The 45,563-nt window shown below is 59.6% G+C and carries 43 protein-coding genes and 1 pseudogene (1 of these 44 only partly in view); 19 read left to right on the top strand and 25 right to left on the bottom strand.

From position 1 onward, the window contains the following. On the top strand, positions 1 to 641 hold a 641-nt coding region (locus PMI35_RS35230; RefSeq protein WP_238543153.1), incomplete at its 5' end, for an RHS repeat-associated core domain-containing protein. Positions 642 to 839: 198 nt separating this feature from the next. Here the strand turns inward: PMI35_RS35230 and creD are convergent. Genes creD through creB form a run of 3 tightly spaced genes read right to left on the bottom strand, consistent with a single transcriptional unit; the run spans position 840 to position 4,372 of the window. Further along, positions 840 to 2,210: a cell envelope integrity protein CreD gene (gene creD, locus PMI35_RS22890; protein ID WP_008057142.1), complete on the bottom strand. Its 1,371-nt coding sequence runs from the start codon at positions 2,208 to 2,210 to the stop codon at positions 840 to 842. Between the two features lie 51 nt (positions 2,211 to 2,261). Next, positions 2,262 to 3,695: a two-component system sensor histidine kinase CreC gene (creC, locus tag PMI35_RS22895; RefSeq protein ID WP_008057141.1), complete on the bottom strand. Its 1,434-nt coding sequence runs from the start codon at positions 3,693 to 3,695 to the stop codon at positions 2,262 to 2,264. Then, the gene (gene creB / locus PMI35_RS22900) at positions 3,695 to 4,372 is read right to left on the bottom strand and encodes a two-component system response regulator CreB (protein WP_008057140.1); all 678 of its coding nucleotides are present in this window, start codon (positions 4,370 to 4,372) and stop codon (positions 3,695 to 3,697) included. Before creB ends, creC begins: the two co-directional genes overlap by 1 nt. A gap of 179 nt (positions 4,373 to 4,551) precedes the next feature. Between creB and PMI35_RS35225 the strand changes: the two genes are divergently transcribed. Then, positions 4,552 to 5,415, top strand: coding sequence for an RHS repeat-associated core domain-containing protein (locus PMI35_RS35225; protein WP_008057139.1), 864 nt, complete (start codon positions 4,552 to 4,554; stop codon positions 5,413 to 5,415). A gap of 35 nt (positions 5,416 to 5,450) precedes the next feature. Here PMI35_RS35225 and PMI35_RS35830 read toward each other — a convergent pair. Further along, positions 5,451 to 5,573, bottom strand: a pseudogene (locus PMI35_RS35830) (ATP-dependent zinc protease); the annotation flags it as partial. Between the two features lie 84 nt (positions 5,574 to 5,657). Between PMI35_RS35830 and PMI35_RS35220 the strand changes: the two are divergent. After that, on the top strand, positions 5,658 to 6,539 hold the full coding sequence (locus PMI35_RS35220; RefSeq protein WP_008057138.1) for an RHS repeat-associated core domain-containing protein: 882 nt from the start codon (positions 5,658 to 5,660) through the stop codon (positions 6,537 to 6,539). An 84-nt stretch (positions 6,540 to 6,623) separates the two neighbouring features. On the opposite strand, the gene rloA2 is transcribed toward PMI35_RS35220, so the two are convergent. Then, complete coding sequence (gene rloA2 / locus PMI35_RS22905; protein WP_008057137.1) at positions 6,624 to 7,130, bottom strand: retropepsin-like aspartic peptidase RloA2; 507 nt, start codon at positions 7,128 to 7,130, stop codon at positions 6,624 to 6,626. Positions 7,131 to 7,295: 165 nt separating this feature from the next. On the opposite strand from rloA2, the gene PMI35_RS22910 reads away from it, so the two are divergent. Then, on the top strand, positions 7,296 to 8,183 hold the full coding sequence (locus PMI35_RS22910) for an acyltransferase (protein WP_008057136.1): 888 nt from the start codon (positions 7,296 to 7,298) through the stop codon (positions 8,181 to 8,183). A 1-nt stretch (position 8,184) separates the two neighbouring features. Here PMI35_RS22910 and PMI35_RS22915 read toward each other — a convergent pair whose 3' ends face one another. Beyond that, positions 8,185 to 8,790 (bottom strand): DUF2780 domain-containing protein, encoded by a 606-nt coding sequence (locus PMI35_RS22915; RefSeq protein ID WP_008057134.1) that lies wholly within the window; start codon positions 8,788 to 8,790, stop codon positions 8,185 to 8,187. Positions 8,791 to 9,008: 218 nt separating this feature from the next. Here PMI35_RS22915 and PMI35_RS22920 point away from each other — a divergent pair, with 218 nt between their 5' ends. From PMI35_RS22920 to PMI35_RS33740, 4 genes are all read left to right on the top strand, one after another. Further along, a complete protein-coding gene (locus tag PMI35_RS22920; RefSeq protein WP_008057133.1) occupies positions 9,009 to 9,599 on the top strand; it encodes a fasciclin domain-containing protein in 591 nt (196 codons plus the stop codon). A 55-nt stretch (positions 9,600 to 9,654) separates the two neighbouring features. Beyond that, a complete protein-coding gene (locus tag PMI35_RS22925; protein ID WP_008057132.1) occupies positions 9,655 to 10,278 on the top strand; it encodes a sigma-70 family RNA polymerase sigma factor in 624 nt (207 codons plus the stop codon). Continuing rightward, the gene (locus tag PMI35_RS22930; RefSeq protein WP_008057131.1) at positions 10,275 to 10,949 is read left to right on the top strand and encodes an anti-sigma factor; all 675 of its coding nucleotides are present in this window, start codon (positions 10,275 to 10,277) and stop codon (positions 10,947 to 10,949) included. The genes PMI35_RS22925 and PMI35_RS22930 overlap by 4 nt, the downstream gene beginning before the upstream one ends. An 85-nt stretch (positions 10,950 to 11,034) precedes the next feature. Next, positions 11,035 to 12,078, top strand: a complete 1,044-nt coding sequence (locus PMI35_RS33740; protein WP_008057130.1) for an RHS repeat-associated core domain-containing protein — start codon at positions 11,035 to 11,037, stop codon at positions 12,076 to 12,078. A 74-nt stretch (positions 12,079 to 12,152) separates the two neighbouring features. Here PMI35_RS33740 and fdhA read toward each other — a convergent pair whose 3' ends face one another. From fdhA to PMI35_RS22970, 8 genes are all read right to left on the bottom strand, one after another. Next, the gene (gene fdhA / locus PMI35_RS22935) at positions 12,153 to 13,352 is read right to left on the bottom strand and encodes a formaldehyde dehydrogenase, glutathione-independent (protein WP_008057129.1); all 1,200 of its coding nucleotides are present in this window, start codon (positions 13,350 to 13,352) and stop codon (positions 12,153 to 12,155) included. A 200-nt stretch (positions 13,353 to 13,552) separates the two neighbouring features. After that, positions 13,553 to 14,410 (bottom strand): formyltetrahydrofolate deformylase, encoded by an 858-nt coding sequence (gene purU, locus PMI35_RS22940; protein ID WP_008057128.1) that lies wholly within the window; start codon positions 14,408 to 14,410, stop codon positions 13,553 to 13,555. 153 nt (positions 14,411 to 14,563) lie between these two features. Then, positions 14,564 to 15,196 (bottom strand): sarcosine oxidase subunit gamma, encoded by a 633-nt coding sequence (locus tag PMI35_RS22945; protein WP_008057122.1) that lies wholly within the window; start codon positions 15,194 to 15,196, stop codon positions 14,564 to 14,566. 131 nt (positions 15,197 to 15,327) lie between these two features. Further along, positions 15,328 to 18,345: a sarcosine oxidase subunit alpha gene (locus PMI35_RS22950; protein ID WP_008057120.1), complete on the bottom strand. Its 3,018-nt coding sequence runs from the start codon at positions 18,343 to 18,345 to the stop codon at positions 15,328 to 15,330. Next, positions 18,342 to 18,671, bottom strand: coding sequence for a sarcosine oxidase subunit delta (locus tag PMI35_RS22955; protein ID WP_008057118.1), 330 nt, complete (start codon positions 18,669 to 18,671; stop codon positions 18,342 to 18,344). Before PMI35_RS22955 ends, PMI35_RS22950 begins: the two co-directional genes overlap by 4 nt. A 14-nt stretch (positions 18,672 to 18,685) precedes the next feature. After that, positions 18,686 to 19,936 (bottom strand): sarcosine oxidase subunit beta, encoded by a 1,251-nt coding sequence (locus PMI35_RS22960; protein ID WP_008057117.1) that lies wholly within the window; start codon positions 19,934 to 19,936, stop codon positions 18,686 to 18,688. A 24-nt stretch (positions 19,937 to 19,960) separates the two neighbouring features. Then, the gene (glyA, locus tag PMI35_RS22965) at positions 19,961 to 21,214 is read right to left on the bottom strand and encodes a serine hydroxymethyltransferase (protein ID WP_008057116.1); all 1,254 of its coding nucleotides are present in this window, start codon (positions 21,212 to 21,214) and stop codon (positions 19,961 to 19,963) included. 283 nt (positions 21,215 to 21,497) lie between these two features. Beyond that, positions 21,498 to 22,226, bottom strand: coding sequence for a TraX family protein (locus tag PMI35_RS22970; RefSeq protein WP_008057115.1), 729 nt, complete (start codon positions 22,224 to 22,226; stop codon positions 21,498 to 21,500). 133 nt (positions 22,227 to 22,359) lie between these two features. Here PMI35_RS22970 and PMI35_RS22975 point away from each other — a divergent pair, with 133 nt between their 5' ends. After that, positions 22,360 to 23,400: a threonine aldolase family protein gene (locus PMI35_RS22975; RefSeq protein WP_008057114.1), complete on the top strand. Its 1,041-nt coding sequence runs from the start codon at positions 22,360 to 22,362 to the stop codon at positions 23,398 to 23,400. A gap of 142 nt (positions 23,401 to 23,542) precedes the next feature. Here the strand turns inward: PMI35_RS22975 and gbcB are convergent, their stop codons facing one another. Beyond that, positions 23,543 to 24,643, bottom strand: coding sequence for a glycine-betaine demethylase subunit GbcB (gbcB, locus tag PMI35_RS22980; RefSeq protein WP_008057113.1), 1,101 nt, complete (start codon positions 24,641 to 24,643; stop codon positions 23,543 to 23,545). A 295-nt stretch (positions 24,644 to 24,938) separates the two neighbouring features. Here gbcB and gbcA point away from each other — a divergent pair, with 295 nt between their 5' ends. Further along, the gene (gene gbcA / locus PMI35_RS22985; RefSeq protein WP_008057111.1) at positions 24,939 to 26,234 is read left to right on the top strand and encodes a glycine-betaine demethylase subunit GbcA; all 1,296 of its coding nucleotides are present in this window, start codon (positions 24,939 to 24,941) and stop codon (positions 26,232 to 26,234) included. 768 nt (positions 26,235 to 27,002) lie between these two features. Here the strand turns inward: gbcA and PMI35_RS22990 are convergent. The 9 genes from PMI35_RS22990 to PMI35_RS23025 all read right to left on the bottom strand — a co-directional run bounded on the left by PMI35_RS22990 (position 27,003) and on the right by PMI35_RS23025 (position 37,730). Continuing rightward, positions 27,003 to 28,190 (bottom strand): retropepsin-like aspartic protease, encoded by a 1,188-nt coding sequence (locus tag PMI35_RS22990; RefSeq protein WP_008057110.1) that lies wholly within the window; start codon positions 28,188 to 28,190, stop codon positions 27,003 to 27,005. 93 nt (positions 28,191 to 28,283) lie between these two features. Beyond that, complete coding sequence (locus tag PMI35_RS33265) at positions 28,284 to 29,198, bottom strand: RHS repeat-associated core domain-containing protein (RefSeq protein WP_008057109.1); 915 nt, start codon at positions 29,196 to 29,198, stop codon at positions 28,284 to 28,286. Between the two features lie 162 nt (positions 29,199 to 29,360). Beyond that, positions 29,361 to 29,927, bottom strand: coding sequence for a GNAT family N-acetyltransferase (locus PMI35_RS22995; protein ID WP_008057108.1), 567 nt, complete (start codon positions 29,925 to 29,927; stop codon positions 29,361 to 29,363). 23 nt (positions 29,928 to 29,950) lie between these two features. After that, the gene (gene etfB, locus PMI35_RS23000) at positions 29,951 to 30,721 is read right to left on the bottom strand and encodes an electron transfer flavoprotein subunit beta (protein WP_008057107.1); all 771 of its coding nucleotides are present in this window, start codon (positions 30,719 to 30,721) and stop codon (positions 29,951 to 29,953) included. Positions 30,722 to 30,736: 15 nt separating this feature from the next. After that, positions 30,737 to 31,957: an electron transfer flavoprotein subunit alpha gene (etfA, locus tag PMI35_RS23005; protein WP_008057106.1), complete on the bottom strand. Its 1,221-nt coding sequence runs from the start codon at positions 31,955 to 31,957 to the stop codon at positions 30,737 to 30,739. Next, positions 31,957 to 33,903 carry a dimethylglycine demethylation protein DgcB gene (gene dgcB / locus PMI35_RS23010; RefSeq protein WP_008057105.1) on the bottom strand — a complete coding sequence of 649 codons (1,947 nt, stop codon included), beginning with the start codon at positions 33,901 to 33,903 and terminating at the stop codon, positions 31,957 to 31,959. The genes etfA and dgcB overlap by 1 nt, the downstream gene beginning before the upstream one ends. A 164-nt stretch (positions 33,904 to 34,067) precedes the next feature. Then, positions 34,068 to 36,128, bottom strand: a complete 2,061-nt coding sequence (dgcA, locus tag PMI35_RS23015) for a dimethylglycine demethylation protein DgcA (RefSeq protein ID WP_008057104.1) — start codon at positions 36,126 to 36,128, stop codon at positions 34,068 to 34,070. Positions 36,129 to 36,143: 15 nt separating this feature from the next. Continuing rightward, complete coding sequence (locus PMI35_RS23020) at positions 36,144 to 36,674, bottom strand: DUF5943 domain-containing protein (RefSeq protein ID WP_008019495.1); 531 nt, start codon at positions 36,672 to 36,674, stop codon at positions 36,144 to 36,146. A gap of 78 nt (positions 36,675 to 36,752) precedes the next feature. After that, positions 36,753 to 37,730: a dipeptidase gene (locus PMI35_RS23025; protein ID WP_008019494.1), complete on the bottom strand. Its 978-nt coding sequence runs from the start codon at positions 37,728 to 37,730 to the stop codon at positions 36,753 to 36,755. A gap of 235 nt (positions 37,731 to 37,965) precedes the next feature. Between PMI35_RS23025 and PMI35_RS23030 the strand changes: the two genes are divergently transcribed. From PMI35_RS23030 to PMI35_RS23045, 4 genes are all read left to right on the top strand, one after another. Then, positions 37,966 to 38,367 (top strand): lysozyme inhibitor LprI family protein, encoded by a 402-nt coding sequence (locus PMI35_RS23030; RefSeq protein ID WP_008057101.1) that lies wholly within the window; start codon positions 37,966 to 37,968, stop codon positions 38,365 to 38,367. Between the two features lie 91 nt (positions 38,368 to 38,458). Continuing rightward, complete coding sequence (locus PMI35_RS23035; RefSeq protein WP_008057099.1) at positions 38,459 to 38,713, top strand: type II toxin-antitoxin system RelE family toxin; 255 nt, start codon at positions 38,459 to 38,461, stop codon at positions 38,711 to 38,713. Then, entirely contained in the window at positions 38,697 to 39,020 is a 324-nt protein-coding gene (locus tag PMI35_RS23040) for a helix-turn-helix domain-containing protein (protein WP_008057098.1), read from the top strand. The genes PMI35_RS23035 and PMI35_RS23040 overlap by 17 nt, the downstream gene beginning before the upstream one ends. 33 nt (positions 39,021 to 39,053) lie before the next feature. After that, entirely contained in the window at positions 39,054 to 39,470 is a 417-nt protein-coding gene (locus PMI35_RS23045) for a DUF3010 family protein (protein WP_008057096.1), read from the top strand. A 130-nt stretch (positions 39,471 to 39,600) separates the two neighbouring features. Here the strand turns inward: PMI35_RS23045 and PMI35_RS23050 are convergent, their stop codons facing one another. Then, entirely contained in the window at positions 39,601 to 40,545 is a 945-nt protein-coding gene (locus PMI35_RS23050) for a GlxA family transcriptional regulator (protein WP_008057094.1), read from the bottom strand. Positions 40,546 to 40,753: 208 nt separating this feature from the next. Here PMI35_RS23050 and PMI35_RS23055 point away from each other — a divergent pair, with 208 nt between their 5' ends. From PMI35_RS23055 to PMI35_RS23075, 5 genes are all read left to right on the top strand, one after another. After that, positions 40,754 to 41,698: a choline ABC transporter substrate-binding protein gene (locus PMI35_RS23055; RefSeq protein ID WP_008057093.1), complete on the top strand. Its 945-nt coding sequence runs from the start codon at positions 40,754 to 40,756 to the stop codon at positions 41,696 to 41,698. 74 nt (positions 41,699 to 41,772) lie between these two features. After that, a complete protein-coding gene (locus tag PMI35_RS23060; RefSeq protein WP_008057092.1) occupies positions 41,773 to 42,660 on the top strand; it encodes a 3-keto-5-aminohexanoate cleavage protein in 888 nt (295 codons plus the stop codon). Between the two features lie 142 nt (positions 42,661 to 42,802). Further along, entirely contained in the window at positions 42,803 to 43,768 is a 966-nt protein-coding gene (locus tag PMI35_RS23065) for an L-carnitine dehydrogenase (protein WP_007985952.1), read from the top strand. A gap of 168 nt (positions 43,769 to 43,936) precedes the next feature. After that, on the top strand, positions 43,937 to 44,413 hold the full coding sequence (locus PMI35_RS23070) for a thioesterase family protein (protein ID WP_008057091.1): 477 nt from the start codon (positions 43,937 to 43,939) through the stop codon (positions 44,411 to 44,413). Between the two features lie 12 nt (positions 44,414 to 44,425). Continuing rightward, positions 44,426 to 45,563 carry the 5' portion of a gamma-butyrobetaine dioxygenase gene (locus PMI35_RS23075; protein ID WP_008057090.1) on the top strand. The gene runs 26 nt beyond the window's last position, so only the first 1,138 of its 1,164 coding nucleotides appear in the window; its start codon is at positions 44,426 to 44,428; the stop codon falls past the right edge of the window.

Raw genomic sequence — 45,563 nt, 5'->3', positions numbered from 1 at the left:
GCCTGCTCGGGTTTAACGGCGAACTACCGGACCCGCTGACTGGGTGTTATCACTTGGGCAATGGGTATCGGCAGTTCAATCCAGTGTTGATGCGGTTTAATCGTCCGGATAGTTGGAGTCCGTTTGGGGAGGGTGGGTTGAATGCTTATGGGTATTGTGGGGGGGACCCGAGGAATAGGAGAGATCCGTCTGGACATCGTGGGGAGATAGTAAAATTCTTGAGATCGTTCTTTAAAAAGGCGCCGACGAAGCCTAAAACCAAAAACTCAGTATCAGTAGTATTAGCCAGCAGCGACGACATTTCGACCCCAGGTAAAAGACCTAGTTTCTCCTTCTCGGCGCCACATAACACCGTGGAGCAATTAAAATCTAATGACAATCTCTTAGACGTTAGAAGTGATCTCCATTTATTTGAGCCAAATTCATCCAGTAAAAATCTGCAAAAGGCACAATCTATTTCAAACGAATCTTTGGATCACCTGCCAATCATGAGCAAGCACGGGCGGATTAAAAACTATGAGGTCCGAGATCCTGAAAAAGCATCACAAAGGAAACTTCAAAGGCAGATTGATCAACGCATGGAGGAGTTTTCTAACGAGCCGGACCCTAATCGATTCTTGTACAGGTCCGGCGGATTCTGACTTGCTCTAGGTTATCACGACTGGAATGGCCACCTGGCTACACGCTCAGGTGGCCAGCCAGGCTTTCAGTGCGGCGACGGTTGAGGTGAGTTGACCGTCGTCTCGCGGGCAAGGCTCGCTCTAAAGAAAACAAAAAGGCAATCCGTTCCGCCAACACTTGCCCTTCCCGCTGATCCTCCCGCAACCCCAACGACCGGCTCATTCCACCACTCCAGCATCAAACGCCATTGACTTCCCCGCCCTCTGCCCAACCCCATACCAATCCAGCTTGCGCGTCAGCACCATAAACACACCCAACAGTCCAAACAACAACAACGACCCCATCAACAGCGCATAATCCTCGGCACTCAACAATCCATAAAGCAGCCCATACAAGGCCGCCAACCCCGCCGAAAAACTCAAGCCATGACGCACACTGCGCAGCACATGGCAGACATAGAACCCGATCAACAACACACAACCACTGGCCGACAGCAGATACGCCAGGGCAAAGCCGATGTGTTCGGACAGCGACAACAGCAGCAGGTAGAAAAACGCCAAGGCCACCCCCACCAACGCGTACTGCACCGGGTGCACCGCCAGGCTTTTCAATACTTCAAACAAGAAGAAACCGGCGAACGTCAGGACGATGAACAACAGCGCATATTTGATCGCCCGGTCGCTTTTCAGATACTGGTCCACCGGATCGATGAAGCTCACGCCGAAGCTGCGGCTGGAAAACGCTTCACAACCGCCACGGGACACGCAGCTGCCCAGGATCTCTTGCAGGTTGGTGGAGAAAAACGACGTCTGCCAATGGGCGGAGAAGCCCTGATCGGTGATGTCGCGCTGTGCCGGCAGGTAGTTGCCGATGAAGCTGGGATGCGGCCAGTTGGCAGCCAGCGAGACTTTGCTGGTCTTGCCTACCGGCAGGATCTGCAGCTGGCCGGTGCCTTGCAGCTTCAGGTCGAAGCCGAACGCCAGTTCGGTGGCTTGCGTGGCGTCCAGCGCCGGCAACGTCACGTGGACGCCCTCGCCCAGCCAGCCGACCTGACTGCCCGGAACGAAGTCCAGCTTCTGGCCATTCAGTTCGAGTTTCAAGGCATTCTCGATGCCGCGAATGTCGCTGATGCCGACCGCAAGAAATGGCTGGTCGAATTGATAATCGGCGAAGTCTTCCTTGATGCCCAGTTGTGCCGGCAGTGAAAAATGGCCACTGATGCGGTTGTCGGCATGGAACAGACGCGCCTGATAAATGCCGCGCGAGCGCAGTTCGGTCTGCACCTGGCCATCGAGTTCGAAGCGCTCCGGCAGAAAGTACAAACGGCCGCGCTCTTCACCGATTTCCTGATAACGCTCATTGGTTTTTTCGTGGGTCTTCCAGGTGCGCACCACTTTGCGATAGGGCACCACCATCAACGGCCCACTCAGTTGCTGGCTGTAACTGGAGCTGCGGGCGATATCTTCGAGCACACCGTCGCGCAGTTGCTGGCGGTCCTCGATCACACCGCTGATCATCAACAGCGGGATCAGCAACAACAGAATCAGCAGGGCGATTGCCCCGAGTTTTAGGGTCAGGCTGCGGTTCATGGGACTCTCCCTGTTTGGATGGGGAGAGTCTGGGTTGGCTGTGTGGGGGCTTTATGAGGGGAATATGGAGAATATGTGGAGACTGACTTCCACCCCACCTTCGACATTGCCAATGCTCATTTTCCCACCATGCAACTTGACCACTTCCTCGACAAAATTCAGCCCCAACCCGGTGCTTTTGCGCCCGCTGTCCGGTCGCGGCAGCGAGTAGAAACGCTCGCACAGTCGTGGCAATGCATAGTCGGGAATCGCCTCGGCCTGGTTAAAGAGTGTGAACTCGATCTGCTCGCCAATCTGCTTTGCACTGAATCGCAACACGCCCTCTGCCGGGGTGAAATCCAGTGCGTTCTCCAACAGATTTCCCAGCGCCTGCCGCAATAGAAACGGCTCACCAGTCAACGTCAGGTCCCGTGGAATGGTTTGCTCCACGCGCAGTTCTTTGCCTTCGATACGCGCCGCTTGAGCGACTAGCAACTCATTCACCAAAGCAGCCAAGGACACATCTACGCGCTCCTCAAGCCCCTGACGCTGTTCAACCTGCGCCAGATTCAACAAGCGCTCGATCAACTGCTGCATCCGCGCACTTTCGTTGTCGATGTTGCTGACAAAGCGCTGCCGTTGAGCCGACGGCATCTCACCTTGCAGCAGCTCCGCCGCGCCACGAATCGCCGCCAGCGGACTTTTCAGCTCATGGGTCAGCGTATGCACATAGCGCTCGACATAGGCCTTGCCTTCGAGCTGCGTGCGCATCTGTTCCACCGCCGTCGCCAGTTGCTCCAGTTCGCCGCCGCGATAATGCGGCACCTCGACCCGCCGGCCCTCGCTCACGGCCTGGGCATAAGCGGTCAACCGTCGCAGCGCCCGGCTCAGCCACCAGGACAACAATGCGCCGAACAACAGGCCGAGGCCGATCAGCGCGGCACCATAGGCGAGCAATCGTCGCTCCGTGCGATCCACGTAAGGCTGCAACGAGCTGTTGGGTTTGGCCACGGTGACCACACCGATGATCTGCCCGTTATCGCGAATCGGGGCACCGACGTGCATCACCGACGAGCTCGCATCATCTGGATCGCTACGGCTGGAGCGGGCGCCGTATTCACCGCGCAGGGTCAGGTAAACGTCGTTCCAGCGCGAGTAATCCTGGCCAACCGCCACGCCGCTGGAGTCGAGCACCACCCGGCCTTTGGCGTCGGTGACGTAGATGCGATGGTTGACCTGATTCTTCGACAGGCCCCAGATGTTCGCCTTCGGTTGCCGCTCGCCGTAGGCCTTGAGCAATTCGGGCCAGCGGTTCTGGTTAAGGGTGCCGGCCTTGAAGTCATCGCGCAGGATCTCGGCCATCAGGTTGGCGGTGTCGACCAGGGTTTCTTCGGTGGACTGGCGCACACCCGGGCGGATTTCTTCCATCACGGTGTTGAGTACGAAGTAACCGGTCAAGCCGATAAACAGCGCGTACACCAGAAAAATCCGGATCCCCAAAGGCATCAGCCTTGCCTCGGGTTATAGCTGTAGCCCAGGCCACGATGGGTCTGGATCGGCTCGGAATCGGCCTTCACCTGGCGTAATTTGGCGCGCACGCTCTTGATGTGGCTGTCGATGCTGCGCTCATAACCGGCGTCGGCGGCGACACCCAGCGCATCGAGCAATTGCTCGCGGCTGAACACGCGCTCGGGTTGTTCCAGCAGGCATTGCAGCAAACGGAATTCGTGGCGGGTGAGGGTCAGCAACTGACCGCGATAGCTGATCTGCACACGCTCGCTGTCGAGGCGAAACAGTGCTGACGGCTCCTCTACTGCGCGGGGTGCCATGCGCTTGAGAATCGCCCGAACCCGAGCCGCCACTTCACGGGGGCTGAACGGCTTGACCACGTAATCGTCGGCGCCGATTTCCAGGCCAACTACGCGGTCGATCTCGCCATCGCGGGCGCTGAGAAACATCACCGGTACTTCGCTGAACCGCCGCAATTGCTTGCAGGTTTCGAAGCCGCTGATGTCGGGCAGGCCGATGTCGAGGATGATCAGGTCTGCCGGGGTCTGACGCTGATACTCCAGCGCGGCCGCGCCAAGGGTCAGCCAGGCAGTGGTAAAGCCTTCGCCCTGCAAGGCGAAAATCAAGGTGTCGGCAATCGCCGCTTCGTCTTCGACAATCAGGATATGAGGCATGGCGTCCGAGCCTGGTGGTGGAGTGGGCGAACGGTGACTCAAGGCTGAATCGACGTCAATCCGACTGAGTTAAATCGCGGCGGGGTCTGTAGGACCTAGCAGATCTGATAGTAGGCAATGGCTGAAAAAGGACCGATGCTTAAAGTTCAGCTTTAAGGACCATATTCGGAGCTCAGCCGGTGCCTACTCAATCACGCAAAACGATACTGCTGGCAACCGATCAACAGCAGTCGGTGTTGAACGCCCTCGACGCGAATCAGCACCACCCGATTGCCTACACACCCTATGGCCACCGCCCAATGGAAAACGGTTTGCTCAGCCTGCTCGGGTTTAATGGCGAACTGCCGGACCCGCTGACCGGGCATTATCATTTAGGGAAAGGGTATCGGCAGTTCAATCCGGTGTTGATGCGGTTTAACAGTCCGGATAGTTGGAGCCCGTTTGGCAGGGGTGGTTTAAATGCTTATGCGTACTGCACGGGAAACCCCATAAACTGGAAAGACCCAACGGGTCACACCTTAGTACCCGCTAGCTTTTTTGACGAAATATTCGTGAACCTCTATAAATTCATGAAGGGACCGAAAAGTGAGCGATTTACAGACATCGTAATGACCACAGAACAACACTTTGGCGGAGCAGAAAAAATAAGAATGCTCGCAAACCATAAAAGCACACCCCCTGACGCACTCATTGCTCGGACTCTATCCAACAATAAAAAACCTACTTACTTCATTACAGAAAACCCTTCAGATATAGCAACAGGCATCAAGTATCTCAACAACGCTGATAAACATCTTCGAGACACCTTGGATGTAGTTACCACCAATACCGGTTTACTCAATCCAAAAAACCCGTACCTTAAACACCTGAATGAAACGGAAATAAGAAATCTAAAGGCTGACCTGCTCGCCCATAAAAATGAATTGGCACGAGTGATTTCCCACGTCTCATCCCTGCGCATTGAGGGCCCCAGCCGTGTCGCCGGAGACTTCAACGCAAAAGACTTTGTTGATACTGCGAACAGAATCAGAGACTCACGATAGGCCCACATAACGGTGAGTCAGTCATTAGCAATCGGGCTGCGCTCGGTGAGGTTGACCTTGACCGTGCCCAAGCACAACTCCAGATCGACCACCGGCCGTTTGGTGGGCGCGATCACTTCGCTGTCATCCTCGCCCTCTTCCGAGCGAGTCTTGATCTCCTAGCAGTTCTGATAGTAGGCAATGGCTGAAAAAGGACCGATGCTTAAAGTCCAGCTTTATGGACCATACTCGGAGATCAGCCGATGTCTACTCAATCACGCAAAACGATACTGCTGGCAACCGATCAACAGCAGTCAGTGTTGAACGCCCTCGATGCTAATCAGCCCAATCCCATTGCCTACACGCCCTATGGCCACCGTCCACGGGGAAACGGTTTGCTCAGCCTGCTCGGGTTTAATGGCGAACTGCCGGACCCGCTGACCGGGCATTATCATTTGGGGAAAGGGTATCGGCAGTTCAATCCGGTGTTGATGCGGTTTAACAGCCCGGATAGTTGGAGCCCGTTTGGGGAGGGTGGGTTGAATGCGTATGCCTACTGTTGGGGGGACCCTGTAAACTCAACCGATCCGACGGGGCATACACCAAAACTTATAAAATCATTTCTGAGAGCACTGCGCTTAATGAGGAAGTCCCCAACCAAAGTAGCGAAAAAAGCAGCATCAACAACCCGACACAGCAGCGCACATGCGCCATCTCCCCTTAATTCTCACAAGACCACTAACGTATCAACAACAGCAGCCAGTCACGGCAGCGTACCTGCACCACCTCCACTCAACTCTCCCAAGACCATTAACGAACTAACACCCAACGACTTAAAATCCGACGATATTAATTTAGATTTATTTTCCAATGCAGGTAACTCCAGACTACCGCCCAAACCAACTACCAGAACTCGCAACATTGATACTTCCGTACGCGCCGACACTAAACCGTTTCCACTAGCCAAGCGCCAATATGAAGATTTCTTAGACGTTTCCAATGCCACCGCGAATAATGCACCTATCGATGAACTGCTAAGCAACTACATTTGGTTAAGCGAAACGGCGGGACCATCGAGACTGACCAATAAATTGCAACACGCGCAAGAAAAAATAAGACGAAATTTATATAAACACCTAAATTAGTCCGTAGGCAGCGTAGAGAATTACAGGGATAAAAGCCAATTAACAATAAAACCGTTGACCGACAACAGCCGGCCATCTCATCTATCAACAATCCGGTTTATCCGCCGTAAAGCGCCGAGCCGGATTCACCGCAGCCCCAAACTCACGCAGCGCCTTGGCACCAATCAACAGCGGATAATTAAAGCTACTGCGATCAGTGAGGTTGACCTCGACCGTGCGTTTTACATTGCCCAGGCACAACTCCAGATCGACCACCGGCCGCTTGGTGGGCGCGATCACTTCGCTGTCATCCTCATCCTCTTCCGAGCGGGTCTTGATCTTGCTGATCCGCGCCACCTTGTGCTCGTAAACCTTGTTGCTCGCATCCTTGGTTGCCAGGCGGAAACGCACCCAGTCTTCACCATTACGAGTGAAGGTCTCGATGTCCTTGGCCGACAGCGATGCGGTCAGGGCCCCGGTGTCCATCTTGGCCTTGAGCACTTCGCCGCCGATTTCCGGCAGCGCGATGTATTCGTAGCGACCGTACAGGGTTGGCTCGGCGGCCATGACCGGCAGGGCAATGAGTGAAAGCAGTGCAAGAAGGGATTTCACGTACTGGGAGTCCTTGAAGGGTGGGCAGCGCAATTTTAGACCGTTGTCGAGCTGATCGTTCCCACAAGGTTAACAATGCAGAGGTGAAACATTCGTCACCCCCGATTTGGCCTGTCGCCCTAAGCTGCTTATCATGGCGCGCCCACACGCTTTCAAGAGTTGCTTATGCGCCGCCTGCTCACCGGCTGTTTCGTCACCCTGCTGCTGTCGCTCAATACCCTGGTCCTGTTCGGGCCGTTGATGGTGTTTGCCCTGCTCAAACTGATCCTGCCCGGTCGCTTTCGCGATTACGCCTCATGGGCGGTGATGTGGATCGCCGAGACTTGGGCCGAGATCGACAAGCTGATCTTCCGCTTGTGCATCCCCACCCAGTGGGACATTCGTGGCGGTGACGATCTGCGCACCGACACCTCGTATCTGGTGATCAGCAACCATCAATCCTGGGTCGATATCCCGGCGCTGATCCAGACGCTGAACCGGCGCACGCCGTTCTTCAAGTTCTTCCTCAAGAAAGAGCTGATCTGGGTGCCGTTCCTGGGCCTGGCGTGGTGGGCACTGGATTACCCGTTCATGAAGCGCTACACCAAGGCATTTCTGGCGAAGAACCCGGAACTGGCCGGCAAGGATCTGGAGATCACCAAACAGGCCTGCGAACTGTTCAGGCGCCAGCCCGTGACCGTGGTTAACTATCTGGAAGGCACTCGCTACACCACCGCCAAAAGCACCCAGCAGCAATCACCCTTCACCCACCTGCTCAAGCCCAAGGCGGGCGGCGTGGCCTTCGTATTGGCCGCGATGGGCGAACAGCTGGATGCCATTCTCGACGTCACCGTGGTCTATCCACAGCAAGCGATTCCGGGGTTCTGGGACTTGATCAGCGGCAATGTGCCGAGGGTCATCATCGACATCAAGACCCGCGAACTCGACCCGGCGCTGTGGCAGGGCGACTACGAAAACGATCCGCGGTTTCGCGAGAAAGTCCAGAACTGGGTCAACCAGCTCTGGAACGAGAAGGATCGGCGTATCGACGCGTTGCGCACCGAGCGCCGCTGAATCAGCTACCCGTGACGATGCCAGTGCCGATACTGTTAGTGCCAGTGCCAGTGCCAGTGCCAGTGCCAGTGCCCCAGATGCTGCCCAGGCTGCTCAGCAGGGAACCGCCGACGCCCTGCTGACCGAGGTATTGCAGGATCACCGGGGTAAACATCCCGATCATGCCGGTGTCCATGCCCAGGGCGCTGAAGGCGTTGTTCAGGTCATTGGTGTCCTTGACGTTGCCCAGGGCGTTATCCAGGCCTGCGGCCTTGCCGGTCGAACCGAGCAACCCGGCGAGCGCCCCCAGCTCTCCTCCACCCGAAAGAATGTCGATCCCCGGCACGCTTTTGGCCAGCTCCGAGTAATCGGTCGAACTCAGCTGATTCTTCGCCAACCCGAGCATCGCCCCGGCGCCGCCAACGGCTTGCTGTGGCGTGATGTTCAATTGAGTGAGCGCGCCCAGCAGGTCCGCCGTTTCCGCAGTCGGCGCGGCATCGGTCTCCGCATTGCCGCCCTTCATGCCGGAAATCGCATTGGCCGCATCGCTCAGGCTGAACTGGGCAAAGGCCGGACTGACCGCCAGGGTCATGAGCGATGCCAGTGCAAAACCGCGTGAAAACTTCATCCAGACATCCTCTGAGAAAACCGCCCGGCAATGGGCAGCGGAAACTGTCCATTGGACTGGTAACCCCCAACATTGTTCCCTCCCTCCCCCTGTAGGAGCGAGCATGCTCGCTCCTACAAGAAAATAATTTCCCGACACTGCATCCAGTCCGGACCCACGTCCGTATATCAAGCACGGACAGACATTCCTGGCCGATTCTCCACAAAAGGATCATCACCATGAAACGCACTTCGACCAAACCCCCGTTGCTTGCCAGCCTGCTGACCCTGGCCCTTGGCGGCTTCGCCCTGAACACCGTGCAAGCGGCAACCATGAGCCATGACAGCGTAATCGTCGGCGGCCAAAGCATGTGGCCGAGCAAGGACATCGTCGATAACGCGGCGAACTCCGCCGATCACACTACCCTGGTGGCGGCCGTCAAAGCCGCTGGACTGGTCGACACCCTCAAGGGCAAAGGCCCGTTTACCGTTTTCGCACCGGTCAATTCAGCCTTCACCGCCCTGCCCGCCGGGACCGTCGACACCCTGCTTAAACCGGAAAACAAGGCCACCCTGACCAAAATCCTCACCTACCACGTGGTCGCCGGCAAACTCGACATGGCCACCCTGGCCGGGAAGATCAAGGCCGGTGGCGGCAAGACCGAGCTCACCACCGTCGCGGGCGGCAAGCTATGGGCAATGATGAACGGCCCGCACAACATCACCATCAAGGATGAAAAAGGCGACGTCGCCGACATCACCACCTATGACGTGTACCAGTCCAATGGCGTGATACAGGTCATCGACAAAGTGCTGATGCCAAAAAGCTGACCCGCGCCACCGCCCCCGTGCATCGGGGGCGGTGGGATTGCCGAGGTGTTCGCCCGTGAATGGAACAGCCGCACGCTGTGAACTAACCTCTGGCCACACGCAACCCACGCCGATTGCCTGGAGAAGCGCTATCCCCACCGCCGACACCGATCAGCTCAGGCAGCTCCTGGCCCAGTGTTCATTGGGCGACCGCCGCGCCTTCGAGACGCTCTACCGCAGTGTCGGTCCACGGCTGCACGGTGTAGCCCTGCGCTTCATGGGGCGTCCAGACCTGGCCGAAGAAGTGCTGCAGGAAAGCTTCGTGCGCATCTGGCACAACGCCTCGCGCTATCAAGCGCATCTGTCGGCGCCGTTGACCTGGATGATCAACATCACCCGCCATCAAGCCATCGATCAATTGCGCAAACACCGCGATCGGCCCTTGAGCGATGTCGAAGAGCAAACGCTGGTGGATGAAAGTCCCTCGGCCGACGAACAGTTGAACAGCGTCCGCGAGGCCAGCGCCTTGAACCGCTGCCTGGACAGCCTCGAAGGCATGCAGCGCCAATCGATCACCGTCGCGTATTTTCAGGGCTTGTCGTGCGCCGAACTGGCCGAACACCTGGCGGCGCCGCTGGGAACGGTGAAATCCTGGATCCGCCGCGGCATGGAGCGCCTGCGCAGGTGCCTTGAATCATGAACTATCAAACCCCGACCCTGCGCCGCGCCCTCGCCGCCGACTACGCCATCGGCCTGATGCCCCCGACTGCGCGGCGGCGTTTCGAACAGTTGCTGCTGGAGGACGCGGCGCTGCGTGTGGAACTAGCGCAATGGCAAGAAAGCCTCGTAAGCCTGACCGATGCGCTACCCGAACAACCAGTGCCTGATCGGGTCTGGCAGGGCATAACGGCGCGCATCGAGCCGCAAGAGCTGCATGTACCGCAGAAACGCCCGTTCTGGAATTGGCTGCGAGTGAGCGTGGTGGTTTGCTCGCTGATCATCGCCGTGACCCTGGGTGTGATTTACAACCGTGACGAGGCCCGTTACAGCGCCACGCTGGTCAGCGCCGACGCACAGCCAGCGCTGAGGGTTCGCGCTCATGAGAATTACCTGCAAGTCGAACCGCTGACATTGGCGACCATCGATCCGGGGCGCAGTCTTGAGCTGTGGGCGATTCCGGCGGATGGCAAACCGATTTCCCTCGGTGTGATTCCGGCGGGTGGGAAAGGCAAGGTCGAGCTGAACGATGCGCAGAAAGCCCTGATAGGTAAGCCAATTGCGCTGGCGGTCAGCCTTGAACCCAGGGGGGGGTCACCGACGGGGCAGCCGACGGGCCCCGTGCTGTATCAAGGAGCGTTGGCAACACTGTGACACTATCAGATCTGCCAGTAGCCAGTTTTGGTTGGTTGCGCCACAGTTAATCCTGAATCGAAGAGCTCATTCAGGACGCCCGGCCATGCTGCCCAACCTCAAGACCTTGCTCTGCAGCTACCGCTACGACCCGCTCGACCGACTGGTCGACTCCACTCCGTCGGCGCAATCCGTACTCCAACGCTTCTACCTGAGAGATCGCCTTGCCACCGAGATTCAGGGCGTAGCGCAGTGCTCGATCATGCAGCACAACGATCAACTGCTGGCACAGCAAGAGCGTCAGGGCAGCACAAATGCGGAAATATCCCTGCTTGCCACCGATCAAAAGCGTTCGGTGTTGAATGTACTCGACACAACTCGACTCAATCCCCACGCCTACACGCCGTATGGTCACCGCCCTGCGACAACCGGTTTGCTAAGCCTGCTTGGCTTCAACGGCGAGCGACCGGATCCCGTGACGGGGGGGTATTTGCTGGGGAATGGCTATCGGACGCTTAATCCGGTGTTGATGCGGTTTAACAGCCCGGATAGTTGGAGTCCATTCGGCGAAGGTGGGTTAAATGCGTATACGTATTGCGTAGGGGATCCGATTAATCGAAGTGACCCAACGGGTCATCTTGGAAACCCATTCAAGGGATTGTTGAATTTGCTAGGACGGACACCTAGACGAGTCCGAGCGAATCGAGCCTATGATGCAGCGGTTCAAACTCCCATCGATACCTCAACACCCCGACTGGAAGAGGCAACTCGGGGGGCGCTACCTTCCTATTCAGAAACATTGCCTTTCGGTCATTTTAGTGTTGTGTCACAACAGGAACTCGCTGCTCCACCAACTGCGTACTTTCAAAGTACAACAACCCTGAGTAATCCACTCGGCAATAGCTTGCCATCTCAGGTACGTTTCAGTAGCAGCACACCTAATTTGGAGTCGCCCCCACCGTATTTCGCAGAACAATTACCAATGCGTCAGCAGGTACGACCAAATAGCCAACTTGACATTGACATAGCTCATCGTCAACGGATACTGGATAACATCCAAGGAATTCCAAATGAACAAATCGGATCTAGCACCCGAGAAACACTTGCACGTTTAAACAATAGTATTGATCGGATACGGCAGGGTCGTTAAATGCTGGCACAAGTGACCAGACCGTAGATATCAAAAGGGCGACATGACGTCGCCCTTTTGAAACTGCAATACTCTTACGCCGCACTAAACAACTTATGCGGATCAATCACAAACTTCTTCGGCACACCCGCATCAAACTCGCCATACCCTTCCGGCGCCTGATCCAGGCTGATTACCTGCACACCCACCACTTCAGCAATGTTGATGCGGTCCCACATGATCGCCTGCATCAGCTGGCGGTTGTATTTCATCACCGGGGTCTGGCCGGTGTGGAAGCTGTGGGATTTTGCCCAGCCCAGGCCGAAGCGGATGCTCAGGCTGCCCATTTTCGCGGCGGCATCGACAGCGCCCGGATCTTCGGTGACGTAGAGGCCGGGGATACCGATTTTGCCGGCAACACGCACCACGCCCATCAACGAGTTGAGCACGGTGGCAGGAGCCTCGTGCTTCACGCCGTCATGGCCGTGGCCGCGGGCTTCGAAGCCTACGGCGTCGATGGCGCAATCCACTTCAGGCTCGCCCAGCAGTGCAGCGATTTGCTCGTGCAACGGGGTGTCGAGGGACAAGTCGGCGATTTCGAAACCCTGGGCCTTGGCGTGGGCCAGGCGCACGGTGTTGACGTCACCGACGATCACCACTGCTGCGCCCAGCAGGCGAGCGGATGCGGCGGCCGCCAGGCCGACCGGGCCGGCGCCAGCAATGTAGACGGTACTGCCTGGGCCGACACCGGCGGTCACTGCGCCGTGGTAACCGGTCGGCAGGATGTCGGAGAGGCAGGTCAGGTCACGGATTTTTGCCATCGCGCGATCGCGATCAGGCAGTTTCAGCAGGTTGAAGTCGGCGTACGGCACCATCGCGTATTCAGCCTGGCCGCCGGTCCAGTCGCCCATGTCAACATAGCCATAAGCACCGCCCGGGCGAGCCGGGTTAACGCTCAGGCACACGCCGGTGTGCATTTCCTTGCAGGAACGGCAGCGCCCGCAAGCCACGTTGAACGGTACGGACACCAGGTCACCGATTTGCAGGTTTTCGACGTCGCGGCCCTTCTCGATCACTTCACCGGTGATCTCGTGACCCAGCACCAGGCCGGTTTGCGCAGTGGTACGACCGCGCACCATGTGCTGGTCGGAACCACAAATATTGGTGGAAACCACACGCAGGATGACAGCGTGCTCGATCTTCCTGCCGCGCGGGTCCTGCATTTTCGGATAGTCGATTTTCTGTACTTCGACCTTGCCAGCGCCGAGATACACCACACCACGATTGCCAGACATGCTTTCACCTCGCTGTTGTTTTTATGGAACCGCGTTGCCCAGGCAGGCAGCGCGTTAAGTGCTCGGGTATAGATGCTGTTTCTTGTGTTGCCTGTTAGGGCCTCTTCGCTGGCAAGCCAGCTCCCACAGTGATTCGGGTGTACACAGAATCTGTGAACGACACAGAACCCTGTGGGAGCTGGCTTGCCAGCGAAGGCGATTTAAAGAACGACGGTTCTGTTGGCGTTCAAAAACACTCTTCTCTCGATGTGATAACCCACGGCCCGGGCCAGGGTCAGCCCTTCGATATCGCGCCCTTTGGCGATCAGATCTTCCGGGTAATGACTGTGATCCACCACCTCGACGCCTTGGGCGATGATCGGCCCTTCGTCCAGGTCGTTGTTGATGTAATGCGCCGTGGCACCGACCAGTTTCACGCCCTTGTTGTAGGCCTGGTGATAGGGTTTGGCACCCTTGAAACCGGGCAGCAGGGAGTGGTGGATGTTGATCGCCCTGCCGTCGAGTTTGCGGCACAGCTCCGGCGACAGGACCTGCATGTAGCGCGCAAGGATCACCAGTTCGGCGCCGGACTCTTCGATCACCTGCAAGACCTGACGCTCCTGTGAAGGCTTGTCGTTCGGGTCCAGGGGGAAATGGTAGTACGGAATCTGGTGCCAGTCGGCCAGCGGCTTGAGGTCCGGGTGGTTGGAGACCACGGCGACCACGTCCATCGACAATTGGCCGATGCGCTGGCGGTAGAGCAAATCGTTGAGGCAATGATCGGCCTTGGACACCATGATCACCACTTTCGGGCGGTGATGCGGTGGGGTCAGCTCGAAAATCATGCCGAAGGCTGCACCTCGCTCGGCAAGGCCTGCGCGGAATGATTGCTCGTCGAAGCCGTCAGGCTGGCGAAACTCCACACGAATGAAGAAACGCCCCGAGAGGCGGTCATCGAAGGAGTGGTGTTCGGTGACGTAGCAGCCCTGCTCAAACAAAAAGCGGGTCACCGCGTCCACCGTGCCGAGCACGCTGGGGCAGTCGGCGGTCAGGATCCATGTGTCTGGGGCGCGGCTCATAGTGCGGTGACTCCTTTTGTTATGGGCAACCGCTGCGCGGTTGTTCGCGGGCAAGCCTCGCTCCTACAGGTCCGCGTCGTACAAATTATTCGCGAACGACAAAACACTGTAGGAGCGAGCGGGCGGCGATCCGACTTGCCCGCGAAGGCGATCTCAAGCCTGAACGCTAAGGCCGAACTCGGCAGAAGCATCCTGCAACCACAACCACCAGTAATCCGAGAAGCTGCGACGGATCAGCAGTTCCCAGGTGTCTTCGGCGGTGTGGCGGATCACCAGTTGCGACTTGGCGAACACCGTACCGACCGCCTTGCCCACCGGGAAGTTGTTGGGATGCACGTCATAGCTGGTGGATTTCATCAGCACCTGGCGCACGTTCGGGCCGCTCAGTTCGAGGATCTGCTGGCCACCGCTGACGTTGACGATCTGGATGTGCAGGTCGCCCAGCGCCTTGCGCAGTTTTTGCTCGGCGGCGAACTCTTCACCGGTCGGCACGATCAGCAGCCATTCATCCGGCCCCATCCATTGCAGGCTGGTTTCGCCTTTGACGATGACAGTCAGCGCGCCCGGCAATTCGATGCCCAGGGCCTTGTGTACGCCCGCGGCGAACGCGGCATCGTGGCCATCGCCACGAATAGTCAGGTGGCCGAGGAGTTTTTTCTCGCGCACGGTCACACCTGCGCTCTTGCGACCCTTGCCCACCAGGCTGGCGAGGTCGGCGTGATGAAGCGACGACTCGGCCTTGGCCCCATTGGTTGGGCGTTGTTGGTAAACATTGGCTGCGGTCATAAAGCACCTGTTCCTGAATTCTGTGTTCCCTGTGGGAGCTGGCTTGCCAGCGATGGGAGCGACGCGTTTTGCCTGATACACCGCGTTATCGTTCATCGCGGGCAAGCCACGCTCCCACAGGTACTGTGGTGTTATACGTTCTGGCGTTCGCCTTTCGGATCGAAGAACACCGAAGAAACGATTTCCGCCTCGATCACGCTGCCGTCCGCCAATGGCGCGAACACACGTTCGCCCATGCGGTTCAGGCCGCCCTTGACCACGCCCATGGCAAACGAATAGCCCAGGGAGTTGTGCAGGTAGCTGGAGGTCACGTGACCGACCATGGTCATCGGGATTGCCTGCTTGGTGTTGAACACCAGTTGCGCACCTTCCGGCAGCCACTTGTTCGGATCGATCGGCTTCAGGCCCACCAGCTGCTTACGCTGATCACGCACGCAATCTTCACGGTTCATGCCACGCCAGCCGATCCACGAGAACGGTTTGGTGCGACCGACACACCAGCCCATGTTCAGGTCGTCCGGGGTCATCGAGCTGTCAGTGTCTTGACCGACGATGATGAAGCCCTTCTCGGCCCGCAGTACGTGCATGGTTTCGGTGCCGTACGGGGTCAGGTTGTACTTCTTGCCGGCGTCGACGATTTTTTCCAGCACGCCCATGGCGTAGTCGGCTTGCACGTTGACTTCGTACGACAGCTCACCGGTAAACGAAATCCGGAAAATCCGCGCCGGCACGCCACCGACCAGGGCTTCTTTCCAGGTCATGAACGGGAAGGCTTCGCTGCTCAGGTCGGCGTCGGTGACTTCGCTGAGCAGCTTGCGGCTGTTCGGCCCGGACAGGGTCATGGTTGCCCAGTGATCGGTCACGGAAGTGAAGTACACCTTCAGCTCTGGCCATTCAGTCTGCGAGTAGATTTCCAGCCATTGCAGCACGCGTGCAGCGCCGCCGGTGGTGGTGGTCATCACGAAGTGGTTGTCGGCAAGACAAGCAGTTACGCCGTCGTCGAAGACCATGCCGTCTTCTTTGCACATCAGGCCGTAGCGGGCCTTGCCCACATCGAGCTTGGTCCAGGCGTTGGTGTAGATGCGGTTGAGGAACTCACGTGCATCCGGGCCCTGGATGTCGATCTTGCCCAGGGTCGAAGCGTCCAGCAGGCCGACGCTGTCGCGCACGGCTTTGCATTCGCGCTTCACTGCCGCGTGCATGTCTTCACCGGATTTCGGGAAGTACCATGGACGTTTCCACTGGCCAACATCTTCGAACTCGGCGCCGTTTTTCAGGTGCCACTGATGCAGGGCGGTGTAGCGTACCGGCTCGAAGATGTGCCCACAGTGACGACCAGCTACCGCGCCGAAGGTCACCGGCGTGTAGTTCGGACGGAACATGGTGGTGCCCATCTGCGGGATGGTCACGTTCAGCGAACGGGCGGCGATGGCCAGGCCGTTGACGTTGCCGAGCTTGCCCTGATCGGTGCCGAAGCCCAGCGCGGTGTAGCGCTTGACGTGCTCGACCGATTCGAAGCCTTCACGGGTCGCCAGTTCGATGGCGGCGGCGGTGACGTCGTTCTGCAGGTCGACGAATTGCTTCGGCGCCCGTGCGGTGTTCTTTTCGTGCGGCACCTGGAACAGCGCCAGGGTCGGCTCTTCCAGACGCGCCAGGGCTTTTGGCAAGGTCGCTTCGACCGCACCGAAACCGGCTTCGCTGGCAGCGCGCACGCCACCTTCAAAACCGTCGGCCAGGGAATCGCCAAGACCGTAGACGCCGTTGATGCCACCGACGCACACGCGTTTCTGCGGTGCTTCGCCCGGTACGAAACCGAGGATGTCTTCACGCCAGATCGGCTTGCCGCCCAAGTGCGAAGCCAGGTGCACCACCGGGCTGTAACCGCCGGAACTGGCGACGATGTCGCAGTCGAGCCATTCGCCAGGGCTGGTGACCTTGTGGCCTTTGACATCGATCGCCGCCACGCGGGCAGCGGTCACGTGTTTGCTGCCACGGGCCTCGATCACGGCGCTGCCGGTGAGGATGCGGATGCCCTTGGCGCGCGCTTCTTCCACCAGCGCACCACGCGGGTTGCTGCGGGCGTCGGCGATGGCCACCACTTGCAGGCTGGCATCGAGCCAATCCAGGGCAACGCGGTAGGCGTGGTCGTTGTTGGTCGACAGCACCAGCTTCTTGCCCGGTGCCACGCCGTAGCGGCGCACGTAAGTCGAGACAGCGCCAGCCAGCATGTTGCCCGGCACGTCGTTGTTGCCGTAGACCAGTGGACGCTCGTGAGCGCCGGTCGCCAACACCACACGCTTGGCGCGAACACGGTGGATGCGCTGACGCACCTGACCAATCGGCGCGCGGTCGCCGAGGTGATCGGTGAGGCGCTCGTGAATGGTCAGGAAGTTGTGATCGTGGTAGCCGTTGACCGTGGCGCGCGGCAACAGCAGCACGTCCGGGGTGTTCTTCAGCTCGGCGATGACGCCGGCAACCCACTCGGTCGCAGGCTTGCCGTCGAGGCTTTCGCGGGAGTCGAGCAGGCTGCCGCCGAACTCTTCCTGCTCATCAGCCAGGATCACCCGGGCACCGCTGCGCGCAGCCGCCAGTGCAGCGGCCAGGCCTGCAGGGCCGGCGCCGACGATCAGCACGTCGCAGTGCTGGTTCATGTAGTCGTAGGTGTCCGGATCGTTCTCGGTCGGCGAGCGGCCAAGACCGGCGGCCTTACGAATGTACTTCTCGTAGGTCATCCAGAACGATTGCGGGTACATGAAGGTTTTGTAGTAGAAGCCCGGCGGCATCAGCTTGCCGCCGACCTTGCCGAGAATCCCCATCATGTCGTTGTTCACGTTTGGCCAGCCGTTGGTGCTGGTGGCGACCAGGCCCTGGTACAGCGCTTGTTGCGTGGCGCGTACGTTCGGGATCTGCGTGGCTTCGGTGGCGCCGATCTGCAGCACCGCATTCGGCTCTTCGGCACCGGCGGCGTAGATGCCGCGCGGGCGGGAATACTTGAAGCTGCGACCGATGATGTCGACGCCGTTGGCCAAAAGTGCAGCGGCCAGCGAATCGCCTTCGAAGCCTTTGTAGCTCTGGCCGTTGAAGGTGAACGTCAGGACTTTGTTGCGGTCGATCCGTCCGCCGTTGGACAGGCGATTGATCTGGCTCATACCTTCTCTCCCAGAGCCGTGGTGGCCGCTTTCGGGCTATCGGTCTTGTCGGTGAATTGTGGCTTGGTGCCGATCTTGTAGGTTTCGAGAATCTCGTAGGTCACGGTGTCGCGGGTGACGTTGAAGTACTGGCGGCAACCGGCGACGTGATCCCACAGCTCGTGGTGCAGGCCGCGAGGGTTATCGCGGAAGAACATGTAGTCGCCCCACTCCTCGTCGGTGCAGCTGTTAGGGTCCAGTGGACGCGGGATGTGCGCCTGGCCGGATGCGTGGAATTCCTCTTCGGAGCGCAGTTCGCCGCAGTGAGGACAGAAGATATGCAACATGGGGATTTCTCCTGTTAGTGGGCAACCGCAGCAGCGCCGTGTTCATCGATCAACGCACCGTTGTGGAAACGGTCGATGGAGAAAGGTGCGGCCAGTGGGTGCATTTCGCCCTTGGCCAGGCTTGCGGCAAATACGTTGCCCGAGCCAGGTGTTGCCTTGAAGCCACCGGTACCCCAACCGCAGTTGAAGAACATGTTCGGCACCGGGGTTTTCGAGATGATCGGGCACGCATCCGGGGTGGTGTCGACGATGCCGCCCCACTGACGGTTCATGCGTACGCGGGACAAGACCGGGAACATCTCGACGATGGCCTGGACGGTGTGCTCGATCACCGGGTACGAACCACGCTGGCCATAGCCGTTGTAGCCGTCGATACCGGCGCCGATCACCAGGTCGCCCTTGTCGGACTGGCTGATGTAACCGTGTACGGCGTTGGACATGATCACGCTGTCGATAATCGGCTTGATCGGCTCGGACACCAGCGCTTGCAGCGGGTGCGATTCGATCGGCAGACGGAAACCGGCGAGCTTGGCCATGTGCCCGGAGTTACCGGCGGTCACTACGCCGACGCGCTTGGCGCCGATGAAGCCCTTGTTGGTTTCCACGCCGATGCACACACCGTTTTCCTTGCGGAAACCGATCACTTCGGTCTGCTGGATCAGGTCCACGCCCAAGGCGTCGGCGGCACGGGCAAAGCCCCAGGCCACGGCATCGTGACGGGCCACGCCGCCGCGACGCTGGACGGTGGCGCCCATCACCGGGTAGCGGGTGTTCTTGGAGCAGTCGAGGTACGGAATCTCGTCGGCTACTTGTTTGGCATCGAGCAGCTCGCCGTCGACGCCGTTGAGGCGGTTGGCGCTGACCCGACGCTCGGAATCACGAATGTCCTGCAGGGTGTGGCACAGGTTGTAGACGCCACGCTGGGAGAACATCACGTTGTAGTTCAGGTCCTGGGACAGGCCTTCCCACAGTTTCATCGCGTGTTCGTACAGGTGAGCCGACTCGTCCCACAGGTAGTTGGAGCGCACGATGGTGGTGTTGCGCGCGGTGTTACCGCCGCCCAGCCAGCCTTTCTCGACCACGGCCACGTTGGTGATGCCGTGTTCCTTGGCCAGGTAGTAGGCGGTCGCCAGACCATGCCCGCCACCGCCGACGATGACCACGTCGTAGACCTTTTTCGGGGTCGGTGTGCGCCACATGCGCTGCCAGTTTTCGTGGTGGCTGAGCGAGTGTTTGAAGAGGCCGAAGCCTGAGTAGCGTTGCATAGTCATTTACTCCAAAAACCGCGCTCAGCGATAAACCGGGAAGTCCGCGCACAGTGCCGATACTTGCTGGGCGACATTGGCCTCGACATCGGCATCGCCGAGGTTGTCGAGGATGTCGCAGATCCAGCCGGCCAGCTCGACGCACTGGGTCACCTTGAAGCCGCGAGTGGTGACCGCCGGGGTGCCGATGCGCAGGCCGGAGGTGACGAACGGCGACTGTGGATCGTTCGGGACAGCGTTCTTGTTCACAGTGATGTGGGCGCGACCGAGTGCTGCGTCCGCCTCTTTGCCAGTGAGGCCCTGACGGATCAGGCTGACCAGGAACAGGTGGTTGTCGGTGCCGCCGGACACTACATCGTAGCCGCGTTTGATAAATACGCCGGCCATCGCCTGGGCGTTGTCGATCACTTGTTGCTGGTAGGCCTTGAAGCCAGGTTCCAGCGCTTCCTTGAAGCACACGGCCTTACCGGCGATCACGTGCATCAGCGGGCCGCCCTGGGCACCGGGGAATACGGCTGCGTTGAGCTTCTTCTCGATTTCTTCGTTGGACTTGGCCAGGATCAGGCCGCCACGTGGACCGCGCAGGGTCTTGTGGGTGGTGGTGGTGACCACGTCGGCGTATGGCAGCGGGTTCGGGTACAGGCCGGCGGCGACCAGGCCAGCAACGTGGGCCATGTCGACGAACAGCAGCGCACCGACTTTGTCAGCAATCTGACGGAAGCGTGGGAAATCCAGAGTCTTGGAGTAGGCCGAGAAACCGGCAACGATCATTTTCGGCTTGTGCTCGACCGCCAGGCGCTCGACTTCGTCGTAGTTGATCAGGCCGGTATCGGTGTCGATGCCGTACTGCACGGCGTTGTACAGCTTGCCGGAGGACGAAACCTTGGCACCGTGGGTCAAGTGACCGCCATGGGCCAGGCTCATGCCCAGGATGGTGTCGCCGGCTTGCAGCAGAGCCAGGTAAACGGCGCTGTTGGCCGAGGAACCGGAGTGCGGCTGCACGTTGGCGTAGTCGGCACCGAACAGCTGCTTGGCGCGTTCGATGGCCAGCGCTTCAACCTTGTCCACGTGCTCGCAGCCACCGTAGTAGCGCTTGCCCGGATAGCCTTCGGCGTATTTGTTGGTCAGGCCGCTGCCTTGCGCTTCCATCACACGTTTGCTGGTGTAGTTCTCCGACGCGATCAGTTCGATGTGATCTTCCTGGCGTTGCTCCTCGGCATTCATCGCCGCCAGCAGTGCATCGTCGTAACCCTTGATCTGGTCTTGCTTGCTGAACATCGCGTCTCTCCCAGCGGCGGCGGTGCGCCATTCGTCTCGGTGAGGCACTGGCTTTTCGGCAGTGCCCTTTGATAGCGATGGTATGACCGGCTTGGAGTCGTCAAATGCCTACGCGCGCCACGCAAAGGTGCGTTTACGACATGCTGGGAAATGGCATGCCATACATGACCTTTGATCCTCCACAGATCCCTGTAGGAGCGAGCCTGCTCGCGATAGCGGCCTCACATTCAACATTGATGTCGGCTGACCCGCCGCCATCGCGAGCAGGCTCACTCCTACAAGGTCAGGCGATGACCTGTCGTAGTGCCAGCAACATGAGGAAATGCACGGGATACAGCGCATACGCCCAGCGCCGCATCGGCGGTGGTTTTACGTCATGGGCGTGTCGCAACAGGAACACCCCCAGCCATGGCGCAATCAGACAAGTAACGACAGCCGCCAGAGCCACGTGATTACCCAATCGAACGGAGTAATACAGCACCTGCCATTGATTGGCCGCCAGACAAACCACTCCCGGCAACAGCGCGAAATACCACGGTCGCTGGATCACCAGCAGCATTGCCAGCGGCAACATCACGCCGAAAAACCCGAACATCAGCTGTCGCGCAAACAGTGCCGCCAGCACGACGGCGCCGACTGCCAACAGACGCGCCGGCAGGGTCCGGTCCTGCCAGCCGCGCACCACCAACAGGCCTAGCGCCAGCGTGGGCATCACGTTCAACGTGTCGGGGTTGGGAATGAACATTCGGTAGGGTATTTCACTCACGGCGCTAAACATCAACAACCAGCCCAGATAGCGCCACTGCCCGTTGGTTGCCACCGCCGGCTTGCGCGCCAGATTGGCCGCCATCGCCAGGCAAAACCACGGAAAGGCCAGGCGTCCCGGCACATACAGCCAATCGGCGGAGTAGCCGACATATCGAAGGTGATCGAGCACCATGCTCAGCAGCGCCAGCCACTTGAGCAGATCCAGTGCACGGTCGCGCTGATTTAAGTGTGTAGCCATGTGCATAATTGCCCAACATCCTTGTAATGTTCTGACAGAGACATCCCGTGCGCGCCCCGGACGATCTTCGGTAAGGTGCGCACCATCATTGACCACGAGACGCTTCACCATAAGCGCCTCGACCACGGAAAGCAGGGCCATGACCGATAAGAGCCAACAATTCGCCAGCGACAACTATTCCGGCATCTGCCCTGAAGCCTGGGCTGCCATGGAACAGGCCAACCATGGCCACCAGCGCGCTTACGGTGACGACGAGTGGACCGCCCGCGCGTCCGACCATTTCCGCAAACTGTTCGAAACCGACTGTGAAGTGTTCTTCGCCTTCAACGGCACCGCCGCCAACTCATTGGCCCTGTCGTCGCTGTGCCAGAGTTACCACAGCGTGATCTGCTCGGAAACAGCTCACGTCGAAACCGACGAATGCGGCGCACCGGAATTCTTCTCCAATGGTTCCAAACTGCTGATCGCCCGCACCGAAAACGGCAAGCTGACGCCGGATTCGATCCGCGAAATCGCCCTCAAGCGCCAGGACATCCACTACCCCAAACCCCGCGTCGTGACCCTGACCCAGGCCACCGAAGTCGGCAGCGTCTACACCCCGGACGAAATCCGCGCCATCAGCGCCACCTGCAAGGAGCTGGGCCTGAACCTGCACATGGACGGCGCGCGATTCTCCAACGCTTGCGCGTTCCTCGGGTGTACGCCAGCGGACCTGACCTGGAAGGCCGGCGTCGACGTGCTGTGCTTTGGCGGCACGAAAAACGGCATGGCGGTGGGTGAGGCGATCCTGTTCTTCAACCACAAGCTGGCTGAAGACTTCGATTACCGCTGCAAACAGGCTGGGCAGCTTGCTTCAAAGATGCGCTTCCTGTCGGCGCCGTGGGTCGGCATCCTGGAAAACGACGCCTGGCTCAAATACGCCAACCATGCCAACCGCTGCGCGCAATTGCTGGCCGAACTGGTCAGCGACATTCCTGGCGTGGAATTGATGTTCCCGGTGCAGGCCAACGGCGTGTTCCTGCAACTGTCGGAACCGGCCATCGCCGCGTTGACCGCCAAGGGCTGGCGCTTCTACACCTTCATCGGCAACGGCGGCGCCCGCTTCATGTGCTCGTGGGACACCGAAGAAGAGCGCGTACGGGAATTGGCACGGGATATTCGGGAAGTGATGTCCCACTAAAACAGGGGTTCACACAAACTCTGTGGGAGTGAGCCGGCTCCGGGCGGCGTTCCGACGATGACGGAATCAAATCCAACATCAATGTTGGCTGATCCACCGCAATCGCGAGCAGGCTCGCTCCCACAGGTTTCTATAGCGTTTATCAGAACTCGATGCGCACATCGCCCTTCGGCACGCTGCAGCACGACAGGATGTACCCTTCGGCTTCGTCTTCCTCGGTGATTCCGCCGTTGTGCTCCATCTCCACTTCCCCGCCCAGTTTCAACACCTTGCAGGTACCGCAGATACCCATGCCGCAGGCTTTGGGAATCAGCAAGCCGACCTTGGCCGCCGCCGCATGCACGGTTTCGCCAGGCGCCACGCGAATGCTCTTGCCGGACGAGATGAACTCCACCTGGTGCAGATCCGCCACGTCGACTTCCGGTGCTTCGGCCGCTTGTTCGGCATGCTCCACAGCGTCGGCACGCGCCTCTGGCGGCGTCGCGCCGAAGGATTCCTCGTGATAACGCTTCATGTCGAAGCCCGCGGCTTCCAGCAAGCGCTTGACCGCATTCATGTACGGCGTCGGGCCGCAGCAGAACACTTCCCGCTCAAGGAAGTCCGGCGCCATCAGTTCCAGCATTCGGTGGTTGAGGTAACCGCGATAACCGGCCCAGGGCTCGCCCATGCCGTGCTTCTCGCAGATCAGGTGCAGGCTGAAGTTGTCGATCCGCGACGCCATGTGTTCCAGTTCGCGGTGGTAAATGATGTCCTTGGGCGAACGGGCGCTGTGGATAAACACCATGTCGACATTGCCGTTGGTGTCGTAGAACCAGCGCGCCATGGACATGACCGGCGTGATGCCGACGCCACCGCTAAGGTAAAGCACCTTTGGCGCGGTGAAGTCCATGGCGTTGAACAGCCCGACCGGCCCGTGCACCGCCAGCTCCTGGCCTTCGTGCAGGGTGTCGTGCAGCCAGTTGGACACCTTGCCGCCCGGCACACGCTTGATGGTTACCGAAAAGCTGTACGGCACCGACGGCGAGCTGGAAATGGTGTACGACCGCATGATCGGCTGGCCTTCGATTTCCAGCTCCAGGGTGACAAACTGCCCGGGCTTGAAGAAGAACATGATCGGCTGGTCGGCCATGAAACAGAAGGTGCGCACATCCCAGGTTTCCTGGATGACTTTGACACACCGGACGATGTGCCGACCATTGGCCCAGGTCTGGGTGGTTACCGGGTTCAGGAAGCTGTTGGACATGCTGATCTCCACGGCCGACTGTCGGCCTTCATGTTGGCGATTCTGCGTATAGCGCGAAACACCCATTTACCTATCTGCGACATTCACATGCTTATCGCGACCAGCCCCCAACGACCGGGGCTTGCGCGTCGGGAACAGATTGCACCATGTCGCCCATGGATAAGGTTCTGGCCAGCGCCGGCCCCACACTCGCCCCATACCAAGACACAATCTTTACACCTTGCGTAGCAACCCTTAGCAGTACACCTGATTAGCCACTTTCGCCGGCCACGCAGATGGCCTTGAGGATTAAACGATGGACGTCACTACTACCCTGAGCCTGGGCGATCCGCTGGAACCCGCACGCAAGGCCACCGCACAGATGCTGCAAGAGCGCGAGCGCACCTTCTCGCTGCCGCAGCCGTTTTACTCTGACGAGCGCCTGTTTGATATCGACATGCAGGAGATTTTCCAGAAAGAGTGGTTGATCGCCGGCATGACCTGCGAAATCCCGACCAAGGGCAACTACCTGACCCTGCAAGTGGGCAAGAACCCGATCATCGTGATCCGTGGTGCCGATGGCGTGGTGCATGCCTTCCATAACGTCTGCCGCCACCGCGGTTCGCGCCTGTGCACCAGCGAAAAGGGCAAGGTCGCCAAACTGGTCTGCCACTACCACCAGTGGACCTACGAACTCGACGGTCGCCTGCTGTTCGCCGGTACCGAAATGGGCGCCGACTTCGACATGAAGCAGTACGGCCTCAAACCGGTGAACGTGAAGACCGCCGGTGGCTACATCTTCATCAGCCTGGCGGAGAACCCGCCGGCCATCGATGACTTCCTGTCGACGCTCAGCCATTACATGGAACCGTACGACATGGAAAACACCAAGGTGGCAATCACCACCACCTTGATGGAGAAAGCCAACTGGAAGCTTGTGCTGGAAAACAACCGCGAGTGCTACCACTGCAACGCGTCGCACCCGGAACTGCTGAAAACCCTGCTGGAATGGGACGACGTCACCGACCCACGCGCCGACCAGGCATTCAAGGACCACGTGGCCGCCTCTGCCGCTGCCTGGGAAGCCGAGAAGATCCCTTATGCCCACGCCAGCTTCGGCCTGCGTAACCGCATCGTGCGCATGCCTTTGCTCAAGGGCACCGTGTCGATGACCCTGGACGGCAAACAAGGCTGCGCCAAGCTCATGGGCCGCATCAAGAACCCGGACCTGGGCTCGATGCGCATCCTGCACCTGCCACACTCCTGGAACCACTGCATGGGCGACCACATCATCGTGTTCACCGTGTGGCCGATCAGCGCACAGGAAACCATGGTCACCACCAAGTGGATCGTGCACAAGGATGCCGTTGAAGGCGTGGACTACGACGTGGAGCGCATGCGCCAGGTCTGGGACGCCACCAACGACCAGGACCGTCGTCTGGCCGAAGAGAACCAGCGTGGCATCAACTCCACCGCGTATCAGCCAGGACCGTACTCCAAGACTTACGAGTTCGGCGTGGTGAACTTCGTGGATTGGTACAGCGAGCGCTTGCTGAGCAACCTTGGGGCCGAGCCTGCACCTTACCTCAAAGGCGTCCCAGTTCAGGGCTAAAACCCATCTACTGTAGGAGCGAGCCTGCTCGCGAAAAACTCAAGAGCGCCGCTGGGCATCTGACTTTACGCATCATCGTTCACCACCATCGCGAGCAGGCTCGCTCCTACAAGGGGGCTTGCTCGTGATACTCCCCTCCCTATAGATCTGTACGAAATATGACCTATTCCGTTCAGCGCTATACCCCATAAGGCTCCCAGCCTTCCGCAAACAAGTTATCCACACCTCCACCCACAGCAAATGGGGACAACTGTGGAAATGTGCAAAACTTTCTCCACACAAACCAAAGAAAATCCGTGACTTATCCAGAAACCGGGTTTTCCATAGTTGCTGATCATTTATTGACCAATCCTCTAAAGAGCACGGATTACGTGGCCTGCAGAGGATGGCGAACACCTTATCCACAGAAGCGCCAACAGACTTTGGGGGCAACTATTATGCCTCTGTGGAAAAGCTCTGAAAGCCGCGATTTTTCAGGGTTTGCGCGGGGTATAACAGTTGAAAACCCGGACTTGGTCAATATTTAACCAGAATCTTGAAAGCCTCTGTTTATAAGGCCCCCAGCGGTAAGCGAACATCTTATCCACAGAAGCGCCAACAGAGATTGGGGGCAAGTATCGGCCTCCGCTGATAAAAAAACGCGGAAAAACCGCAACTTACGCTGGTTACTATTTGATCTAAGCCTTGCAGCCTGCGGTTTGCATGGGCTTCAGCGAGGGGCGAACATGTTATCCACAGAAGCGCTAACAGGGATTGTGGGTAAACACGTCAAACCCTGTTGAAACATGAACGCCCAGCTTCGATGTCGAGGTTCAATTCAAACTCGTCGAACGCACGCCAGCCCAGCAAAATCGAAGGCACGTACTGTCCCTGCACCCACGAAGGCGGAATGGTGAAGCCAGGATAAAACCTGTAGTTGATCGCCATGGCACCGCCCGGCAAATTCAACATGCCCTTGAAGGTTTGGTAACGCTGCTTGTGCGCTGCGTCGATCAGTGAGTTACCCGGGGTCATTACGACATTGGCCCGATCCCCAGGTGAGGCGGAGGTCAGGTAATCGACGTTCCCGGTGTCGACTATCGCCAGCGTGGCCCTGTTATCGAGCCGTACAGCGATCGTCAGGCGTTGATTGAGATCCATGCGGGTGTAGGCGATCGGTGAGTCACATTGCGCGGTAGGCGCGGGATTGAGCACCAGGGTTTTGCGGGTGATTTTAAGTCGCCCCAACTTGCTGATCAGGTCCAGTCCCAGCAAATTGTCCCGATCACTGACAAACACCAGCACATTGTGGAATTCGCTTTTGCCCACTTTCAAGGAATCAAGAATTCCGAGCCGGGCAGACAGGTCTTTCTCGCCGTAGAACGTGCTGTAGGCGTAGTGGGAGTCGGTTAACAACTTGATCCCCATCAGCCTGGCCGTTTCGGCATTGACCCGGGTTTGCGGAGCGCCGGTGTCGAGAACGAAACGTGCGGAATGACCATTGGCCGCGTCAACATCGATGAAGGGCAGCACCTCTTCGGCAATGAAATGGTCACTGGAATACGGATGAATCCTGAGCACTTGTCGGCGTGAAGTTCTTTTTACCGTGAAATCGCCGCTCGCCCTCAGGGTCGCAAGCGACTGGTTACCGAACATCGAGAACAATGCCTTCAGCTCTTTATCGGCCTCTATCGCCTGAGCGTGTTTACGCTTGATCGCCAGGTAGTAATCAGGCAATTCATTGGCGGCTTTAACCTCGAAAATCCTGGCGAGAACGGATACGGAACAACTCAGGTTTTTCTCGGCATCCAGTACGTTTTCACATTGCTGCCTTAGCTGTGCAATGGATGCTTTTTGCCCTTGTGCAGATTCGACCCAATGATAAAAATCGACCGCTGGAGACCTTGTTTGGGGGGCTGCCATCAAACTCGCAGACACTGACACAAGGAGCGCCAACGCCCGATTGAAAGCCTTCATATTCAACCCATTCATAAAAACAAGTTTTATGAGTAAGCGCTGAACGTCGCAAAGCCCCCCTGCCCCTGTAGCAGCGCACAGAAAAACTATAGCTCACAAGTTTGTGCTGTTTACGCCTCTGATCTCCTGACCTTGAACAACGGGATCAATCTGCCGAGGCTCTACTGTACCCACCTCCAGAGGCGTGTTGGCAATCCTGCCCGGGACATGTCCCTGTGGCTGCCCGCGCAGCAGGTTCCACCCACTGGCCTCCTTGGTTGCCTCCCACAGCACGCGCCACCTCGACTGCCCATTACTGGCTGCGTTCGACATCCATGTCCGGGTGCTACTGTAATTCAAGAGGAGCGCACCTCCCCCTGTCAGTCCCTGACCGCCAATGACACCCAGATTCGAACCCAGCAACGAACTGGTGTCAGGCATTCGCGCGAGAATGTTATCGGGTAACCCCACTGCACGCGATGGCAAACCTGAAGCACCGCCCCAAAAAGCCATGGTATTGCCAATACGCCACATCCTGCTCTGAGGCTCGCTTTTCACGATATACGCCGCAGCCCTGCTAATTGCCGTTCCGGCAAAAATGGCGTTCAGAAAAGAACCCACAGCGCTTCCAAGGAGTGCAAGCCAAGATCTTCCGCTTGGATCGACGCGATTAACGGGGGAGCCGGAGCAATATGCGTACGCATTCAATCCCCCTTTCCCGAACGGACTCAACCGATCCGGACTGTGAAACCGCATCAACACCGGGTTATAGACCCGATGGCCATTGCCCAAGTGATACCAACCCGTAGTACCTTCCTTGAACTGCCCATTGAAGCCCAAATGCGTCCCCGCCCGTCTGGGGGCGCTTTGCAGGCCATAGGGGGAATAGGCGAAGGGGTTCGGCCCGCTGCGATCCAGTTCGGCGAGTACGCTTCGTTGCAGGTCGCTAGCGAGCAACAGGGTTCGCAGGGACCGCGCATCGGCTGCGGACGAGGGTTTTGCAGGTTGGGGTTTGCGGGCGATAGGCATCAGTTGCGTCCTTGTTGAGACCTGATAACCCGCAATGAGATGCCTGGCTCTGAACGGCCGGTCTCGAGAAGGCGGGTACCAACTGCTCAGTACCCTAACAAACCGCCGGTAAAGCCAACACTATCAGTTCTGCTAGGGTCCCCCCTTTCACCCAGGAGCCCGCTATGGTCGATACATCAAATAGGCCTCACCCGTGACCCGAATCATCGGATGCGGCGTGATCTGGCAGGTATCGACGATGCGAAAACCATGGCGCTCATAGAACCGCCTGGCACCGGTGTTCGCGGCATAATCGATCAGGCTCAGGCCATTGAGCCCGAGCCGGTTGGCGCGGTCATACGCGTAGGCAAGGAACTGCTTGCCCAGCCCCTGATTGCGCCAGCCCTCATGCAGCGCCAGGCTGGAAATATACAGGGTGTCGGGGATTTCCATCTTGGCGTACGGCGCCAGCACCGGGTCGCTCACCGGTGCTGCGAAAGGATCGTGACGCATCACGTAGCTGTGCAGCATGCCAATGACTTCACCTTCGGCTTCGGCGATCAGGCAGTTCTGCCAGGAGAAATCCACATCGTCACGGGCGTAACGCAGGGCCCCGACGTCCAGCAGATCCTGCCCGGGTTCTGCTATCTGGCTCCAGATGTAATCCGAAGCCCCCTCCGATGAAATCTGGAACAAACGCGCAATCTCGCGCGCGTCCGCGCGCACTGCCGGACGAAATTCTACTGCCATTGACCTGCCCCCAAAACTGACCGCTAGCGGACCACACCTTCTTCTATCAGCAACTTGAGAATTGCTTCAGCCCCAGCTTGCGCCGTTACGCCCTTGAGCACTTGTCCCCCACCGCCACTGGCTTTCGCCGTTGCGGCTTTCATGCGGTCCGCGCCGCTTTTGGCCTTGATCACCTTCAAGCGTTTTGGGCGTGGCTTGGCCGGTTGCAGGGTGGCAACAGCGAGCAACTCATCGTCGACGACTTCCACGTCCTTGGCCTGCAATACCCCGCGCCGGGCCGGGCCGTAGGCGCTCTGCCGTGGCTTGGGCGCGGCGTTATCCACAGTGGCGAGAAACGGCAAGCGAACCTTTAGGCGACGCCGCTGACCGCGCGGCAAAGCCTGCAGCACCAGCGCCGAACCGCCGTCGATGGACTCGACCTGCGCCAGCCCCACCACCAGCGGCCAACCAAGGCCTTCGGCCAGCAGGAACGGCAACATGCCCGAGCCTTCGCCGGTTTCCGCCTGGCTACCGGTCAAAACGACCTGAGCGCCGGCTTCGCGCAAATAAGCGGTCAAGGCCGGCAGCGCATCGGCGCCCTCTGGTTGCTCCAGTACATGCAATTGTTCCAGCCCCATGCCCAGGTAAGCGCGCAAGGCCGGCTCGGCGATGTCGCCGGCGTGCAGTACCTGCAAGTTATCCCCAGCCAGTTGCAAGCCCAGTTCCACTGCCCGCGCATCCTGCTCCGCACGTCGTGGTCGACCGGAAGTCGGGTGGGCGCCGATGGACACCAGGCTGATGATTTTCGTGCTCATAACCCTTTCCTTCCCTTAAGCCGCATCGCGCTTGGCGTCGTTGCGGTAAGCCTCTACCGCCGCGATCAAGGCCCGAAGAATCTCGGCACTCTCGCCGATTACCGACAGGTCGGCCCGTTTGATCATGTCGCAGCCCGGGTCGAGGTTGATCGCCACCACCTTGTCGCAGGCACCGATGCCCTGCAGGTGCTGGATCGCCCCGGAAATCCCCACCGCCACGTAGACCCGCGCGGTAACCCAGGTGCCGGACGCGCCGACCTGACGGTCGCGGGCCATGAAACCATCGTCCACCGCCACCCGTGACGCGCCTTCGGTGGCGCCAAGGGCCGCGGCGGTCTGGTGGAACAAGTTCCAATCCTTGACCCCGTTGCCGCCGGAGAAAATGAATTCGGCCTCGGCCATGGGAATCGCCGCCGGGTCCACCGCCACCGCCCCCAGGTCCTCGATGCGCGAGAGACTGCGGGCGATGGCTGTGGATAACTCCACCGGCAAGGCTTCGTGACGGGTTTCGCTGACCGGTTCGGCACATTCGACGGCGGCCAGGATCAAGCGTGCAACCGGGCGCGCCAGGTCTTGCAAGCCGGCGCCGGCACGGCCGATGCACTCCTGGTCCTTGACCTGCCAGACTCGCGTGGCCGGGCGTTCGCCCAGGGCCGCGGCAAAGCGCCGACCCAATTCGCCACCGCCGCTGCGACTGTCCGGCAGCAGCCAGTGACGCGGGCTGAACTGGTTATCCACAGCCCGCAGGCCCTGGACCCGTTGTTCCGGTGCATAACCACTGAATTCTTCGCCTTCGAGCACCAGCAAGCGATCGACGCCGGCTGTGGAAAACGCGTTTTCCTTGTGTTCGCCGAAGACCACGGCCAATACCGCGCCGTCGCTGCCGGCCAGTTGATGGGCCAGGCCCAGCAAGTCCTTGTCGTGGCTGCTCAAGCGGCCACCGACCATGTCCGGCACCACGCAGATGTAGAACGCTGGCGCAGGCACCTGATGCAGCGGCAATTGCACTTCAACGGCGGCCGAGCGTTTGGTCGCCCCGCCTTGTTGAGCGCCGCTGCGGTCGATGCGCTTGATACCGTTGGGGCCGATGAAGCCGATGCCGTGCGGATTCTTGCGGATGACACCGTTAGGCCCCATCCAGCTGTGTTGCGCCGGTTGCATGGCCGCGTGCAACGGGTGCAGGCGGTTGCGGGCAATCCATTCGGCACGGGGGTCGCGGCGGATAATGTCGCTCATCAGTGCACCTCCGCGGGTTCACGTTTGGCCGGCGTAGCCGACTTTGGGGCCTGATCCTCCAGCAGCGCGTCGGCCACCAGTTCGGCAATGTCCTTGATCAACGGTCGTGGTTCGACCACACCTTCAAGCATCGCGGTGCACTGCGGGCAGCCCACGGCCACCAGTTCGGCGCCCGTCTCGCGGATGTCTTCCATGCGCATGTCGGGGATACGCTGCTTGCCCGGAATGTCGGTGATCGGCGCACCGCCGCCACCGCCGCAGCAGCGCGAGCGGAAACCGGAGCGTTGCATTTCCTTGACCTCGATGCCCAGCGCACGCAGGACCTGACGCGGCGCCTCGTATTCGCCGTTGTAGCGGCCGAGGTAGCACGGGTCGTGATAGGTCACGCTGTCGCCTTTGTGCTGACCGAGGTTCAGCGCGCCGGCGTCGATGATTTCCGCCATGTAGGTGCTGTGGTGCTGCACCAGGTAGTTGCCGTCGAAAGCGCCATATTCGTTTTTCAGCACGTGGAAGCTGTGCGGATCGCAGGTGACGATGCGGTTGAAGCTGTACTTGGCCAGGGTCTGGATGTTGCGCTTGGCCAGCAACTGGAAGGTCGCTTCATCGCCCAGGCGTCGGGCCACGTCGCCACTGTCGCGCTCTTCGAGGCCGAGTACGGCGAAGTCGATTTTCGCCGCTTTCAGTACTTTGACGAACGCGCGCAGCGTGCGCTGGTTGCGCATGTCGAAGGCGCCGTCGCCGACCCAGAACAGCACGTCGGTGGACTTCTTCTCGCTCATCAGGTTGAGGTTCAAGTCCGCTGCCCAGTTCATCCGACCACCTGGAGCGAAGCCGCCCGGGTTGTCGGTGGCGATCAGGTTTTCCAGGACTTCGGCACCCTTGTTCGGGGTGGCGCCTTTTTCCAGGGTCAGATGGCGACGCATGTCGACGATGGCATCGACGTGCTCGATCATCATCGGGCATTCTTCAACGCAGGCGCGGCAGGTGGTGCACGACCACAGGGTTTCGGCATCCACCAGACCATTGACGATCGGTTGATGCGGGTTGCCCGCGTGTTCGCCAATCGGCTTGCCTGGATACGGGCTGCCGGCAAACTTGGCATCGGTGCCGCCAGCCAGGCCGACGACCATGTCCTGGATCAGCTTTTTCGGGTTCAGCGGCTGGCCGGCGGCGAAGGCCGGGCACGCGGCTTCACATTTACCGCACTGCACGCAGGCGTCGAAGCCGAGCAGCTGGTTCCAGGTGAAGTCCTTGGGTTTTTCCACGCCCAGTGGTGCGGCCGGATCGTTCAGATCAAGCGGTTTGAGACCGGTGGAACGACCGCCGCCAAAGCGCTCGGCGCGACGGTGCCAGGCCAGGTGCAGGGCACCGGCAAAGGCATGCTTCATCGGCCCGCCCCAGGTCATGCCGAAGAACAGCTCGGACACGCCCCACAGCACGCCAACCCCGAGGATCACCGCCAACAGCCAGCCACCGAAGTTCTCCGGCAGGATACCGGCCACCGGCAGGGTCACCAGGAAGAACGACACCGAGAACGCCATCAGGCTTTTCGGCAGGCGCATCCACGGGCCTTTCGACAGGCGCGCCGGCGGGTTGCGCCGACGCAGGTAAACAAAGACGGCGCCGACGAACATCACCGCCGACATCAACAGCAGCGCATAACCAAGGATGCGGTTATGCAGGCCGAAACCATGTACGAGGATCGCCAGCACGATCGACGCTACCGCGCCGCCGGCCGTGGCGACGTGGGTGTTGGCAATGTATTTGTCCCGCGCCACCACGTGGTGCAGGTCGACCATGTAGCGCTTGGGCATGGCAAACAGGCCGCCGATCAGATCGACCTTCGAGGCCCGGCCCCGGCGCCACATGGCTACCCGCCGCAACGCGCCCAGAACCGCAAGGCCCAGGGCAGCGAACAACAGGATTGGAAGAAGGGTGTTCAACATAGGTGTTGCTCCCAAAGACCGCAGGGTCTTGCAGGTCGAGATGCCTGACTCGGTTCCTGTGGGAGCGGGCTTGCCCGCGAAAGCGGTGGGTCAGTCGACATCAATGTCGGCAGACAGATTGCATTCGCGGGAAAGCCCGCTCCCACAGGGTTATGCGCAAGCCGTTAGAAATCCTTGCACAGCCGCAGCGCGTCGTAGATCGCCGCATGCACGTTACGCTGGGCCACACAGTCGCCGATGCGGAACAGCAGGTAGCCGTCGCCTTTCTGTTCCAGGCATGGCTGCGGCTTGATCGCGAACAAGGCTTCGACGTCGATCTGGCCCTTGTTGCGCGAGCCTTCCTTCATCGCGTAGTAGATCTCCTCGTCCGGACGCACGCCGTTCTCGATGACCACCTGGTCCACCACCCGCTCCTCTTTGGCGCCGGTGTATTCGTTTTCCAGCACCGCCACCAGCTTGTCGCCTTCGCGGTAGACCTTCTCCAGCATCATGTCGCCGGTCATGATCACTTCTTTCGGATACATGCTGCGGTAGTAAGTCGGGAACGACGTACCGCCGATCGCCACGCCTGGCTTGATGTCGTCGGTGACGATCTCGACCTGGCTGCCCTTGTCGGCGAGGAAGTCGGCGGTCGACATGCCGGTGAACTCGCAAATGGTGTCGTAGACCAGCACGTTCTTGGCAGGTGCAACCTTGCCGTCGAGGATGTCCCAGCTGCTGACCACCAGGCCTTCAGCCGCGCCCCAGTGCTCGTTCTGCTCGATGAACGGATGACCGCCGACCGCCAGCACCACCACATCCGGGCGCAGGTCCATGATGGTCGGCGCATCGGCCGCCACGCCCAGGCGCAGGTCGACTTTCAACCGAGCCAGCTCCAGCTGGTACCAGCGGGTGATACCGGCGATCTGGTCACGCTGCGGCGCTTTCGACGCCGTGGTGATCTGCCCGCCGATGAATTCCTTCTTCTCGAACAGGGTCACGTCGTGACCACGCTCGGCAGCCACACGGGCGGCTTCCATACCGGCAGGACCGGCGCCGACCACCACCACCTTGCGTTTGACGCCGGTGGTTTTTTCGATGATGTGCGGCAAGCCCATGTATTCACGGGACGTCGCGGCGTTCTGGATGCACAGCACGTCCAGGCCTTGATACTGACGGTCGATGCAGTAGTTCGCACCGACGCACTGCTTGATCTGGTCGATCTGGCCCATCTTGATCTTGGCGATCAGGTGCGGGTCGGCGATGTGCGCGCGGGTCATGCCGACCATGTCGACGTAACCGCCTTCCAGGATACGGGTGGCCTGGTTCGGGTCCTTGATGTTCTGCGCGTGCAGCACCGGAACCTTGACCACTTCCTTGATGCCGGCAGCCAGGTGCAGGAACGGCTCCGGTGGATAACTCATGTTCGGAATCACGTTGGCCAAGGTGTTGTGGGTATCGCAACCCGAGCCCACGACGCCGATGAAATCGAGCATGCCGGTGTCGTCGTAATACTTGGCGATCTGCTTCATGTCCTCATGGGACAGACCATCCGGGTGGAACTCGTCACCGCAGATACGCATGCCCACGCAGAAATCGTCACCGACCTCGGCGCGCACGGCTTTCAACACTTCCAGGCCGAATTTCATGCGGCCTTCGAAGGTGCCGCCCCATTCGTCAGTACGCTTGTTGACCCGCGGGCTCCAGAACTGGTCGATCATGTGCTGGTGCACCGCCGACAGTTCGACACCGTCCAGGCCACCGGCCTTGGCGCGGCGGGCCGCTTGCGCGTAGTTGCCGATCACCCGCCAGATTTCTTCCGGCTCGATGGTCTTGCAGGTAGCACGGTGCACCGGCTCACGCACGCCCGACGGCGACATCAGCGTCGGCCAGTTGAAGCCGTCCCAGCGCGAGCGACGGCCCATGTGGGTAATCTGGATCATGATCTTGGCGCCGTGCTTGTGCATGGCGTCGGCCAGATTCTGGAAGTGCGGGATGATGCGGTCGGTGGACAGGTTCACCGAGCTCCACCATTCCTGCGGGCTGTCGATGGCGACGACGGACGAACCGCCGCAGATCGCCAGGCCGATCCCGCCCTTGGCCTTCTCTTCGTAATACTTGACGTACCGGTCGGTGGTCATGCCGCCGTCGGTCGCGTAGACCTCGGCGTGCGCGGTGCTGAGCACGCGGTTACGGATGGTCAGTTTGCCGATCTGGATCGGCTGGAACATTGCTTCGAAAGCCATGGCGGGTTCCTCGACTTACAACGGCTTGACGATGAACAAGCCGTCTTCGTGGCCCTCTTCGGAGCCACCGTAGACTTGCTCGGCCACGGTGCGGATCTTGCTGCCACGAGCGGCGAGGATCTGGTCCATCGCGCCGGCAAACCAACCGGTGAACATGTAGTCGACCTTGCGCCCGACCTTGCCGTACACGTAGACGAATGCCGAGTGTTCGAGCTTGACGCTGCAGGTGCCTTTATCCAGGTCGATGTCCTGGATCTTGAACAGGCCCCAGCCGCGCTGCGACAGGCGCTTCATGTAGTGTTCGAACACCGCGACGCCTTCCAGGCCGTGGCATTCGGCTTCTTTTTCACACCAGTGCCAGGCGGACTTGTAGCCGGCCTTGTAGAGGATCTCGGCATAGGCTTCAGCACCCAGCACTTCCTCGATGCCCATGTGGTTGTTGACGAAGAAATGGCGCGGTACGTACAGCATCGGCAGGGCGTCGGACGTCCAGACACCGGTCTCGCTGTCGACTTCGATAGGCAATTGCGGGGCGATCTTGGCCATGGAAACTTAACTCCAGAAAAATTTTGGTAATGCCCCCGGCGCGGATGGCCGGGGGAAAAGATTCAGAAGAGCTGCGGCTTACTCGCCCCAGACATCCTTGAGAACGTTGACCCAGTTCTCGCCCATGATCTTGCGCACCACGCGCTCGGAATGGCCGCGCTTGAGCAGGGTCTCGGTGAGGTTCGGGAACTCGCCGACGGTGCGGATGCCCAGTGGGTTGATGATCTTGCCGAAGCTGGTCAGACGACGGGCGTAGCCCTTGTCGTGGGTCAAGTACTCGAAGAAGTCCTGGCCGTGACCCTGGGTGAAGTCGGTGCCGATGCCGATTGAGTCTTCGCCGACGATGTTCAGGGTGTATTCGATGGCTTCGGCGTAGTCGTCGATGGTCGAATCGATGCCCTTGGCCAGGAATGGCGCGAACATGGTCACACCGACGAAACCGCCATGGTCGGCAATGAACTTCAACTCTTCATCGGACTTGTTGCGCGGGTGCTCCTTGAGGCCCGACGGCAGGCAGTGGGAGTAGCACACCGGCTTTTTCGATTCGAGGATGACTTCTTCGGAAGTCTTGGAACCGACGTGGGACAGGTCGCACATGACGCCGACACGGTTCATCTCGGCGACGATCTCGCGACCGAAGCCCGACAGGCCGCCGTCACGCTCGTAGCAGCCGGTACCCACCAGGTTCTGGGTGTTGTAGCACATCTGCACAATACCGACGCCCAGCTGCTTGAACACTTCGACATAGCCGATCTGGTCTTCAAAGGCATGGGCATTCTGGAAACCGAAGAGGATGCCGGTCTTGCCCTGCTCCTTGGCCTTGCGGATGTCGGCGGTGGTACGCACCGGAATCACCAGGTCGCTGTTCTCGCGAATCAGTTTCTGGCTGGCGGCGATGTTGTTGACGGTGGCCTGGAAGCCCTCCCACACCGACACGGTGCAGTTGGCCGCGGTCAGACCGCCCTTGCGCATGTCTTCAAACAGCTCGCGGTTCCACTTGGCAATAATCAGCCCGTCGATAACGATGCTGTCGGCGTGCAATTCGGCTGGGCTCATCAGGCTGTCCCCTTGTTGGCGATTCATGCGCCGAATCGTGTGCCGGCGCTTTGGGGCCAGCATATGCCTCGGTGCATTGGCAGCCGGGTGCAAAAACGACAGGGGAATTGCCGAAAGCGTCAATCCGCGACAAAGGGTCGTCGCAAGGCACAATTGCCGACCTGTTCAAGGCTGTCCGCTTGGGCCAGAATTCGCCACATCTCTTGATGCTTCACTGGATGGGAGCGGCAACCACATGAAATTCATCGTCCTGGCTTTGGCACTGATTGCGACTGGCGTACACGCCGCCGAGGAGTCTGAAGACACCCCCTGCGACAAAGTCGAAAACGACGTCCAGACCCTGGAATGCTCCGCCTTCAGCAAAACCACCGCCGAAGATTTGCTGAGCGAAAACTACAAAAGCCTGAACGAGCGCATGCAGTCGCTCTACGGCAAGAACCCGTCGCAATTGGCCGACATCACGGCCAAGATCAAAGCCGCCCAGCAACAATGGCTGAAAACCCGCGACGCCGACTGCGCCATCGAAGCCTTCCCGGCCACCGCCGGCAGCAAGGCATACACCATCGCGCAAAATGATTGCGTGGCGCGGATGAGTGACGAGCGGTCGGAGTTTTTGGAGTTGATTGGGCAGGAGTGAGCCGAGCAACATCCCGACATGCTTCGTTTATTGGCCAATAGAGAAATATAAGTAAAGATTGGAATATCTTATAAAAGACTTATATTCTCTCATGAACAGCATCCACTGGACTCGAAAGGCCGTTAAGCAGCTTTTGAAATTGCATTGCGCACACCAGATCCAGGTTCGTGATGCCGTCTCGGCGCTGACGAATATGCCTGATATAGGCAACGTCAAAGCACTGGTTGGTCATGACTACGCCTATCGACTTCGAGTAGGTAACTACCGAGTGATGTTCGACTGGGATGGCGCAATCAAAGTGGTCAGTATTCAAGAGGTCAAAAAACGCGATGAACGCACCTACTGACGTTCAAATCATCAACGACGCAGACGGAAATCCTGCTTTCGTGGTCATCCCCTACGCGCAGTATGTCGCGCAGAAGATTAAGCCCGATCTGATTCCCCATGAAGTGGTCAGCCGCATCGTCGATGGCGCGACGCCGATTCGCGCCTGGCGCGAACACTTGAACCTTACGCAGGATGAAGTGGCCAAACGCATGGGAATCTCCCAACCGGCCTTCGCCCAGCAGGAAAACGTCGCGAAGCCGCGCAAGGCCACCCGCGAAAAAATTGCTGCGGCGTTCGGCATCACCGCCAATCAACTGGAGCTGTAAGCTTCACGCCTTCAGCCAGAAAAGGGATTCAACATGAAAGTCTGCGGCATCGAAATCAAGGGCAGCGAAGCAATCATCGCCGTGGCAGCTCTCGAGGGTTCCACTCTGAGCCACGTGGCGCTCGCCACCAAGAAAATCGCCCTGGACGATGACGATGAAGCCGCCAACGTCAAAGTGTTCGCCGCTCAGGTCGCGTCCTTTGTTCGCGAGAACTCGATAGATCGAATCGCGATCAAGAAGCGCAGCAAGAAAGGTGAATTTGCCGGTGGGCCGACCACGTTCAAGATCGAGGGCGTTTTTCAGTTGCTGGAGAGTTGCGAGGTGATGCTGCTGTCGCCGCAGACGATCAATGCTCAGGCCAAGAAGCATGGTTTTGAGCTGCCGGAGACGCTGAACAAGTATCAGCATGAGGCGTACAAGGCTGCGTGTTCGGCGCTGATGAAGAAGTAATCGGTCGTCCTGACAGAGCAAATTACCTGTGGGAGCCAGCCTGCTGGCGATGGCGGTGCATCAGTCGACATTTATGTGTCTGGCAGACCGCTATCGCCAGCAGGCTGGCTCCCACAGGGTTTTCGGGTGTTCATGCTTTTGCGGTGCGCCGATCCTCTCGCGGGCACCGCTCGAACTTCGCCCGATAACTACGGGTGAAATACGACGGCGATTCAAACCCGCACGCAATACTCACCTCCAACACACTCATATCGGTCTGGCGCAGCAGCTGCCGGGCTTTCTCCAGCCGCAAGCGCAGATAGAAATTGCTCGGCGTATCGTTCAGATGCAGGCGAAACAACCGCTCAAGCTGCCGGCGCGTCACTTTGATCGATTCCGCCAGTTCCAGCGTGCTCAGCGGCGGTTCGCTGTGATGCTCCATCTCGCCGATCACGTGAACAAGCTTCTTGTTGCTGATGCCGTAGCGCGTGGCGACTTCCATGCGCTGGTGGTCCTTGCGCGGGCGGATGCGCCCGAGCACGAACTGTTCGCTGACCTGGATAGCCAATTCCGGGCCGTGGGCCTGGGCGATCAGATCCAGCATTAAATCGATCGAGGCGGTGCCGCCGGCAGAAGTGATGCGCCGACGGTCGATTTCGAACAGCTCTTGAGTGACGCTCAACTGCGGATAGGACTCCTTGAAGGCGTCGATGGCTTCCCAGTGCAGGGTCAGGCGATGGCCGTCGAGCAGGCCGGCTTCGGCGAGGATGAAGCTGCCGGTGTCGATGGCGCCGAGGGTCACGCCTTCGTTGTCCAGGCGACGCAGCCAATGTTCCAGGGCGGGGGTGGCGAACTTCAGCGGTTCGAAGCCGGCGACCACCAATAACGTCGCGCCTTTTTTCAGTGGCTCCAGCGCCGCATCGGCGTTGACCGACATGCCGTTACTGGCCAGCACCGCCCCGCCATCAGCGCTCAGCACGTGCCAGCGATAGAGCTCGCCGCGAAAGCGATTGGCGACCCGCAACGGCTCGATGGCCGAGATGAATCCAATGGCCGAGAAACCCGGCATCAACAAGAAATAGAAATCCTGGGACATGGAGCGCACTCGATAGGCAGGTAACGAGAGGGCTGTAGCGTGATGACGTTGATACGCCACTTGCAACAGGCATTCAAGAGCACAGGTCGCTGCAGTGCAAGAGTCGGTCGCCGCAGTGCGCTTTCGTGCCACATTAGCTGCGTAACGTGACATCACCGGCGCACAGACGACCGGACCCACAATAATGAAACTGCCGAGGAACCTGAGAATGAAACGACTGATCAGCAGCTGTGTTCTTGCACTCAGTGGTACCGCTTTGCTGAGCGCCAGTGTCATGGCAGCCGAACCTGCGTCGTGCCAGAACGTACGCATGGGCGTGGTGAACTGGACCGACGTGATCGCCACCAGTGCGATGACCCAGGTATTGCTCGACGGCCTCGGCTACAACACCAAACAAACCAGCGCCTCCCAGCAAATCATCTTCGCCGGGATCCGCGATCAGCGCCTGGACCTGTTCCTGGGTTACTGGAACCCGCTGATGACCCAGACCATCACCCCGTTCGTCGACGCCAATCAGGTCAAGGTGCTTGAAGCGCCAAGCCTCAAGGACGCTCGCGCCACCCTCGCCGTGCCGACCTACCTGGCTGACAAGGGCCTGAAAACCTTCGCTGACATCGCCAGGTTCGAAAAAGAGCTGGGCGGCAAGATCTACGGCATCGAGCCAGGCTCGGGCGCCAACACCCAGATCAAGGCGATGATTGCCAAGAACCAGTTCGGCCTCGGCAAGTTCCAGCTGGTCGAATCCAGCGAAGCCGGCATGCTCGCCGCCGTGGATCGCGCCGTGCGCCGCAAGGAAGCCGTGGTGTTCTTCGGCTGGGCGCCGCACCCGATGAACGTCAACGTACAGATGACCTATCTCACCGGCAGTGAAGATGCCCTCGGCCCGAACGAAGGCATGGCCACGGTCTGGACCGTTACCGCACCGAAATACGCCGAACAGTGCCCGAACATCGGTCGCCTGCTGAGCAACCTGACGTTCACCGCCGAAGACGAGAGCCGGATGATGCAGCCGCTGCTGGATCACAAGGACGCCTTCGAATCGGCCAAGCAATGGCTCAAGGATCACCCGCAAGACAAGCAACGCTGGCTCGAGGGCGTGACCACCTTCGATGGCAAACCGGCGGCTGAAAACCTCAAGCTGACCACCAAGTAACCCTGAACTGAACCACCGATTCGCAGCCCGAACGGGCTGCGAACGGGACCACCACGCCTGAAGGAAACCGCCAAATGAACCACGACGTCATCATCACCTGCGCACTCACCGGTGCTGGCGACACGACCGCCAAGAGCCCACACGTGCCGGTCACCCCGAAACAAATCGCTGCCGCCGCCGTGGAGGCCGCGAAGGCCGGCGCCACCGTGGTTCACTGCCACGTTCGCGACCCACAAACCGGCAAGTTCAGCCGTGACGTGGCGCTGTACCGTGAAGTGATGGAGCGCATTCGCGAAGCCGATGTCGACATCATCGTCAACCTCACCGCCGGCATGGGTGGCGACCTGGAAATCGGCGCCGGCGAGAACCCGATGGAGTTTGGCCCGAACACTGATCTGGTCGGCCCGCTGACCCGCCTGGCCCACGTCGAAGAGCTGCTGCCGGAAATCTGCACCCTCGACTGCGGCACGCTGAACTTCGGCGATGGCGACACCATTTACGTCTCCACCCCGGCGCAGCTGCGAGCTGGCGCCAAGCGTATCCAAGAGCTGGGCGTCAAGCCTGAACTGGAGATTTTCGACACCGGTCACCTGTGGTTCGCCAAGCAGATGATCAAGGAAGGCCTGCTCGACAACCCGCTGTTCCAACTGTGCCTGGGCATCCCGTGGGGCGCCCCGGCCGACACCACCACTATGAAAGCCATGGTCGACAACCTGCCGGCCGATGCGGTCTGGGCCGGTTTCGGCATCGGTCGGATGCAAATGCCGATGGCTGCTCAGGCGGTACTGCTGGGCGGCAACGTGCGGGTTGGTCTGGAAGACAACCTGTGGCTGGACAAGGGTGTATTGGCGACCAACGGCCAACTGGTCGAACGCGCCAGCGAAATCCTCAGCCGCCTCGGCGCCCGGGTCCTGACCCCGGCGGAAGGCCGCAAGAAAATGGGCCTGAAGCAGCGCGGCTGATCCAAATCACCTTTTCCCCCTGTGGGAGCGAGCCTGCTCGCGATAGCGGATTACCTGTCTCAAATGATGCATCGGATGTACCGACGTCATCGCGAGCAGGCTCGCTCCCACAGTTTTTACGAGCCAAATTCAGGAAATCGCCATGAGCTTTATCACCGAAATCAAAACCTTCGCCGCCCTGGGCAGCGGTGTCATCGGCAGCGGCTGGGTATCCCGCGCCCTCGCCCACGGCCTCGACGTGGTGGCCTGGGACCCGGCCCCCGGTGCCGAAGCCGCCCTGCGCAAACGCGTCGCCAATGCCTGGGGCGCGCTGGAGAAACAGGGCTTGGCACCCGGTGCCTCGCAAGACCGTCTGCGCTTTGTCGCGACCATCGAAGAATGCGTGCGCGACGCCGACTTCATCCAGGAAAGCGCCCCCGAACGCCTTGAACTGAAACTGGAACTGCACAGCAAGATCAGCGCCGCAGCCAAGCCCAATGCCTTGATCGGCTCCAGTACCTCGGGCCTGTTGCCAAGCGAGTTCTACGAGAGTTCGACCCACCCGGAACGCTGCGTGGTCGGCCACCCGTTCAACCCGGTTTACCTGCTGCCGCTGGTGGAAGTGGTTGGCGGCAAGAACACCGCCCCCGAAGCCGTGCAGGCGGCAATGAAAGTCTACGAATCCCTCGGCATGCGCCCGCTGCACGTGCGCAAGGAAGTGCCAGGCTTCATCGCCGACCGCCTGCTCGAAGCGCTGTGGCGCGAGGCGCTGCACCTGGTCAATGACGGCGTGGCGACGACCGGCGAAATCGACGACGCGATCCGTTTTGGCGCGGGCCTGCGCTGGTCGTTCATGGGCACATTCCTGACCTATACCCTGGCCGGTGGCGACGCCGGTATGCGCCACTTCATGGCACAGTTCGGCCCGGCCCTGCAGTTGCCGTGGACTTATCTGCCGGCGCCGGAGTTGACCGACAAACTGATCGACGATGTGGTGGATGGCACCAGCGATCAATTGGGCAAACACAGCATTTCGGCGCTGGAACGCTATCGTGATGACTGCCTGCTGGCGGTGCTGGAGGCGGTGAAGACCACCAAAGAGAAGCATGGAATGGCCTTCAGCGAGTAACCCTCAAGCTTTGAGGCCAGCAAGACCGGCCTCATCGCGGGCAAGCCCGCTCCCACAGTGATTTGCAGTGTGAATACAATTTTTTTCACTGAGCAGAACCCTGTGGGAGCGGGCTTGCCCGCGAAAGCGGCCGGCAGCCCAGTCACCATACATATTGGATCCCTCACCATGCCAACCCTCACCACCTACCAAACCAGAATCATTCCCGACTGGGTCGACTACAACGGCCACCTGCGCGACGCGTTCTACCTGCTGATCTTCAGCTATGCCACCGACGCCCTGATGGACCGCCTCGGCATGGACAGCAGCAACCGCGAAGCCAGCGGCAACTCGCTGTTCACCCTGGAACTGCACCTCAACTACCTGCACGAAGTGAAGCTAGACGCCGAGGTCGAGGTGCACACGCAGATCATCGGCCACGACGCCAAACGCCTGCACCTCTACCACAGCCTGCACCTGGTGGGCGATGCGAAGGAGCTGGCGGGCAACGAACAGATGCTGCTGCACGTTGACCTCGCCGGGCCAAACTCCACGCCATTTCGCGAGGTGACCCTGGGCAAACTGCAGGCCATCGTCGCCGAGCAGACCGACCTGCCCGCCCCCGCCTACATCGGCCGAGTGATCGCTTTACCGCCAAAAAAATAACAAGGAGATCCCATGAACACCGCCGCCGCTTTTGCTGACTTTCGTACTTATCCGTTGATCAGCGCGCTGGCAGGCGTGCAGGCCATGGCGGATCGTGTCCTGGTGAAGTGGGCCGACAACCGTGTCAGCCCCTTCCACCACCCATGGCTGCGGGACAACTGCCCGTGCCCGCAATGCGTCTACACGGTGACTCGCGAACAGGTACTGGAAATCGTCGATGTGCCGCAAAACCTGATGCCTGTCCAGACCAGTATCGATGCTGAAGGCTGCCTGAACGTGCAGTGGCAGGATGGCCACCTCAGCCGCTTCGACCCTGGCTGGCTGCGCGCCCATGCCTACGACGACGAGTCCCGCGCCGAGCGCCTGGCAGGCAAACCCAAAGCCAGGCTTTGGCGCAGTGATTTGCAGTTGCCGGTGTTCGAGTATCAAGCGCTGATGAACGACAACCAGGCGCTGCTGCAATGGCTGCTGGCCGTGCGCGACACCGGCCTGACCCAGGTCCGTGGCGTACCCACCGAGCCCGGCTCGCTGAAGCTGGTCGCGCAGCGCATTTCCTTCATCCGCGAGAGCAATTTCGGTGTGTTGTTCAACGTGCAATCCAAGGCCGATGCCGACAGCAACGCCTACACCGCTTTCAACCTCCCGTTGCACAGCGATCTGCCAACCCGCGAGTTGCAACCGGGACTGCAATTCCTGCATTGCCTGGTCAACGACGCGATGGGTGGCGAGAGCATTTTCGTCGACGGTTTTGCCATCGCCGAAGCGTTACGCCAGGAGGACCCCGAGTCGTTCCAGAGCCTGTGCGAGATCCCCGTGGAATTCCGTAACAAGGACCGCCACAGCGACTACCGTTGCCTCGCACCGATCATCGCCCTGGATACCTTGGGGCAGGTGTCGGAAATCCGCATGGCGAACTTTTTGCGCGGCCCGTTCGATGCGTCGGTGGAGCAGATGCCCAAGCTATATCGTGCCTATCGCCGCTTCATTGCGATGACTCGTGAGGATCGCTTTCGCGTGATGCAAAGGCTCAATCCGGGTGAGCTCTGGTGCTTCGACAATCGCCGTACGCTGCATGCGCGTAATGCCTTCGATCCAGCAACCGGGGCGCGGCATTTCCAGGGCTGTTATGTGGATCGGGATGAGTTGTTGT

The sequence above is a fragment of the Pseudomonas sp. GM78 genome, from assembly GCF_000282475.1.
Classification (GTDB): domain Bacteria; phylum Pseudomonadota; class Gammaproteobacteria; order Pseudomonadales; family Pseudomonadaceae; genus Aquipseudomonas.
Note: the sequence above shows the minus strand (reverse complement) of the source record. Positions and strands in the feature narration are given on the sequence as shown.

What these genes read in the sequence shown, in the direction of transcription:
- creD (WP_008057142.1), bottom strand. Translation starts at nt 2,210, where the DNA reads ATGAACCGCAGCCTGACCCTAAAACTCGGGGCAATCGCCCTGCTGATT.
- creC (WP_008057141.1), bottom strand. Translation starts at nt 3,695, where the DNA reads ATGCCTTTGGGGATCCGGATTTTTCTGGTGTACGCGCTGTTTATCGGC.
- creB (WP_008057140.1), bottom strand. Translation starts at nt 4,372, where the DNA reads ATGCCTCATATCCTGATTGTCGAAGACGAAGCGGCGATTGCCGACACC.
- PMI35_RS35220 (WP_008057138.1), top strand. Translation starts at nt 5,658, where the DNA reads ATGTCTACTCAATCACGCAAAACGATACTGCTGGCAACCGATCAACAG.
- PMI35_RS22910 (WP_008057136.1), top strand. Translation starts at nt 7,296, where the DNA reads ATGCGCCGCCTGCTCACCGGCTGTTTCGTCACCCTGCTGCTGTCGCTC.
- PMI35_RS22915 (WP_008057134.1), bottom strand. Translation starts at nt 8,790, where the DNA reads ATGAAGTTTTCACGCGGTTTTGCACTGGCATCGCTCATGACCCTGGCG.
- PMI35_RS22920 (WP_008057133.1), top strand. Translation starts at nt 9,009, where the DNA reads ATGAAACGCACTTCGACCAAACCCCCGTTGCTTGCCAGCCTGCTGACC.
- PMI35_RS22930 (WP_008057131.1), top strand. Translation starts at nt 10,275, where the DNA reads ATGAACTATCAAACCCCGACCCTGCGCCGCGCCCTCGCCGCCGACTAC.
- PMI35_RS33740 (WP_008057130.1), top strand. Translation starts at nt 11,035, where the DNA reads ATGCTGCCCAACCTCAAGACCTTGCTCTGCAGCTACCGCTACGACCCG.
- fdhA (WP_008057129.1), bottom strand. Translation starts at nt 13,352, where the DNA reads ATGTCTGGCAATCGTGGTGTGGTGTATCTCGGCGCTGGCAAGGTCGAA.
- purU (WP_008057128.1), bottom strand. Translation starts at nt 14,410, where the DNA reads ATGAGCCGCGCCCCAGACACATGGATCCTGACCGCCGACTGCCCCAGC.
- PMI35_RS22945 (WP_008057122.1), bottom strand. Translation starts at nt 15,196, where the DNA reads ATGACCGCAGCCAATGTTTACCAACAACGCCCAACCAATGGGGCCAAG.
- PMI35_RS22950 (WP_008057120.1), bottom strand. Translation starts at nt 18,345, where the DNA reads ATGAGCCAGATCAATCGCCTGTCCAACGGCGGACGGATCGACCGCAAC.
- PMI35_RS22955 (WP_008057118.1), bottom strand. Translation starts at nt 18,671, where the DNA reads ATGTTGCATATCTTCTGTCCTCACTGCGGCGAACTGCGCTCCGAAGAG.
- PMI35_RS22960 (WP_008057117.1), bottom strand. Translation starts at nt 19,936, where the DNA reads ATGCAACGCTACTCAGGCTTCGGCCTCTTCAAACACTCGCTCAGCCAC.
- glyA (WP_008057116.1), bottom strand. Translation starts at nt 21,214, where the DNA reads ATGTTCAGCAAGCAAGACCAGATCAAGGGTTACGACGATGCACTGCTG.
- PMI35_RS22970 (WP_008057115.1), bottom strand. Translation starts at nt 22,226, where the DNA reads ATGCACATGGCTACACACTTAAATCAGCGCGACCGTGCACTGGATCTG.
- PMI35_RS22975 (WP_008057114.1), top strand. Translation starts at nt 22,360, where the DNA reads ATGACCGATAAGAGCCAACAATTCGCCAGCGACAACTATTCCGGCATC.
- gbcB (WP_008057113.1), bottom strand. Translation starts at nt 24,643, where the DNA reads ATGTCCAACAGCTTCCTGAACCCGGTAACCACCCAGACCTGGGCCAAT.
- gbcA (WP_008057111.1), top strand. Translation starts at nt 24,939, where the DNA reads ATGGACGTCACTACTACCCTGAGCCTGGGCGATCCGCTGGAACCCGCA.
- PMI35_RS22990 (WP_008057110.1), bottom strand. Translation starts at nt 28,190, where the DNA reads ATGAAGGCTTTCAATCGGGCGTTGGCGCTCCTTGTGTCAGTGTCTGCG.
- PMI35_RS33265 (WP_008057109.1), bottom strand. Translation starts at nt 29,198, where the DNA reads ATGCCTATCGCCCGCAAACCCCAACCTGCAAAACCCTCGTCCGCAGCC.
- PMI35_RS22995 (WP_008057108.1), bottom strand. Translation starts at nt 29,927, where the DNA reads ATGGCAGTAGAATTTCGTCCGGCAGTGCGCGCGGACGCGCGCGAGATT.
- etfB (WP_008057107.1), bottom strand. Translation starts at nt 30,721, where the DNA reads ATGAGCACGAAAATCATCAGCCTGGTGTCCATCGGCGCCCACCCGACT.
- etfA (WP_008057106.1), bottom strand. Translation starts at nt 31,957, where the DNA reads ATGAGCGACATTATCCGCCGCGACCCCCGTGCCGAATGGATTGCCCGC.
- dgcB (WP_008057105.1), bottom strand. Translation starts at nt 33,903, where the DNA reads ATGTTGAACACCCTTCTTCCAATCCTGTTGTTCGCTGCCCTGGGCCTT.
- dgcA (WP_008057104.1), bottom strand. Translation starts at nt 36,128, where the DNA reads ATGGCTTTCGAAGCAATGTTCCAGCCGATCCAGATCGGCAAACTGACC.
- PMI35_RS23020 (WP_008019495.1), bottom strand. Translation starts at nt 36,674, where the DNA reads ATGGCCAAGATCGCCCCGCAATTGCCTATCGAAGTCGACAGCGAGACC.
- PMI35_RS23025 (WP_008019494.1), bottom strand. Translation starts at nt 37,730, where the DNA reads ATGAGCCCAGCCGAATTGCACGCCGACAGCATCGTTATCGACGGGCTG.
- PMI35_RS23030 (WP_008057101.1), top strand. Translation starts at nt 37,966, where the DNA reads ATGAAATTCATCGTCCTGGCTTTGGCACTGATTGCGACTGGCGTACAC.
- PMI35_RS23035 (WP_008057099.1), top strand. Translation starts at nt 38,459, where the DNA reads ATGAACAGCATCCACTGGACTCGAAAGGCCGTTAAGCAGCTTTTGAAA.
- PMI35_RS23040 (WP_008057098.1), top strand. Translation starts at nt 38,697, where the DNA reads ATGAACGCACCTACTGACGTTCAAATCATCAACGACGCAGACGGAAAT.
- PMI35_RS23045 (WP_008057096.1), top strand. Translation starts at nt 39,054, where the DNA reads ATGAAAGTCTGCGGCATCGAAATCAAGGGCAGCGAAGCAATCATCGCC.
- PMI35_RS23050 (WP_008057094.1), bottom strand. Translation starts at nt 40,545, where the DNA reads ATGTCCCAGGATTTCTATTTCTTGTTGATGCCGGGTTTCTCGGCCATT.
- PMI35_RS23055 (WP_008057093.1), top strand. Translation starts at nt 40,754, where the DNA reads ATGAAACGACTGATCAGCAGCTGTGTTCTTGCACTCAGTGGTACCGCT.
- PMI35_RS23060 (WP_008057092.1), top strand. Translation starts at nt 41,773, where the DNA reads ATGAACCACGACGTCATCATCACCTGCGCACTCACCGGTGCTGGCGAC.
- PMI35_RS23065 (WP_007985952.1), top strand. Translation starts at nt 42,803, where the DNA reads ATGAGCTTTATCACCGAAATCAAAACCTTCGCCGCCCTGGGCAGCGGT.
- PMI35_RS23070 (WP_008057091.1), top strand. Translation starts at nt 43,937, where the DNA reads ATGCCAACCCTCACCACCTACCAAACCAGAATCATTCCCGACTGGGTC.